The organism is Eubacterium sp. AF16-48 (genome assembly GCF_003479405.1).
Lineage (GTDB): Bacteria > Bacillota > Clostridia > Lachnospirales > Lachnospiraceae > Eubacterium_G > Eubacterium_G segne.
In genome coordinates, this window is the sequence record NZ_QUHB01000004.1 from 1 (window position 1) to 57,671 (window position 57,671).

Consider the following 57,671-nt stretch of genomic DNA (forward strand, 5'->3'; position numbering starts at 1 on the left):
GATACTAATAGGTCGAGGGCTTATCCATAAAGGAAGGAAGAGGAGTTATCCTCCGGATGTAAATTTCAGTATGTAGTTTTGAATGTACAATGCATTCATAAATCAGACTTAGGTCTGTGGAAAATATTCCTCGATAGCTCAATGGTAGAGCACTCGGCTGTTAACCGAGGGGTTGTAGGTTCGAGCCCTACTCGGGGAGTTTTTTTATACTATATGGTATAAAAGTTTTGGCTCCATGGTCAAGCGGTTAAGACACCGCCCTTTCACGGCGGTAACAGGGGTTCAAATCCCCTTGGAGTCATTATGTATATGTTAATACTTGTGGAAGAAAAATATACGCCGATGTGGCTCAATTGGCAGAGCAGCTGATTTGTAATCAGCAGGTTAACGGTTCGAGTCCGTTCATCGGCTTTTATTTGGACCTGTAGCTCAGTTGGTTAGAGCAACCGGCTCATAACCGGTCGGTCCTGGGTTCGAGTCCCCGCAGGTCCACTTTTATTTATAAACATTATCCAGCAGTAAATTTTGGGATCTTAGCTCAGCTGGGAGAGCATCTGCCTTACAAGCAGGGGGTCACAGGTTCGAGCCCTGTAGGTCCCATTTGGTTATTATTAAATAACTGTTATATATTATGCCGGCGTGGCGGAACTGGCAGACGCGCAGGACTTAAAATCCTGTTGTGGCAACACAGTACCGGTTCGATTCCGGTCGCCGGCAGTGAAAAGGTATCCATGAGGGTACCTTTTTTCGTGTATATTTTTCACATTAAATTTTTATGACAATTACAGGTTAATATCTACAGGAAGTTAAATTTATTAGTAAACATAAAATGAAAAAAAAGAGGTACAAAATGAAAAAGAAGAAAATAAAGATGACGGCTTTTGTTTTGCTTTTAGCAGGAATGTGTTTTATGGGATTAAAAACAGACAAAAGTGATGTTTATGCAGCAAGTAATAAGGTAAGTATTACAAAGATATACAATTCTAAAGTTGGAAATAAAGTATTATGGAAATCAAAAACAAAGTATTCAGGATATGCTGTATATAGAAGTGTAAATGGTGGAAAATACCGAAAAGTTGATTATGTTAAAAGTAAGAAATATACGGATACAAATATAGAAACGGGAAAAACTTATAAGTATAGAGTTAAACCATATAAGTTAAATAAAAAGAAGAAAAAGGTGTATTCGTCATATAGCAATAAGAGTAAAAGTCTTAAGGCACTGCCATATGCCGTGCAGACAGCGTCAGCAATTTCCATGGATGATTATAATTTACTTACATGGAAAATTAGTGATACAGCATCCGGTTACAATATTTATAGAAAAAACAGCAATAACAAATGGGAATTATTAACAAGTAATAATGCTTATGATTATGGTTTGTATGATGATTATGATATTGTTAAAGGGAAGAAGTATACCTATAGAATTAAGGCTTATGAGATTGTAAATGGGGTTACTTATGAAAGTTTGCCATTAACATTAACTAAAAAAGCACAGATTAAGGGGATAGATGTTTCCCACCATAATGGAGTAATTGACTGGAGTAAGGTTAAACAGTCAGGTGTTACATTTGCCATGATTAGATTAGGTTATGGTACAACAAAGGGTGGAACCATAGACAGACAGCTTGATTATAACTATAATCAGGCAAAGAAGAATGGAATAAAAATAGGATTTTACCTGTATAGCTATGCTGACAATGTTGCTGAAGCGAAAAAAGAGGCAATTTTTACAGAGAAGCTTTTAAAGAAATATAATGACTTTGATTATCCGGTGGCTTTTGATTTTGAAAATACATATAGAAATAAGGCAAAATACAAAAGTTCAAATACTAAAATAATAACCACATACTGCGATTATTTAGAAGAAAGAGGATATGATACATGTATATATTCTTATTTGTCCTTTTTCAAAAATTCAGTGGATTATAACAAAGTTTCAAAATACGGATTGTGGTTGGCAAGATGGACTTTTAATCCTTCAAAATATGAGGATTATGGGTTGCCTAACGTTGAAATGTGGCAGTATTCAGATAATGGCAGAGTAAATGGTATTGGCGGTGCCGTAGATTTAAATATAAATATTATTGCCAGGTAGTTTAGGATACTTAGATTAAATATTAAGCAAAATCATATTAAACAAAATGGTGCACTACAAATAAAAATTGTTGACATATATCAATTGGTGGTGTAATATATATAAGTCGCAATCATCAGAAAATGATTTTTGCGGGTTATGTGCGTGTAGCTCAGCTGGATAGAGCGTCTGGCTACGGACCAGAAGGCCGAGGGTTCGAATCCTTTCACGCACGTTAAGCAGTTCCATTATGGGACTGCTTTTTTTGAATAAAAACAAAAAAGTTTGCCATACTACTTATGTGACAAATAAAAAAATCAGGAGGTAGTCATGGCAAAGAAATATTCGTCAGGTAAAAACGATGCATCAGGTTATAGTAGCATGCAGAATGCATACAACAGCACATCAAAAAGCAGTGCAACAGATAGTGCATCAAAAAGCAGTGCAACAGATAGCACATCAAAAAACAGTGCAACAGATACCACATCAAAAAGCAGTGCAACAGATAGCACATCAAAAAATAAGGCAACAGATGGTACTTCTAAAAACAAGGCAGCATATAATACATCAAAGAATAAAGCAACAGATAGTACTTCTAAAAACAAATCAACAGACTGTACAGATTGCAGATAGTTAAGGTTAAGACCCTATAGCAGTAAGTGGCTATAGGGTTTTAACATATTGTAATAAGATGAATAAACTAAAAGAAAAAAGTGATGGTAACCAATGAACAGATTTGACTTAGTTTCCATTGATACTGCAAGAAAAAGGGCTATGGAAAAAGGATATATAGTGGTGGATTTAAGAAGCAGAAGTGAATTTGACAAAGGACATATTGAGAATGCAATAAATATTCCAGAGGGTGATATTAGAAAAATCGACAGTTTCGGTAGAAAAGGAGACATATGGATTTTGTACTGTAGAAGAGGCAGTTTAAGTTTCAGACTTGCCAGTGAAATGGCAAACCAGGGATATAAGGTTATGGCAGTGGTAGGCGGATATAGAATGTAGTTGACATTGTTTTTTTATCAGATTATCATTAAGTAGATAAAAATAAGGATTTTGGTGAATTTTATATGGATAAATTACATTTAATCGTTCCATGTCATTTTGGAGTGGAATCGGTTTTAAAGAGAGAAATTATAGATTTAGGATACGAAATAGAGAGGGTTGAAGATGGAAGAATCACTTTTTCGGGAAATTTATTGGCAATATGCAGGGCTAACGTATTTCTAAGAACTGCTGAACGTGTAATGATTCAGGTTGGAAGAGTAAAGGCTCAGACATACGACGAGCTTTTTGAGGCAGTTAAGGCATTAAAATGGAGTGATTTTATACCGGAAAACGGAAAATTCTGGGTAAAAAAAGCCAGTTCTGTTAAAAGTAAATTATTTAGTCCCTCAGATATACAAAGAATAGTAAAAAAGGCAATTGTGGAGAATCTGAAACAGGAATATGGTGTAAGCTGGTTTAGTGAAGATGGGGCAAGTTATCCTATCAGAGTGTTTTTTTATAAGGATGAGGCAGTTATTGCATTGGATACATCAGGAGAATCACTTCACAAAAGAGGATACAGATATTATACCTCAAAGGCACCTATTTCCGAAACATTGGCGGCAGCACTGATTATGCTTACTCCATGGAATAAGGATAGAATTTTGGTGGATCCTTTCTGCGGATGTGGAACATTTCCTATTGAGGCGGCTATGATAGCAGCTAATATTGCACCGGGAATGAACAGGGAGTTTACCGGGGAAACATGGACTAATTTTATAGATAAAAAGTTATGGTATCAGGCTGTTAATGAGGCAAATGATAAAATAAATGATGATATAGAAACAGATATACAGGGATATGATATTGATGGGGAGATGATTGAATATTCCAGAAAAAATGCTATAAATGCAGGAGTGGAACATTTAATTCATTTTCAGGAACGTCCTGTTTCAGGATTAAGCCATAGGAAAAAATATGGATTTATAATTACAAATCCCCCTTATGGCGAAAGATTAGAGGAACAGAAAAGTTTACAGAAGATTTATACAACTTTAGGAGAAAAGTACAAAGCTTTGGATTCATGGTCGGCATTTATCATTTCATCTTATGAAAATGTAGAAAAAGATATGGGAATAAAAGCAACGAAAAACCGTAAAATATATAACGGAATGATTAAGACATATTATTATCAGTTTATGGGACCGAAGCCTCCTAAAAACAAAAATAAATAGAGGTTGTTAATGAAAAAAAAGAGAATACTTGTAGTATATATTCCACTTATTGCAATTTTAGTGGTTATAATTGCAGGTTTTTCCTACTCAAAACAAAGTGTACAAAAAAGTATTTCTTTTGATGGGGAAAAGACACAGGCACCGATTTTAGATACATGGAATCGGATTATGGCTAAAAGTGCAAATAAGGATGAAATAAATGTTATAGTTGATAAAAAAGAAGTTAAATATGTAAATAAAAGGGCGTACATGAGTGGTAATATGAATCTTATGATACCACTTGATATAGTTATAGAAACATTTAATTGCGCTGCAAATGTGTATGGTGGCGAAAAAATTGTTATCGAAAAAGGAAGCAGTATAGTAGCACTTTATTTAAATACCAAAAAAATGATTTTCAATGATAATGAATATAGTTTGGATGATAAACCGGTTACTAAAGATGGAACAATTTTTGTGCCGGCAAATATATTTGCAAAGTGTTTTGCCTATGATTATAATTGGAACAGCAAAAGTAATACAGCTTCATTTACAGGCAAAAAAGGCACTAAATCTTATTTGCCAAAGCGTTACAGCTATTTAGATAAAAAAAGAGCTGTGCCGGCAAAAAATCAGGGAAATTATGGTACATGCTGGGCCTTTGCCACACTGACGGCAATTGAAACATCACTTATGCCGGAAGAGCAATATGATTTTTCAGAGAATAACCTTGCCAGAAGTAATGATATGTCAGGAGAAATCCAGGATGGTGGCGATTATATTATGTCAATGGCATATCTTATGGCATGGAAAGGACCGGTGTTAGAACAGGATGACCCTTATGGAACTCAGGAAAAAACTACCGGTTTAAAGGCAAAAAAACATATTCAGGAAGCACAGATTTTACCGGAAAAGGACTATGACCAGATTAAGGAAATGGTGTATAAATATGGCGGAGTAGAAAGCTCCATGTATATGTCCCTTAATAATTCCAAATCAAAATCAGTTTATTATAACGAAAGTGAGTATGCTTATTGCTATAAAGGAAAAAAGAAGCCTAATCATGATGTAGTTATAATCGGATGGGATGATAATTATTCAAAAGAGCTGTTTAACGACCAGAGTATTCCGGGAGATGGTGCATTTATATGCATGAACAGCTGGGGGGAAGATTTTGGATATAAGGGAACATTTTATGTTTCATATTACGATGACAGAATAGGAACAAGTAATGTTTGTTATACAGGCATAGAAAATACAGACAATTATGATAATATATATCAAAGTGATATTTGCGGATGGACAGGCTCCATGGGATTTGAGGGCAGTAGTACAGTGTATTTTGCCAACGTATACAATCCTTCTGAAAACGGGAAGCTTCAGGCGGTGGGATTTTATGCAGTGACCCCCGGAGTGAAGTATGAGGTATTTGTGGACAGCAAATTTGAAGGAGAAAATTCCTTAAGTGAGAGAACCCATACAGCAGCAAGTGGAACTTTGAAAAATAAAGGATATTATACAATAAAATTAGATAAGCCTTATAGTGTAAAGCAGGGACAAAAATTCAGTGTAACAGTGAAAATAACTAGCGGGAAGGACAAAAAAATCTTTAAGCTGATTCCTGTTGAAATGAATGGAAGTGATGACAGTTATAATGTGGATTTAACGGATGGAGAAGGATATTTCAGCTCTACGGGAAACAGATGGCAGTCTTCGGAAAAACATGATTGCAATATTTGTTTAAAGGCATATACAGACAAAAAATAAAGGAGAACAAACCAATGAAGAAGGTAATATTTGCAACAACAAACAAAAATAAGGTTCGTGAAGTCAATATGATGATGAAGGATTTTGACGTGGAACTTCAAACTATGGGAGAGGCAGGCATTAACATTGATATTGTGGAAGATGGAAAAACCTTTGAAGAAAATGCCATTATTAAGGCAAAAACCATAATGGAAATAACAGGAGAAATAGCTATAGCTGATGATTCTGGTTTGGAAGTGGATTATTTAGATGGAGCACCGGGAATATATTCTGCAAGATTTTTAGGAGAAGATACATCTTACGATATAAAGAATAACTATATAATTGATAAACTAAAGGATGCCAAGGGAAAAGAAAGAAGTGCAAGATTCGTTTGTGCAATGGCAGTGGCTTTCCCAAATGGAAAAATTAAGACATGTAAAGGAACTATTGAGGGGCTTATTGCATATGAACAAAAAGGAACTAACGGTTTTGGTTATGATCCTATAGTTTATGTGCCGGAATATGAGATGACAACCGGTGAAATGGCTCCTGAATTAAAAAACAGCATAAGCCATAGGGGTAAGGCATTAGAACAAATGAAGGAAATCCTGAAAGCCGGATTGGAGGAAGAATGTTAAAAGCTATAATTATAAGTGATTCTCATGGAGATTTAAAAAATGTGAGAAAAATTGCCGAAAAAGAGCATAATATTGATTTGGTGATACATTTAGGTGACCTTTTGGGTCAGGACGAACAATTGGCGGAAATTTTTAACTGTGAAATAAAAAAAGTTAAGGGAAACTGTGATTATTATTCTAATAATCCGGTTTCTGATGTGGTGGAATTTGGTGGAAACAGGATTTTTATAACTCACGGACATAATTACGGAGTGGATTTCGGGCTGGATGGTTTAAGTTATGCAGCAGAGGAAAATAAATGTAATATAGCACTTTACGGGCATACTCATGTACCGGATAGCTCTATAAGGGGGAAAATAATCATTGTAAATCCCGGAAGTGTATCAAGACCAAGACAGTTAGGTGGAAGACCTACATATGGGGTTATGAAGGTAAATGGAGAGGGAAAAGCAGATATCAGAATAGAGTACGTTTAGCCCTATTTTAAAAGGGATTTCGGGGTATGAAAAAAAATTGTAAAAAAAAAATAAAAAAAACGCTTGACAATTTTAAGGGTTTCCCATATAATTACTCTTGCGCTGTGAAAAATAAGTAACGCGAACACGGGGTGTGGCTCAGCTTGGCTAGAGCGCCTGATTTGGGATCAGGAGGTCGCAGGTTCGAATCCTGTCACCCCGACTGTGTGCGGGTGTAGTTCAGTGGTAGAACACCAGCCTTCCAAGCTGGATATGTGGGTTCGATTCCCATCACCCGCTTTTAACATTTTTTAAAATGTTTGTGTCCGTAGCTCAGCTGGATAGAGCAACGGCCTTCTAAGCCGTGGGTCGGGGGTTCGAATCCCTTCGGGCACATTTCTGGATTAGACCAGAGCATGGCATGGTGGCTATAGCGCAGTTGGTTAGCGCGCCAGATTGTGGCTCTGGAGGCCGAGGGTTCGAATCCCTCTAGCCACCTTACACAATGGGCTATCGCCAAGCGGTAAGGCACAGGACTTTGACTCCTGCATTCGCTGGTTCGAATCCAGCTAGCCCAGTTAAAGGGTTAGTAATAACTTATAAAATTAATATGGGCCACTAGCTCAGATGGTAGAGCACTTGACTTTTAATCAAGTTGTCTGGGGTTCGATTCCCCAGTGGCTCACTAAGTGTAGGTTCGTGCCTACACTTTTTTATTGCTAAGGCAAACATATGGTAAGTGTTTGTATAAAAGCGGAAAATTAAATAGCTGCGGGTGTGGCGGAATTGGCAGACGCGCTAGATTTAGGTTCTAGTGGGCAACCGTGCAGGTTCAAGTCCTGTCACCCGCATTTAAAATTAAAAAGTAGTTGTCTCTTTATGAAATATAGTTCAAAAAGGGATAACTTTTTTGTTTATTATACCTCTTTTATCGACATAATTTATTTGCTATAATGGAAATCTGAAATTTGAAAGAGAAACAAGGGAGAAAAAATGAAGAGGATTGTGATTATTGGGGCGGGACCGGCAGGCCTTACAGCTGGTTATGAACTACTGAAAAAAGGTGGATATGAGGTTGTTATATTAGAAAAAAGCGATAGAATAGGTGGAATATCCCAGACTGTACGTTATAAGGGCAACCGAATGGATATAGGGGGACATAGATTTTTCTCGAAGGACGATAGGGTAAATGAGTGGTGGCAGAACATAATGCCTACTCAGGGAGCACCGTCATTTGATGATAAGGTGTTAGGCAGAGAGAAAACTTTAGCTGACAAGGGACCTGATCCTGAAAAAGAAGACAGGGTAATGCTTGTAAGAAACAGAGTGTCAAGAATTTATTATTCAAAGCATTTCTTTGACTATCCGATTTCTTTAAAATGGAGTACCTTAAAGAACATGGGATTTGGGACTACAATTAAGGCAGGTTTTAGCTACCTTCATTCAGTATTTAGAAAACTACCGGAAGATAATTTGGAGAATTTCTATATAAACAGATTTGGACGTGTGTTATATTCAATGTTTTTTGAAGGGTACACAGAAAAATTATGGGGAAGACATCCAAGGGAAATATCAGCTGACTGGGGAGCACAGCGTGTAAAGGGACTATCCATAACAGCCGTTATTAAGGATGTATTTAAGAAAATTCTTCCAAAGAAAAATGACGGAGAAGTGGAAACATCACTGATTGAGGAGTATGTTTATCCTAAATTCGGACCGGGACAGCTTTGGGAGGCTGTGGCAGATGACATTGTAAAAATGGGTGGAACTATTGTAAAAAATAGTGAAGTTAAGTATTTAAACACTGAAAATGGAAAAATAAAAAACGTTGTTTGTTTAGAAAATGGACAGGAGAAGGTTTATGAGGGAGACATATTTATGTCTTCTATGCCTGTTAATGATTTAATTGCAGGAATTAAAGGAAGCGATATTCCGGATATTGTTGCAACATCAGCAGCAGACCTTCCTTTTAGGGACTTTGTAACTGTAGGTCTTTTGCTTAACAAATTAAATCTTAAGAATGAAACAAAGATTAAAACATTAAACAACATTGTGCCGGACTGTTGGATATATGTTCAGGACACAGGGGTAAAGCTTGGAAGAATACAGATTTTTAATAACTGGTCACCATATATGGTAGAAAAGCCTGACGAAAACGTATGGATTGGTCTTGAGTATTTTTGCAGAGAAGGGGATGAATTCTGGAACATGAGTGACGAGGAATGCATTAACATGGCAATTAATGAATTGGTTTCAATGGACGTAATTGACAGAAATGACGTTATTGATTCTCACAGAGAGCGCATACAGAAGGCATATCCTGCATATTTTGACGGATATGATAACATGGATAAGATAATTGATTATTTAAATACTTTTGATAATTTATTCTGCGTAGGAAGAAACGGACAGCACAGATACAACAACATGGATCATTCTATGGTTACTTCCTTTGAGGCGGTTAAGGATATTATTAATGGCATACATGATAAAACAAATGTATGGAATGTAAACACAGATAAAGAGTACCATGAAACAAAGGAGCAGTAGGAGGTAAAGATGCAGTATCTTATGTTTGTAGTGGGAATAGTGGTTCCAATAATTTTACTTACATTATTCTTTAAAAAGAAAATATATTTGTCCTATAACAAATATATTTGTTCAGCTATAATAGCGGTTTTAATTGCTTTAGTGTTGGAAGTATTTACTTTTAACTTTAATAGTTTTGAAAATACCAGAAGTGATAAAATGACCGTGTCTGCGGATATTAAGACTTCTGAGGTAAAGTCAGATGGGTATTTAAGCCCTGAGTTATACGGAAGCATTACCAAATCTGCATCCACTGAAAAAAATATATACACATTGGAAATGCAGGGCGTTGATGCTAAAGTAAATAATATAGACGTTATACCGGATTCTAACGACAGGGCAATAGAATGTAAGGTTTACTATTCTGATGAAGCTGTAAATAAATATACTGAAAGTGGTGATGAAAGTGTAATTGTGCCGTCAATGAAATCCACGGGACATATGCACCCCCATTTTGCCGGAAAGTGTCGTAATCTGAAAATTGAATTAAAGACAGATTTAAACAGTGAAATAAATTCAATTCAGGTTAAATTGAATTACCCGGCAAAATTTTCATTTGATATTTTCAGGGTACTTTTGGTTGCTGCAATATGCTTTATGGGATTTGTAATATATTTTACAAGAGGAAAAGGATGTTTGCAGTTTAACAGAAATTCAAACCGACAGTTTGCTGCAATTATGGGACTGGTTGTAGTGGAAATTGTATTTACGGTATTTTTGTCAATTGCCGGGAATTTACAGTTTAACGAAAATGGAAAAATCCAGAGTATTAATTTTCAGGATACACAGGACCCGTATCAGGAACTTACATTGGCAATAACTAAAGGAAAGGTTGACCTTAATAGTCTTAATCCGGAAACGGAGATTCAGGAAATGCGGGACATTAAGGAACTACAAAAACTCCAAAATCCTTATGACTGTAGTCAGCGTGATGGATTAACATATAAGTGGGACAGGGCATTTTATAACGGAAAATATTATTGCTACTTTGGAATAGTGCCTGCACTTGTGTTCTACCTTCCCTATTATCTGGTAACAGGGCATATGCTTAAAACAAAAATTTTAGCACTTTTGCTAGTAGTGATTATAGAAATGCTTATGGCGGCGTTAGTTTATGCCATAGCAAGTCAGTACAAAAAAAGACTTAACCTGTGGGTGGTTATGGCTGCAATACTAGGTTTTACAAATGTGTCAATGGTTCTGTTTTGTATAAACGGAAGTAAATTCTATGAAATAGCAGCTGCCTCGGCGTTAGCTTGTGCATTGGCAGGACTTAATTTTATAGTGAGGGCTTTTGATAACAAAAAAATGACAGTGGGAAGCCTTTGCGCAGGGGCAGCTTTTATGGCGTTGTCAGTTGGATGCAGACCTAATTTTATTCTTGTAAGTTTTGTGGCAGCATGTCTTATGTTAAATGGGCTTGCTAAAAAAGGCGGATATGTTGCAAGTGGAAATAATAAGATAAAGACATATTTAAGCTGTGTTTTCTCAAAAAGCAATATAACAGCCATATTAGCCATTATTGTACCTTATGTTGTTGTAGGTTTGGGACTTATGTATTACAACTACATAAGATTTGATTCGCCTTTTGAGTTTGGAGCAAAGTATCAGCTTACGGTTTTTGACACGGGATATTATGGCATGACGGATTTTGGAAAGATTCCGTTAATGATTGCAAGGGCATTACTTATTCCACCTACTATCAGTGCAACGTTCCCTTATGTAAATGCAGTATCAGAAAGCAGCAATTATTTGGGATATTATTACGGAATGAGCTATATGGGAGTTCTTGCTCAACCTATAATGTGGACAGTTATTCTTCTTGGATGGTCCATGAAGCGTGGAATAAAGGATATGGGACATAAAGCTTTTGTTATGTTATCAGTGATTGTGGGAATTTTAATGTGTTATGTTACCACAGCAATGGGCGGAACATCCCTGAGATATTCCGTTGACTTTGCATGGTTATTCTTTATTCCTGTTATTTACATTGTGTTTGACATGTATGACAGGGGAAGAAACAGAAAAATTACAAAGTATATTTTAGTTCTTGTTGGAATATTGACAGTGGCAACAGTTATGATAAATGTACTTTTATGTATTTCACCGACATGGAGTAGTATAAGCAGGAAGGTGCCGGAAATTTTTTACAGAATAGAAGAAATGGTGGTATTTTGGAAATAAATAAGCGGTGGGGAATTTAATTCCCTGCCGCTTATATTTTTGAAAGATAGCTATTGTGATAGTGTCCGTCATTTGTCACATCTTTTCCAAACCATTTAGGAGGAACAAAGGAGTTAGCATCTTCAATGGAACTAAACTCAACCTCAACTAGCAGCATACCTGCAAATTTCCCCTCAAATATATCAAGTTCAGCAGTGTGACCGTCTTCTAAAGGTATAAGAAAACGTGTTTTAGTTATGATATTGCCATCGGCTTTTTCCCGGAGGTGGTAATAACTCTTTTCATTTAAAGGAAGATTATATTCTTCCCTTGCCATCATGCCACCGCCTTTATAAGTTAGAAAGTACTCATCATCCTGCTTCCTGATGCGGACTACAGGGGCAGTATTTAAATATGCCTGTTCTATTTTATGACATTTGTAGTCGTTTAAATTTGCGGGCAAATCAAGGGGAAGATATTTTCTCTCAATTTCCATTGGCTTCATAAATAAAGACCTCCTTGTACTAATTTGTATACTGATATTGTAACACAAAAGTTAATAAACCTTACGGCAAATAATAAATTTGTTAAAAATTCTTTATAACTTTGACACACGGCAGGTGTATGTTATACTTGTTTTTGAATTCATATGTTAGGAGGAATAGTGGATAATGAAGACAGTATATGCATTTTTGGCAGATGGAATGGAAGAAGTGGAAGCTTTGATGGTAATTGATTTGTTAAGAAGAACAAAGAAATTAAATGTTGTTACGGTTTCCGTTAAGGATGATTTGTTAGTGGAAAGCTCCCATAAGATTAAACTTTTTGCTGACAAAAACATTAACGAGATAGATTTTGAAAAAGGAGATTGCATTTTCCTTCCGGGAGGAATACCGGGGACACCTAATCTTGCAGCCTGTAAGAAACTGACAGATAATATAGTTGAATATAACAGACAGGGTAAATGGCTTGCAGCTATATGTGCAGCACCAAGTATTTATGGACAACTTGGTTTGTTAAAGGATGTAAATGCAACAAGCTATCCGGGTTTTGAAGATAAGATGGATTGTAAAAATTATGGTGGCAGAGTTGTAACAGACAAGAATTTTGTTACGGGAAAAGGACTTGGAGTGGCATTGGAAATGGGACTTGAACTAATAAGCGTGTTGGTGGATGAGGAGACAGCAGGACAGGTGGCAGCTGCAATACAGTTTGACAGATAAAATAAGCATAAAAGGTCAATTCAGCCAAGCCTGAATCACCTAAGCTCGAATACGCTTTGCTTCTTCTCGCTTCGTTGATTCAGCAAAGTAAAATAATCAATTCAGCCAAGCCTGAATCACCTAAGCTCGAATACGCTTTGCTTCTTCTCGCTTCGTTGATTCAGCAAATATAAAATAAACAAAAAGCAAAATTGGCTGCAAGCAGCCTTTTGCCTTTTGTTTATTTTATGCTTGGCTGAATTGTTCAAAAAAACTTAGTGACATAGGGGGATTTTCGTGATATAATGTTTTTCTGTGTCAGGGGATATTATGCCCTTATGTTATGTTAAAAAATAAATTTTAAGAATGGATAATTATGGGTGGAGCTCACACCCGGTTAAATCTCAAGGAGGAAGAATAATGAGTTTACAGGTAGAAAAGTTAGAGAATAACACAGCAAAACTTACAATCGAGGTAGAGGCTTCAAAATTTGATAAAGCTATTCAGAAAGCTTATCAGAAAAATAAGAATAAATTTAACATTCCGGGATTTAGAAAAGGAAAAGTACCATATGCTATGGTTGAAAAGATGTATGGTGCAGCAGTATTTTACGAGGATGCAGCTAATGAACTTATTTCAGGAGCTTATGCACAGGCAGCAGAAGAATCAGGATTAGAAATTGTTGCACGTCCGGAAATTAACGTTACTCAGATTGAAAAAGGCAAGCCTTTCATATTTGAAGCAGAAGTTACAACAAAGCCGGAAGTTAAGCTTGGTAAGTACAAAGGAATCAAGGTTGAAAAGGCTGATGTTACAGTAACAGATGAAGAAGTAGCAGAAGAGCTTGATAAGGTTAAAGAGCAGAATGCAAGACTTGTAGCAGCAGATGATAAGGCTGTTGAAGACGGAGACCAGACAACAATCGATTTTGAAGGATTTGTTGATGGAGTTGCATTTGAAGGTGGCAAGGGAGAAGATTATCCTTTAACAATTGGCTCACATTCATTTATTGACACATTTGAAGAACAGCTTATTGGAAAGAAAGTTGGAGAAGAAGTTGAAGTTAATGTTACATTCCCTGAAAACTATCAGGCAAAAGAACTTGCAGGAAAGCCTGCTATGTTTAAGGTAACAATTAAGGAAATCAAAGTTAAGGAATATCCTGAATTAGATGATGATTTCGCTCAGGATGTTTCAGAATTTGATACCTTAGATGAATACAAGGAAGATATTAAGAAGAATCTTACAGAAAAGAAAGAAAAAGAAGCTGAAGCTGAAAAGGAAAGCAAGGTTATTGAAGCTATCGTAAATGATGCAGAAATGGATATACCTGAAAAGATGGTTGAAGCACAGGCTGAACAGATGCTTGAAGAATTTGCACAGAATATTGCTATGCAGGGAATTTCATTTGAACAGTATTTACAGTTTACAGGTGCAACAGTTGACCAGATGAAGGAACAGGTTAAGCCACAGGCACAGGCAAGAGTTGAATCAAGCCTTGTTTTAGAAGCAGTTGTTAAGGCTGAAAACATTGAAGCTACAGAAGAAGAAGTTGAAGAAGAAATCAAGGAAATGGCCGGAAGATACAACATGGAAGCTGACAAGCTTAAAGGTTTATTAACAGATAGCGACAAGGAAAATCTTAAGAAAGATATTTGTGCAAGAAAAGCAGCTAAATTTGTTGTAGATGAGGCTAAATAATTTAATTATTAAGCAGGAGGTATAGCAATGGCATTAGTACCTTATGTCATAGAGCAGAATTCCAGAGGTGAACGCTCATATGATATTTATTCAAGATTATTAAAGGATAGAATTATCTTTTTAGGAGAGGAAATAAATGATGCAGTGGCTTCTACAGTTGTTGCACAGTTATTATTCTTAGAGTCAGAGGATCCGGGCAAGGATATTCATATGTATATCAACAGTCCGGGAGGTTCTGTTACAGCAGGAATGGCAATATATGATACAATGAATTACGTTAAGTGTGATGTATCAACTACATGCATTGGCATGGCGGCAAGTATGGGTGCGTTCCTTTTATCCAGCGGAGCTAAGGGAAAGAGATATGCCCTTCCAAATGCTGAAATTATGATTCATCAGCCATTAGGCGGAGCACAGGGTCAGGCTACAGAGATTCAGATAGCAGCAGAGCATATTTTGAAGACTAAAAAGAAATTAAACGAAATTCTTGCAGCTAATTCAGGAAAGCCGGTTGAAGTTGTTGAAAAAGATACAGACAGAGATAATTGGTTAAGCGCTGATGAAGCAAAAGAGTACGGTTTGATTGACAATGTAATCAAAGAAAGATAAAGATAAGAATAAGGCACCGCAATTGTGGTGCCTTAACTTGGATTTTATGTCAAAACAGTGAGGTAAACATGGCAAATAAAAAAATTATTGATGAGAAATTATATTGTTCATTTTGCGGTAAGCCGGAGAGTCAGACAAGAAGACTTATTGCCGGACCGGAAGGTGTGTATATTTGTGATGAATGCGTTGAAATATGTGCAGGAATCGTGGAAGAAATGTACCATGAAGAGGAATCCGGTGCTACACAGGAGATAAATCTTTTAAAACCAAAGGAAATTAAAGAATTTTTGGATCAGTATGTTATAGGTCAGGATGAGGCAAAAAAGGTTTTGGCAGTTTCAGTATATAATCACTACAAACGTGTTTTATCAGACAAGGAATTAGATGTTGAATTGCAGAAATCCAATATTCTTTTGTTAGGACCTACAGGTTCTGGAAAGACATATTTAGCTCAGACATTAGCAAAGATATTAAATGTTCCATTTGCCATTGCAGATGCTACAACTCTTACAGAGGCAGGATATGTTGGTGAAGATGTTGAAAATATTTTGCTTAAATTAATTCAGGCAGCTGATTATGATATTGAAAAGGCTGAGCATGGAATTATATATATTGATGAAATAGATAAAATTACAAAAAAATCAGAAAATGTTTCTGTCACAAGAGATGTTTCAGGTGAAGGTGTACAGCAGGCATTACTTAAAATATTAGAGGGAACAGATGCCAGCGTGCCACCACAGGGTGGAAGAAAGCATCCTCAGCAGGAACTTATACCTATTAATACTACAAATATTTTATTTATTTGTGGTGGAGCTTTTGACGGATTAGATAAGATTATAGAAAAGAGATTAGATAAAAGTGCAATTGGATTTAATTCACCGGTTCGTGAAAAAAATGACCACAAGACAGATGAATTATTCAAGCAGGTTATGCCGGAAGATTTAACTAAATTTGGAATTATTCCGGAATTTATAGGACGAGTTCCTGTTACGGTTTCATTGGATTTCTTAGATGAAAAGGCATTAGAGAGAATACTTACAGAGCCAAAGAATGCATTGGTAAAGCAGTATAAGAAATTATTTGAATTAGATGGAGTTAAGCTTACATTTACAGATGAGGCAATACATGCCATAGCTAAGCTTGCAGTGGAAAGAAAGACAGGAGCAAGAGGACTTAGAGCCATTATGGAAGATGCGGTAATGGATATAATGTATGAAACACCATCTGATGACACCATTGAAGAATGTATAGTCAACGAGGATGTTGTAAATGGATTAGCAGATGCAGAAATAAAGTACGCACCTTCAGGAACTAAACCTAAAACAAAGAAAAAAAGCGGAAAAACCGCATAGGTATCAAGGAGAAAATATGTCAGAAAATACTTTTAAAATACCGGTTATACCTCTTAGGGGGCTTACCATATTGCCGGGAACGACAGTTCATTTTGACATTAGTAGAAAATCATCAATTGCTGCCGCAAATGCTGCTATGATGCAGGGACAGCGATTGTTTGTTACAGCACAGAAAGACCCGGTGGAATCAACACCGGGTTTTGATGGAATATACAAAATAGGTACTGTTGTATTAATAAAGCAACTTAATAAATTGCCGGATGGAATTACAAGTGTAATGGTAGAGGCAAAGAATAAAGCTGAAATTCTCACATTATATGAAGATGGGAAATATTTTGAGGGAGATATAAAGGAAATTCCACAGGAGGAAAATCTTTTATCTGAAAACGAGGAAGAGGCCTTTGTAAGAGAATTAAAAGAAACCATAAGAAAATATGATGCAACAAACCATGGGCTGACGGAACAGGGAATAAGAAATGTTATGAGAATAAATAATCTGTCAACTCTTATGGAACAGTTACTTTTAAGAATAAAAGTAGATTTTAGAGTAAAGCAGGAATATTTGGAAAAAAATGACTTAGTGTCTAAATTTGAGACAGTTATGTCATTTTTAAGAAAAGAAAATGAAATCGGACAAATAAGAGCTGATATAATTGAGAAGGTTAAAGAGAGACTTGACAAAAGTCAGCGTGAACATATTTTAAGAGAACAGATTCAGGTTATAAAAGAAGAATTAGGGGAAGATTTCTCTGCAGATGCAGATGAATTGCAGGGAAAAATAGAGAAGCTTAACGCATCTGATGAAGTGAAGGAAAAGTTAATGAAGGAACTTTCAAGGTACAGAATGTTTGGTGGAAATGCACCGGAAGCTAATGTAATAAGAACATACATTGACACAATGCTGGATATGCCTTGGAATAATCAGACAGTGGAAAACCCTGATTTGACTAATGCACAGGAAATCTTAGACAGAGATCATTACGGACTTAAAAAAGTAAAAGAAAGAGTTCTGGAGTTTTTGGCAGTGAGAAATTTAACGGAGGCTAAAGGCACAAGTCCCATTATTTGTCTTATAGGACCTCCGGGAACAGGAAAAACATCTATAGCTCACTCAATTGCAGAAGCTTTAAACAAAAAATATGTTAGAATAAGCTTAGGTGGCGTGGACGACGAATCGGAAATCAGAGGACACAGAAAAACATATGTGGGAGCAATGCCGGGAAGAATAGCAAAGGGACTTAAAATGGCAGGCAGTGCTAATCCATTAATGCTGTTTGACGAAATAGACAAAATGGGAAGAGGTTATCACGGAGATCCGGCTTCAGCCCTTCTTGAGGTTATGGATTCAGAACAAAATTCATCTTTTAGGGATAATTATTTGGAAGTTCCCCTTGATTTGTCAAAGGTATTATTTATCGCCACGGCAAATGATATAAATACCATACCGGAGCCTTTAATTGACAGAATGGAAATGATTGAAGTTGAAGGTTATACTGAAAATGAGAAGTTCCACATTGCAAAAGAACATCTGATTAAGAAGGCATATGAGAAAAATGGAATAAAAAGGTCAAATCTTTCCATAACAGATGAGGCCATAAACAGTATTATAAGATTTTACACAAGGGAAGCCGGTGTAAGACAGCTGCAAAGGGAACTGGAAGAAATATGCAGAAAAGCAGCAAGAGATATAGTTCAAAATAATAAAAAGCATTTAAAGGTTACATCAAAAAATATTGAAAAATATCTTGGAAGAAAGAAATTCGATGAAGATTTGGCAAATGAGTCAGATGATATAGGAATAGTAAGAGGTCTTGCCTGGACGGCTGTAGGTGGAACTACCCTTCAGATAGAAGTAAATACAATGCCGGGAAAGGGAGAACTTAAGCTTACGGGACAGCTTGGTGATGTTATGAAGGAGTCTGCTGTAATTGCACTGAGCTATGTTAGAAGTATTGCAGCGGATTATGGTGTGGATAAGGAATTCTTTAGTGAGAATGATATACATATTCACGTTCCGGAAGGGGCAGTGCCAAAGGATGGACCATCAGCCGGAATTACCATGGCAACGGCTATTTTGTCAGCTGTGTCAGGTATTAAGGTAAAATGTAAGGTGGCAATGACAGGAGAAATTAATCTTCGTGGAAATGTTATGCCAATAGGAGGATTAAAAGAGAAGCTTTTGGCTGCTAAAAATGCAGGTATTAAGAAGGTTTTAGTCCCTAAAAAGAATGAACCTATGGTAAAGGAGATTTCAGAGGAAATAACTTCAGGTCTGAAAATTGTATATGTAAGTCATATGAGTGAAGTTATTAAGGAGGCTCTGAGCAGGTAAATATATGGTTATAAAAAATGTTAGTTTAGAGACGGTATGTGGAATTACAAGTCCTCTGCCACAAAATAATATGCCGGAGATTGCCTTTGCAGGTAAGTCAAATGTAGGAAAATCATCACTGATAAACAGTCTTGTAAATAGGAAGGCATTAGCAAGAACATCATCCCAGCCGGGAAAAACACAGACAATTAATTTCTATAATGTTAATGAGGAAATGTATTTTGTGGATTTACCGGGGTACGGGTATGCCAGTGTGTCAAAGGAAGTAAAGGAAAAATGGGGTGTAATGATAGAAAACTATCTTCATACTTCGGATATGTTAAAAGCAGTTTTTCTTTTAATAGATATAAGACACGAGCCGTCAGCTAATGACATAAATATGTACCAGTGGATATTAGCCAATGGATATGAACCAATAATAATTGCAACAAAGCTTGACAAAATAAAGAGAAGCCAGATACAAAAGCATGTTAAAATGATAAGGACAGGCTTAAACGTAGTAGGTGGAACAAAGATACTACCATTTTCGGCTCAGACAAAGCAGGGAAAAGATGAAATTCTTGATTTGATTGAAGAAATAACAAGGAGTTAGAAATGGCATTAGAACCGGAAACTTTATATAAATTAATTATAATGCATATGCTTAATAAGGTGGATTTCCCACTGACTAATACCCAGATTGCCCAGTTCTTTCTGGAGAATGAGTACACAACTTATTTTTCCGTTCAGCGTTCCATTAATGAGTTAATAGAAAACGGATTTGTGTTTTTAAATGTTAATAGAAATACATCTTATTATCATTTAACTTCCGAGGGAAGGGAAAGTCTTAAGTTTTTTGAGAATAAAATTCCCAACCAGATAGTTGATGATGTGGATATGTTCCTTATTGAGAATAAATATGAATTAAGAAATGAGGCAGGAACCGTTTCGGATTATTACAGGGCTGCAAATGGAGATTATATTGTACATTGTCAGGTAAAAGAAGGAGACAGTACATTAATTGAACTTAATATTGCAACTCCTGATAAGGATATTGCCTCAAAAATGTGTGCAAATTGGCAGGACAAGGACACCAGCCAGAAAATATATCAATATGTATTAGATAATCTGACGTAATAATTTCACATAAAGGTAAAGTCAGTTTAACAGCAAAATAAACAAGAGATGGAGGAAAATATGTCGCATATAGATCAGAGTAAAATAAGAAATTTTTGCATTATTGCTCATATTGATCACGGAAAATCTACTTTGGCAGACCGTATAATAGAGATGACAGGGCTTCTTACAAACAGGGAAATGCAGGCTCAGGTTCTTGATAATATGGACTTAGAAAGAGAACGTGGAATAACAATAAAATCTCAGGCAGTTCGTACTGTTTATAAGGCTAAAGACGGTGAGGAATATATTTTTAATCTTATTGATACACCGGGCCATGTGGATTTTAATTACGAGGTATCACGAAGCTTAGCAGCCTGTGATGGTGCAGTATTGGTAGTTGATGCGGCACAGGGTGTGGAAGCACAGACTCTGGCAAATGTTTATCTTGCATTAGACCATGACCTAGAGGTTTTTCCGGTAATAAACAAAATTGACCTTCCATCAGCTGACCCGGATAGGGTAAAGGCGGAAATAGAGGATGTTATAGGACTTGATGCAGAGGATGCACCACTTATTTCAGCCAAAACAGGACTTAACTGTGGTGAGGTTTTAGAGGCAATTGTTAAGAATATTCCGGCACCGGAGGGAAATCCGGAGGCTCCCCTTAAAGCACTTATTTTTGACAGCTTATATGATTCATACAAGGGAGTTATTGTATTTTGCCGAATAAAAGAGGGTACCGTAAAGCCGGGAATGAATATAAAAATGATGGCAACAGGAGCTAAAGCAAATGTTGTGGAAGTAGGATATTTTGGAGCAGGTCAGTTTATAGCCTGTGATGAATTATCAGCAGGAATGGTTGGATATATTACGGCAAGTATAAAAAATGTCCGTGATACCAAGGTTGGTGATACCGTAACTGATGCAGACAGACCATGTGATGAGCCACTTCCGGGATATAAGGAAGTTAATTCAATGGTTTACTGTGGTGTATATCCGGCAGATGGAGCCAAATATCCTGATTTAAGAGATGCTTTGGAAAAACTTCAGCTAAATGATGCATCCCTTAAATACGAACCGGAAACATCAATAGCCTTAGGATTTGGTTTCAGATGTGGATTCTTAGGACTTCTTCATCTTGAAATTGTTCAGGAGAGACTAGAGAGGGAATACGGACTTGATTTGGTAACTACGGCACCGTCAGTTATTTATAAGGTATACAAGGAAAATGGGGAGTTAATAGAACTTACCAACCCAACTAATTTGCCGGATCCAAGTGAAATAGAACATATGGAGGAACCTATTGTAAGTGCCGAAATAATGGTAACTACAGAGTTTATAGGCTCTATTATGGAATTGTGTCAGCAAAGACGTGGACGATATATAGGAATGGAGTATGTGGAAGGTTCAAGAGCACTTCTTAAATATGATATTCCGTTAAATGAAATAATATATGATTTCTTTGATGCATTAAAATCCCGCTCAAGAGGGTATGCCTCATTCGATTATGAATTAAAAGGATATGAAACAGCTAAGTTAGTTAAGCTTGACATTCTTATAAATAAGGAAGAGGTGGATGCACTATCCTTTATAGTTCCGGAGGCTTCAGCATATGAGCGTGGCAGAAAAATGTGCGAGAAACTGAAGAATGAAATTCCAAGACAGCTTTTTGAAGTACCGATTCAGGCAGCAGTAGGAAGTAAAGTTATTGCAAGAGAAACAGTTAAGGCAATGAGAAAAGACGTGCTTGCTAAATGTTATGGTGGCGATATTTCAAGAAAGAAAAAGCTGTTAGAAAAGCAGAAGGAAGGAAAGAAACGTATGCGCCAGGTTGGAAATGTGGAAATACCACAGTCAGCATTTATGGCGGTTTTGAAATTAGATGAGGAGTAATGTACTATAAGAAGATAATATCATACTGCACAGTTTTATTGTTTACAGTAATTATATCTGCTAATGTAAACACATTAACTTATGCCAAAAGCATTAAAGCCGAAACACCAAAGAATGTTGTAGTTAAAAGGTATATTACAACAGCATTAAAAATTAAATGGAGTAAGGTAAAAAAAGCCGATGGTTATAGGATATACAGATATAGCAGTAAAAAGAAAAAATATGTCAGTATAAAGACGGTTTTTAATAATGAAAAGACCTGTTGGATTGACAAAAAATTAAAAGTCCATAAAGTGTATAAATACAAAGTGTCATCTTTTAAAGTACACAAAGGGAAGAAAAAGTTTAGTAAAAAATCCTACCGGGTGTCAGGGAGAACCTATAGAATTAATGACCGATTAGTAAATGCCGGAGAAGTATTTATTTTGGGAAATAGTCCTATTAGTATAGGACTATGTAGCGAAAATGAGTATCAGGTATTCATTAATCCTGACAGAAAGGTTAAAAATAAAAAGGCAAAACCGTTTTCTAAAGAAGTTATATGGAGTAGCAGTGATATTTCTCTAGTGAAGGTAAATAAGATGGGGAAAATTACTTCCTTTGATAAAGAAGGAACGTGCTATGTTTATTTAAGGGCACACAATGGGGTGCAAAAAAGGATTAAAGTTAAAGTAGTTAATTTTGCAAATCCAAAGAGTTTTTCGGGTTATGAGGGAAACGATTCTTATGTAAACGAGTTATTGCTCAATTATAAAAAGGAAGTATGCAATATTGCAACTTATTTCACGGTACATACAAAGCAGGGTGTAAACGGATGTATAAAAAGTGATGACGATGGAAATATTGTAGGAATCCCGGATATGGAGAACATTTCAGCAATTCAAAATGATATCAACAAATTGTTGACACAGTTTCCCCTTGTAATAAAAATATATTATAATGGGGAAGGAGCAGTAAAATTTAAACTGTGCTTTAATGCAGCAGGAACTTCATATAGAGATATCATTTATGATAAAAATAATGAATATGAGGAGTCGCCACAGCAGATTGCACCCCATTGGGTATTACGAAGGTCACCGGGGCGCTAAATCAGTTTATTACAAGAAAATCAAAATGGTCTCTTATACAGAAAGGCAATTATAATTATGGATAAATTAGAAATATATGTTCATATACCCTTTTGTGCTAAGAAGTGCGATTATTGTGACTTTTTATCTATGAGAGGGGATTCGGTAACTAAAAGAGAGTATGTTTCTGCATTAATTAATGAAATTAAATTAAGTAAGGATAGAATGGAAGGGTACCTTGTCGATACAATATTTATCGGTGGAGGTACTCCTTCCATATTAGAAGGAAAATATATTGGAGAAATAATGGATGCCATAAGACAAAACTGTGTGGTGGATGAGAATGCAGAAATTACCATTGAATGTAACCCGGGAACTCTTGATAAGTATAAATTGAAATACTATAAGGATTTAGGGATAAACAGAATAAGTATAGGTTTGCAGTCAGCTAATGATGATGAACTTATGGCAATTGGAAGAATACACAATTTTGATAAGTTTTTGGAAAGTTATAAGTTAGCCAGAGAGGCAGGATTTTCTAATATAAATGTAGATATAATGAGTGCACTTCCGGGACAAAGCATTGAAAGCTATAGAGAGACTCTTAAAAAAGTGACAGACTTAAATCCTGAACATATTTCTGCTTACAGTCTTATTGTGGAGGAGGAAACCCCGCTTTATGACAGGGTGGAGGCAGCAGAGAATGCAGGATATAGCATATTACCTGATGAGGATACGGAGCGGGAAATGTACTATGAAACCGGAAAATTCCTAAAGGATTCAGGTTATATGAGATATGAAATATCTAACTACAGCAAGGTGGGATATGAATGCAGGCATAATATAGGATATTGGAAACGAAAGGATTATCTGGGATTTGGATTAGGGGCGGCATCGTTATATAAAAATACCAGATATAGCAACATCGCAGGTTTAAGTCAGTACATTTCTGTTATGTCAGGTGGCAATTTGGAGGAGAATGAAAATTTCTGGGGAGAGACTATTTATCAGGATGATATATGGGATATTCAGGAAGACCCTCTTACTGTGATTCAGGGAAAAATCCAGAAACTTAGCAATAAAGATATGATGGAAGAATTTATGTTTTTGGGACTGAGAATGATGGAGGGAATATCTGTGGATGAATTTGAAGAAAAATTTGGAAGAAAATTTGAGACAGTTTATGGTAATGTGGCAGATAAGTTAATAAGTCAGGGATTATTAAAGAAAAATGATAATAGGATAATGCTTACAGACAGGGGAATAGATGTAAGTAATTATGCAATGTCTGAATTTTTACTGTAGGAGGCTCTATGAACAAAATACTGGTAGTTGAAGATGATGAAAGTATTGCAAAAATGATAGAAGTTACGCTGGATATGGGAAATTATTCCTGCGATAAAGTGTATGACGGAATAGCTGCAAAGGAAAAAATAGAAAATAATAAGTATTCCCTTATTCTTTTAGATGTCATGCTTCCGGGAATAGACGGCTTCTCCTTAATGAAGTATATAAAACCCTTAAAAATTCCAACTATATTTATAACTGCAAAACAGGATGTAGTGGACAGGGTTCACGGACTTAAGTTAGGGGCGGAGGATTACATACTAAAACCTTTTGAGGCAATGGAACTTTTAGCCAGAGTGGAAGTGGTTTTAAGAAGATATCATAATGAAGAGGATGTAATTGAATACCACGATATTAAGGCAGATATTACTAAACATCAGGTAACCTGTAATGATGAAATTATTAATCTTACTCCAAAAGAGTTTGATATTTTAGTGTTTTTCTTAAAGCATAAGGATATTGTTATAAGGAAAGAGCGGTTAATGGCAGAAATATGGGGATATGATTTTGTGGGAGAAACAAGAACAGTGGATACCCATGTGCAGCAGGTAAGAAAGAAAATGAAATTAAAAGAAAAATTAGTTACTATTCCAAAGGTAGGATACTGCCTGTACAGTTAAATCAATAGGAGTGGCATATGAAGATATGGCAGAGAATATTTATAGTGACAATGTTCATTGTTACGGTTTTTACACTGGCAATGGGACTTTTACTAATTGGAAACCAGTATAAATATCAGATAGATGCAGAAATAAATAATTCCAAAAAGTTCCACGAAAATGTTATGGCATCAGTAAATGTTGAAGTGCAACGACAGATGCAGGAAAAAACCAAATCGATTTTAAGTGATCACGAATTTTTAGAGGCATATAAAGCCGCCTATGAAAGATTTGAGGATTTAGGTTATGGGTTGAAATTAAGTATGGACGGGGAAAACATAATGAATAACTATGACTTCTCAGATGACATAGTTAATAAGAATATGATTAAACAGGAAAGATATGCAGGATATGAAATAGTACACAAAAGTGATTATTATTTTCTTATAATGGAATCTGAAAACAGTATTTATGGCAGAAAAATAAAATGCGACACGGAGTATGATATTACACATATTTACGGGGCTTATTTTGCTCAAAGGGACAGGCTGAAGGTACTTACCATAGTATTTTCCCTGCTTTCGGGAATTATTCTTTTAGTAACTATCAGATTTTTACTTAGACCTGTAAAAAAACTTCAATGGGGAATACATAGTATATCTGACGGAGATTATGGAAGACAGCTTGAGGTAAAGGGGAATAATGAAATTACAGAGCTTACAAAAGATGTTAATCAGATGTCCGAAAAAATAGCAGATGATAACAGGGCAAAGGAAGAAATGATAGAAAGCAGGCAGGTATTTATTGACAACATGGCTCATGAAATGAAAACTCCTCTGACTGCAATTTTAGGATTTTCGGATATACTGACTATTAAGCAGAATCTTACGGAAGAACAGATAAAGGAATATTCAGGGTATATTTATAAAGAGGCATTAAGGTTAAAAACAATGTCAGGGAAGCTAATGGAATTAGCACAAATAGAAGAAAAAAACGTGAAGGGTGAATGTGTTGATATAGGCAATATTCTGGATGAAGTAATATTATCGGAACAAATTGTTTTGGAAAAAAGTAATATAAAGATAAATAAAAAGATTGTAAATAAAAATGTTATGGTTGATAAGGATTTAATTAAATCTGTTTTTTATAACATTTTAGATAATGGCGCTAAGGCTACCACGCAAAATGGTGAAATGGATGTAAGTATGTCTGTGGAAAATAATAAGGTTGTAATAAAGATTCAGGATTATGGCATAGGGATTCCGAAGGAAGATGTAAAGAAGGTTATGGAACCGTTTTATATGGTAGACAAATCACGAACACGAAAAAGTGGTGGGGCAGGTTTAGGTCTTGCACTGTGTAAAAAGATTATTGAATTAAGTAATGGTGAAATAGAAATATCCAGTGACATAGGTAAGGGCTGCCTTGTTACAGTAACACTTCCTGTTTATGATTTAGATTGATGAGGTTAAATATATGAAAAAGAATATATCGAATATAGTTACAATCTTAGCAGCACTGATAATAGTGGTAGCAGGTGTTGAAGCTATAAATATATATGCATCCCATGAAGAAAAAACAAGAATTAACAAGGTTGGAAGCACATTTTTACAGTTAGATAATGACATCAGCTTAGAGCGTAAGGTTTTTAACAGTGAATGCATTATAACCGGTAGCTATAAAGAAGTTAAGAATTTTAATAAGTTCAGTGCCATAACAGATGAGATTATAAAGGAATATGCTATGGATACCCGGACTGAAAAAACAGGTTATACCAATGGTGACAGCTACATTATTAAGTTAAAGGATAATTCTCAGGAAATTAATGTTTTTATCAATGAAAAAAACAGGGCAATAGAGTTTCAAAAAAGTATGGTGGAAATCAATAATGCAGGTGAAAGGGAAGAGGGATTTGTAAAAGTACAGGACGACAGAGACAGCACCGGCTCAGAGCTTTATTCTCTGATAAATGCAATACTTAAGGGATGTATAAAAGAAAATATGGTATCACCTAAATTGGATACCATAAAGAAAATAATGGGTGACTTCAATGGGGAAGAAATTTTCTGGCATGGTGATAAATTTTATATTCCTTTTAGAAATAATGAAAAGTATATTGTGATAATGTATGATTACAAAAATAAGGAATATTGTGGTGGAAAGTTAGTTTTAGGAGAATAAGAGAAGGCTCTAATTTTTGCAAAAATTTTGCATTTTTTTAGAGCTTTTTTTAATGCCGGCATATTACCATATAAGTGTTAAAGAAATCGCATAATTGATTTTATAAGGAGGAATTATGAGAAAAGGTAAGAGAATGCTTATATTGGCAATGGCAGGAATTATAGGAATGTCATTACTAGGTGGATGTTCAGGCAAAAAAGTGGAGGATAGTGGACAGGATAACACTGATGAAATTCAGATTACGACAGGACTGGATAAAAATGTCAAAGGAGAAGTTTCCGTAATGGTATGGTCCGGTGACGGTGAATATTATGAGGACATCGGAAATCCTAAAAGCACTGCAGGTAAGAAGCTTTCAGACCCTACAAAAATTGTGGCACAAAATGTAGCCCAGCTTTATGCAGTGGCAAAGAAATTTAATGAGGTTTATCCGGGAATAAAAATTAATGTGTGGTCAAAAATTGGTGATCCGGATCAGTATAACACTCAGTCATGGGAGCAGGAAATGGAAAACTTTCAGGCAAAGTATGGAAAATATCCGGATGTATGGGCATCAACAGACGTAACCGGGGATATAAAGAAGGGGCTGGTTGCAGATTTGTCAGTTTATAAGGATGACGAAACATATAAAAAATACAATGAAAGTCTTATGAAAAGCATTAATTATGATGGATTTCAGGGAGGTCTCCCGTCATATACAATTCCGGGAGGAATTTGGGTCAATAAGGCGTTGGCACAGGATAATAATATAAATGTTCCAAAGCCTGACTGGAATATTGACCAGTTTACAAGATTTATTTCTAAGGCAGATTGTAAGGAGTTCTGGGGATCAAAGGGAACACCTATAGAAGTTTTGGAGCTTGGAACAGATAATATAAATAAGAAGATTTTAGAAGAAAATAAGGTTGAGTTAAATAGTGAACAGGTAAAGTCACTTCTTAAATATCTGCCTAAATGGGCTGAAAAGTCTATAGATGTGGCAGCCGGTTCAGGAAAAATAACAAAAGATATAGTTAAGGAAAATGGTGGATACAGCTGGACGTATTTTACAAACAACAGAACATTAATAAATTTTGAAGACCCATGGTATTTAACATCAGGTGCTGATGAGGATGCAAAGGATAGCCCTTCATATATTAAATCAGCAGATTGGGACATATATCCATATCCTTCTACGGATTATTGTGAAAATACAATTAAAATAATTATGGATCCTATATGTGTACACAATTATGCACTGGATGATAAAAATAAGGAATGGAGTAAAGAGGAAGAGTTAAAGCGTGATATATCCTATACCTTTGCTTCTTTCTGGACAGCTTCTACAGATGCAAGAAAGGCAATTTATGACCAAAAGTGGAGTGATAACGGTCAAATAAAATCGGCAGCAGGAGATTCTTTCCCTGTTGTAACAGGAACAGATTATGATGAACAAATGAAAATGTGGAATGATTTGCCTGCACATAAATCCTATAAAGATAAAGATGGATTTAATGAGGTGTTAAAAATATGGAATGAAGGACGATACTGGGATGTAATTGATAAATGCTGGACGTCAACAGTAACTGAAAAGGGAGATACGGTAAAGACCATGGAAGAGTGGTTAAGATGTGGTGATCAGCAGGTTGCCGGTGCATGGTTTACTGAAAAGAACTGGGCAGACAGTGTAAAATCAAGATTATCTGACTGGGACAGCAAAATAAATGGAAAAATTGTTACAGCAGATAAACAGTTAAAAGATGCATTTAAGAAATTGTATGGAAAATAAAAATAGAAAAGCACAAGATTAACGAAAATAGGCTGTCGCATTAGCGGCAGCCTATTTTGGCATAAAAACTAACAGCAAGACTATTAACAGTCCGACTGATACTTCATTTACTTAAAAACTCTGACAGAGATCTGTTTAAGTACGCTTTTTCCCATTAGCTTAGTAGTTTATCCACAGCATCCTGTAATTCAGGATGCTGTCTGTATTTTTCAATTAATTCCCGCTCATGATTGGTAATATGAAACTGCTTTTTATCACTATAACCGAAGGTGCCTAAAATATCATCAATGTTGTATATTTCACAAAGAACTAAAAGAGTGTCGGCATCAGGTTGAGCCTGTCCGCTTTCCCATCCGTAAATTGTTTTGGTAGCTACTGTTAAAGACCTTTCATTTAACAGCTCAGCCACTTCATTAACTGTCAGTTTGTTATTTTTTCTATATTTTTTTAGCACCTTTGCTATCATTTCATTTTTCATTTAAAACATTCCTTTCAAAATAGAAATTATAGATGTTATGCTTTGGACACTTACATCATATTATAAATTTTATCTTATCCTACCCCAAAATATGCGTCAACAAATTCTTACTAATTGAGAAAAGTTAGAATTGAAATTCTTTACAAATAAGAATATAATGCTATATAAGTAAAAAAGTCTTAGAAGTTAAGAAATGGGGTACAACATTGAGCGTTTCAGAAAAAGTTTCAAAATACATAGAATCTAATAATTTGTCCTTTCTTCAAATTTCGAAAGATACCGGAATAGACGAGAGAAAACTGCGGGGAGAGATTAAACCTTTAGAGGCAGGAGAGTTTTTGGAATTGTGCTTTTATTTAAATGTCAAACCGGAAGAGTTTATGGAGTAAGGTAGGAAAGAACAGTGCTTAGATACAAATGCAAAAAGGATAACATTATTACAAAAAACAGTATCTGTCCGGTGTGTGGCGGCAGAAGTAAGTTAGAGAGCTCAGATATATATTGGTGTCACAACTGTAAGGTGCCATTATATGAAAAGGTGTGCAAATGCTGCAATACGCAGGGAGAGAGAATAACTACGGATATCCGCCCGGTTTTCCCACAGGAGAGGCTTTTGCTGGAATTAATATGGAATAAGGCTCCCGGAACCTACGAAAAGTCATCAGTTTGGAATTGCTCGGGGAATTACTATTACATTGATGGAAAGCGTATAAGATTTTCCGTTAAGGATTTAAAAAATATAGATGCTGATTTGGTTAGAAAGAGATACTTTCAGGAAGAAAAAAATATTAACCGGCAATATTTTGATGAGTACATAGACAGATTTGTTAAGGCAAATAGTGACAGATATGAATTTATAGTTAAGGAAGCTACGGATTATATAAGGGGGTCTGTAAAAGGTTATACGGTAATGGATATGTTTGTGTCTTTTTCGGGAGGAAAAGACTCTACAGTTACGTCGGATTTAGTTATAAGGGCTCTTAGCGAACCGAAAATCTTGCATATATTTGGGGATACGACTTTAGAATTCCCGGAGACCATTAAATATGTTGAGAGATTTAAAAAAGAACATCCTAAAACTCCGGTTTTGTCATCTAGAAATAAGGACAAGGATTTTGAGGAACTTTGTCAGTTAGTTGGGCCGCCAAGTCGTGTTATGCGTTGGTGTTGCACAGTGTTTAAGACAGGTGCCATTCAAAGAAAAATAAAATCCCTGTTTAAGAATAAAAATAAAATCATTACTTTTTATGGAATAAGAAGAAGCGAGTCAAAAAGCAGAAGCAAGTATGAGAGGGAAACGGAAGGCTCGAAAATAACAAAGCAGATTACCATATCTCCCATTATTGACTGGATGGATTTTGATGTATGGTTATACATTTTAACCACAAAAATTGATTTTAACAATGCATACAGGCTGGGCTATGCCAGGGTAGGATGCTGGTGCTGCCCGAATAATAGCGGATGGTCAGAATTTTTATCTAAAATTCATATGAAGGAGCAGTCTGATAAGTTTAGGAAGATGCTTATTGATTTCGCTATAAAGATAGGAAAGCCTGATGCCGAAGTGTATGTGGATGACGGAAAATGGAAGGCAAGGCAAGGGGGAAACGGCGTAGAATATGCAGGAAAAACAGCAGTTTCTTTTGAACCCTGTGCATTAGAGGAAAATGCCTTTAATTACCAGCTGCTTCGCCCTATAACGGAGGAATTATATGAATTGTTTAAACCTTTTGGATATATAAATTTTGATTTGGGAAATAAAAGGTTAGGTGAGGTTTACGTTACAAGGAAAAATGCCATGCCGGTATTAAAACTTCAGGGACGAATAGGCAGTAATACATTAAAGGTAACTATTGTTGATTATCACATTGATGGTGCAAAAAGCGTAAAAACTGCAGAAGAAAAGGTAAAATGCCAGATTACAAAATATCAGATGTGTATGGGTTGCCGTGCCTGTGAAAGCATATGCAAGTATAATGCAATTGTTATTAAGGAAGGAAAAGAAGGCATTAGTTACAGAATTTTAGACGATAAATGTAAGAGATGCATGGAGTGCGTCAACCATTATACAGGGGGATGCTACATGAGAAAGGTACTTGCAACTAAGAAGGATAAATAGATTAGGAGGCAGATTGTGATAAAACTGAAAGGCCACGAGACATTTGCCATTCGTGAGGGATGGCTTAGTAAAGGCTTAATAGAAGTGGATAAAAACGAAAAGGTATTTTCTAAGAATTTTGGAGCAGACACTCTGGGAGTGGGAAGTAATATGGCAAAGGCTATCAGATATTGGCTAAAAGCAGGAGATTTTACTAAGGAAACAGGAAAAAGTCAGGTTTCGCTTACTGAAATTGGAAAAATAATACTGAAAAATGACAGATATTTTGAGGATATATTCCCTTTGGAAATTTTCCATGTAAATCTTGTTCATAACAGGGAAAATGCAACCTCATGGTATTTAACTTTCAATAAGATAAATGCAGAGGAATTTGATAAGGATGAATTGTTTGTATTGCTGGAAAATGAAATTCATAAAATGGGGGTGGAGGATTTTTCCGTACGTTCCCTTCAGGATGATGTAAATGTATTACTTAATATGTACACAAGGGAAAAAACACAGGATTACGACCCGGAGGAAAAGCGTATTTCACCTTTTTCTAAAATCGGTTTAATAAAGAAAAATGGAAAGAAATATATAAAAACGGCACCGGATTATACGGTTCTAAGCCCTATGGCGGTTTTGTATGCCCTAAAAAAATATATGGATTATAAAAATACTTTATCCTTAAGAATTGATGAGGCTGTAAACGAACCTTTGTCACCGGGAAAAGTGTTTAATTTAAAGCGGATTAAAATGAATGAATACTTAGATAAGTTAGAGGAAGAGGGCTATATCACCTTAAACAGAACAGCGGGGCTTGATATGATATACATGGAAAATAACATTACATTAGAGCAGATAATGGAGAAATATTATGCATAAATTAACGGACATGATACATATTGACAAAAGATTTCAAACTTCAATTAATCTTGAACTGGATTTAAATAACCCGGAAAAAATAGTAAGTTATATTCCAACGGTGTCTTCCGTGGATGTTTTAAATGAATATGCAGGACATATTGTTGAAAACAGAAACAAGGCAAATATTCTTATTGGCCCATATGGTAAGGGAAAATCTCATTTGCTTTTGGTTTTTATGGCATTAATTAGTGGAAATAAAGAAGTTTTTGAAAAAGTTATTGGGAAAATTAAGGCAAACAAATTAAATAAAACTTCCAATATTGAACTTTTAAAGGGAAAAAAGTTTTTGCCGGTTATTATTTCAGGCACATATGAGGATTTAAACCGCGGTTTTATTGAAGGATTAAGGGAGGCTTTAAAAAGAGAGGGATTAAATGACATTGTCCCGGAAACATATTATACAAAGGCATATGAGTGTATCAGGGAGTGGAAGGAAAACTACAAAGATACATATAGGGCTTTTGTGGGAAAATTAAGGGAAAATAATTATGAAATCGGGGAGTTTTTAAAGAAGCTGTCAAGGGAAAACAAAGAGGCAATGGATTTATTTGAAAAGATATATCCAATGCTTACTTCAGGCAGCAGGTTTAACCCTATATATGAAACTCTTGCCATAAAGCTTTACAGTGACATAAAGGAAAAACTGGTACGAATAAAAGGATACAGTGGAATTTATGTTATTTTTGATGAGTTTAGTAAGTATGTGGAAGGACATCGGCAGGACACTTTTTCAAGAGACATGAAAATATTACAGGATATGTGTGAATTGGCTCAGAAAAATGAAGAGTACCAGCTCCACATTACTTTTGTTGCCCACAAAAGCATAAAAGAATACGGAAAAGACATGCCGGAAGAAATGATAAACGCTTTTATGGGAGTAGAGGGACGTTTAAAGGAAGAGCGTTTTGTAGTATTTCCAGCAAATAATTATGAAATTATAGGACATGTTGTATCAAAAAGCAAAAAAGAATATGAGTCATTTTTAAAAGAGAATGATACTTTTAAGGAAATAATTGAAAAGTCATATAATACACCGTATTTTCAAAGCAATTTTACAATGGAAGAATATATGAAAATAGTGGCTTGGGGAAGTTTCCCACTTTTACCCCTTACCTCTTACTGCCTTTTTAATATTAGTGCCAAGGTTGCCCAAAATGAGAGAAGTGTATTTACATTTCTGGCAAATGATGAGCATGGAAGTCTTATTAACCTGCTGGATAAAAACGAAATGTTAGGGGTGGATGTGGTATATGATTATTTTGAAAATCTCTTTAGGGAAAATAAAGGTATGCCTGAGATACATAATGAATGGTTACAGGCGGACTATGCCTTAAATAAAGCAGAGTCAAAGGAAGAAAGACGGATAATTAAAACATTGGCGGTGTTTAGAATCATAAGAAAGCCGGACGAATTGCCTATAGTAAAAGAAAAGCTATGGTTAGCATCAGGGCTTAACAGGGAAAGCTTCAATAAGACTGTGGATAAATTAGAGAAAAAAGGTCTTATTATTTTCAGAATAAAAATGGGTACCTATGCCTTTAAGCATAACGTAGGTGTTGATATAGAAAAAGAGATAGAAAAGGTTGTAAATTCTTTCACGGGAAAAGTGAATATTCCAAAGGAAATAGAGAAAATTTCCGAATTAGATTTTGCTCTTCCTAAACAGTACAATCAGAAGTTTACCATGACCAGGTTTTTCAGATATGTGTTTATGAGTCCTGAACAGTTTCAAAAGGTAACGAAGGCGGAATATCTTTTTGAGGAATACAGGGCAGACGGCATTATTGTGGCTATAGTAAATGCAGGAGAGGATGACACAGAGAAAATTATACATCAGGTAAACAAATTAAATGATAAAAGAATTGTGGTTATTTACCCTGAAAACAGGTTTGTTCAGGATAAAAATATCAGAAAACTTCTTGCAGTAAAACAGCTTATTAAAAATGACAGGTTTATTGAGGATAATCAGGTTTTATTATCAGAGCTTAAGTTATATGAAGAGGATTTGATTTTTGAAATAAACAGCTTTTTAGAGAAAAGCTATATGCCTGAAAATGGGGAGTGTAGAATTTTTTACTGCGAACCGTTACCTGAAATAAAGTCAGAGAGAGCCTTTAACAGATTTTTAAGTGGAATATGTAGCAGCTACTACAACATGGCACCAAAAATCAACAATGAGCTTATTAACCGTACAAATGTATCAGCGCAGATTAAAAAAGCACGTCAGAAAATAATTGATAATATTCTAAATAATGATGACTGCATAGGATACAACAAAGGAACAAGTCCGGAAGCTACCATTTTCAGGGCTACTGTGGTTCATACAGGATTATTAGAAAACAATAATGAGAAAACGGTGGATAAGGGCGTAGAGCTGATAAATAAGGAAATTGACGGATTTATTATGAAATCAGCGGGAGAAAAAGTATCTTTTAAGGAACTTTATGATGTTTTAGAGGGAGAAAGCTTCGGTGTCAGAAGGGGAGTTATACCTATTTATTTAGCAAGAAAATTTATGGCAATGGAAGATATGCCTGTTGTTTATTTGTCTGATAAGGAAATCGAAATTACAAGTAATGTGTTTGAAAATATAAATTTAAATCCTGACAGGTATTTTTTATACACGGAAAAGGAAAGTCTTGAAAAAGAAAAATATTTAAAGGCAGTTGAAAATATTTTCCATATGGATAATGTTTCAGGACAAAACAGGCTGGGAAATATTGTTGCTAAAATTCAGGAATGGTACAGGAATCTCCCGCAGATTACCATAAATACCAAAAGAAATTGCGTTGGAAGGGAATATTACAGATTTAGAAATCTGTTTAGAAATATTGAACTTAATCCAAGGGACATTCTCTTTGAGGAAGTTTTAAACATATTAGGTGGAGAAGAAAAAAGCTTTGAAGCCTGTATAGTTAAAATGAAAAAGATAGTTGAATATCTTAATTCCTTTGCCTTAAGGGAGAAGGAGGACGTTGTCAGAAATATTAAGAAAATCTGGAGCGTCGCACCGGGAGAAAGTTTGGCACCATGCCTTAAGGGCTGGTATAAAACCATAGAAAATAATGCCTTTAAACAGGTGTGGAATGAAAATACATCAGGTTTTATTAATGTTATAAGGGACTTGGATATAAATGATGAGTTAGAGATTGCCAATTGGCTGGCAAAGGCAGTAAGTGGAATTTATATTGAAGACTGGAATGATTTTACAAAAGATAAGTTTTTAGTTTCTATAGAAGAAATTAAAAATAGTCTGGAAAGTTTTAACGGGGAAGAGGATAAAGGTGAAAGTAAATTAAGCTTTACAGACAGAAATGGAAATAAGGTAGAGAAATATTACGATGCAAATTTAGACGACAGTACAGGGTATTTCTTAAAAAATGCCATAACAGAGGCGTTGGATGAGTTTGGAGATGCACTGGAAACAAAGGAAAAGCTGTCAGTTTTAATGCAGACCATAGAGGAATTATTAGAGGGGTAATAAATTGATATATTTGGATAATGCAGCAACTACATATCCTAAACCGGAAGAGGTATATAAGGCAATGGATTTTGTCAACAGAAATCTGGCAATGAACCCGGGACGGGGAGGATACAGTAAGGCGAAGGAAGCGGAAAATATAATAGATGAAACAAGAAATAAACTTCTTAAGTTAGCAGGAGGCAGTGACGATTATAATGTGGTACTTACCCCTTCAGCAACTATAGCCTTAAACGAAGTGATTATGGGACTTTCCTTTAGGGAGGGGGAGAATGTTTATGTTTCTGCCTTTGAGCATAATGCCGTAATGAGAACTTTGCATGCTGCAGAAAAAATATATGGATTTAATATAGTTGAACTGCCTCTTAATGAGGATTTAACAATAGATATTGAAAAAACAAAGTATATGTTCTCCAAGGATATTCCAGGAAAGGTATTTGCATGTCACGTGAGTAATGTGACAGGTTATATATTGCCTGTTAATGAAATAGCTAACCTTGCTAAGGAATACGAAGCCACAGTGGTAGTGGACGCATCCCAGTCATTGGGATTAGTTCCCATAGATTTGGGGCAGACACATATTGATTATATGGTGTTTGCAGGGCACAAAACCTTGTATGGACCTTTGGGAATAGGCGGATTTTTTATAAAGTGTGGAAATAATTTAAGGAAATATATATCAGGGGGAACCGGAACTGACTCCCTTAATCTGGAGATGCCTGATAATGGCATTAAAGGATATGAGCCGGCAAGTTTTAATGTGGTGGCAGCAGCAGGACTTAACGCAGCTCTTGATGAAATAAAGGATAATGAAGCAGTTGAAACATTATTTTTAAGGGAAAAAGAGCTGGAAAATTATTTGGTAAAGGAACTTGAAAAAATACATAACGTTAAATTGTATGTAACAGGGAATGTTAATTCCGTTGGAATTGTACCTTTTAATATAGAAGGCTATAAGGCATCTGAAACAGGAATGATTTTGGATGTGGATTATGACGTGGCAGTGAGAACAGGATATCATTGTGCTCCACTAATTCACAAATATTTAAAGGATACTGATTACCTGGGAGTGGTAAGGGCAAGTATTGGAAAGTTTACCACAAAAGAAGAAATAGATGGTTTTGTAAAGGCTGTAAGGGATATAGCAGAGGAATACTAAGGGGAATTTTTTATGAGCTTTAAAGATATAGAAATAAAACAGGAATACCGTTCTTTTAATGATAATATGGTGGAAGATTTTTATTATCCTTTATTAAGTAAGGCAAAATTATATGAAAGGGCAGTGGGATTTTTTTCATCCACAGCATTAATTGAAATATCAAAGGGCATATCAGGTCTGGTAGAAAACGGAGGAAAAATCCGGTTGATTGCTTCTCCTAAATTATCCGGGGAAGACGTAGAGGCAATAGAGAAAGGGCTACAGCAACGGAAAAGTGTTATTACAAACAGCATTAATAAAGCTATTTTGGAACCGGAAAACGAATATGAGGAAAGAAGGCTTGATTTACTGGCTAATCTGGTAGCTGCAAATGTTCTTGAAATAAAAATAGCAGTTGTGGAGAATGAAGCAGGTATTGGAATGTATCATGAAAAAATGGGACTGCTATATGACTATGAGGAAAATATTGTAGCATTTAGTGGTTCTATGAATGAAAGTACCACGGCGTTTTCATACAATATGGAAAATATTGATGTTTATAAATCATGGGAGGGGGAATCGGAAAGACAGCGGGTAATGAATAAAAAGGTTAACTTTGATGCAATGTGGAATGACTATGAACCTCACATACGTATAATGGATTTTCCGGAGGCTTCAAGGGAGAAACTTTTTGAATATCGAAAAAGCAGTGAAATAGATTTAAGTTTAGACAGAAAAGAAGACTGGAATCAGTCAGAAAATAACGGGAGAAAAGAACTAAAAGAAGGGCCGGCTTTTCCTGAATGGTTTAGCATAAGAGATTATCAGAAAAGTGCCATACAGCAATGGGAGATAAATAATTACATAGGAATATTTGATATGGCAACAGGAACAGGTAAAACCCTGACAGGATTATCGGCAGTTGTAAGACTATACCAACATGTAAGAAAAGGACTTGCTATATTTATAGTGTGTCCTTATCAGCATTTAGTAAGTCAGTGGGTAGAGGATATAGAAAGCTTTAATATAAAGCCGGTTATATGTCACAGTGCTTCACCTCAAAAGCATTGGGCATCCAGGTTAAAGGATGCATGTATGGCATTAGAATTTGGTGCATCGGACTATATGTGTGGGATTTTCACCAATGCAACCTATTCATCAAAAAAGGTTCAAAACATAATAGAAGATGTAAAGGATAAGGCCTTATTACTGGTAGATGAGGCACACAATTTTGGAGCAGAGAAGTTAAGTAAGTGCCTTGATGAAAAGATACCATACAGATTGGCTTTGTCTGCAACATTAGAAAGGCACGGAGACAGTGCAGGCACGGAAAAGTTATTTAATTATTTTAAAAATAAATGTATTGAGTATTCCCTAAAGGATGCAATAGAAAATGATATGCTGGTGAGATATTACTACCATCCTGTGGTGGTTTCTTTTGAATCGGAAGAATTAAATGATTATCTGGAACTGACAAAGAAGATAGGAAAATTAATTTTAGGGAACAAAAAGAAGGAAATAAGTGACCAGGCAAAAATGCTTTTAATAAAGCGGGCAAGATTAGTGGCAGCAGCAAGGCAGAAGGTTGATGCATTAGTAGATGAAATGAAAGACTATATGGAGGAAAATCATATATTGGTATATTGCGGAGCTACTACCATGAAAGATATAGACTACAAAGAGGGAAAGCCTCTTGAAGAAGAAAAAAGACAGATTGACATTGTAATGAAACGTTTAGGCCTTGAGCTTAATATGAAGGTGGCGAAGTTTACCTCTGAGGAGGATGCACAAAAACGTGAAATTTTAAAGAGAGAGTTTGATGAGGGAGAGAGCATTCAGGTATTAATTGCCATAAGATGTTTAGATGAAGGTGTAAACATACCAAGTATCAGAAAGGCGTTTATTTTGGCAAGCAGTACAAATCCCAAAGAATATATACAGAGAAGGGGAAGGGTACTGAGAAAATGTCCCGGAAAGAAGTATGCAGATATATATGATTTTATAATGTCACCTATCCCATTAGATAGGGTGGATTCCTACAACGAATCAATTGTAAAAATGTCAGCGTCTCTGGTAAAAAGAGAAATTGAAAGAATGAAGGATTTTGCCGCATTAGCTGAAAATTCCAGTGAAGCGGATGAGATTATATATGAACTAATGGATAAATACCAAATAAACTATTTAGATGAGGAGGAGTTTTATGAGTGAGAAATTACAGGAGGAAACACAGTTAGATGAAGAGATACTTTGGAAAATAAAGTACGATATTTACAAATTAGAAGAAGATAATTTAAAGACAAAACAGAAAACCGACAGTGGCATGGTTGACGCTATCAGAAAAATTATAATTGATGCTTTGTCAGATAAAAATTTTTAGGGGGAACAATTTATGCTTATAAAATCATTAAAGTACAAGAATTTCAGACAATTTAAAGGGGAAAACAAAATAGATTTTTCCTGTGATAAGGACAACAATGTAACAATTATTTTAGGAAATAATACATTTGGAAAAACTACATTGCTTCAAATGTTTAACTGGTGCCTTTACAATAAAGTAATGTTTAGACGGCAGGATAATCCGGACATGCTTTTAAATCTTGATGTGGCAATGAATATGTATAATGGGGATTTAGACCAGGTTATGGTAGAGATAGTATTACAGCACCAGAATACTGAGTATACCATAACACGAAAGCAGGCATATAAAAAGATAGAAGGAAAAGTTACGGGATTAATGCCTATGCTGACAATGTCTGCAAAGAATTTAAGCACCGGAGGAACCGATCCTGTCGAAAAAGATGATAGCAGGAAAGAGATAATAAACAAAATCATGCCGCAGGAATTATCAGGATATTTTCTATTTGACACTGAGCGGGTTCAAAATGTGGCAGAGAGAAAGGATTTGTCTGAGGCAGTAAAGGGTCTTTTAGGCTTAAATGCCATGGGAAATGCCAGAAAACACCTGGGAAAAGTAGAATCAAAAACTACGGTTATTGGTGGATTTTACAATGATTTAGGGACGCACTTAGGTACGGAAAAGGAACAAAGATACATTAAAGAGGTTCAAAGAGCGGAGGAAGAAATAACTAAATATGAAGAAGTAAAAAACAATACTGAAGATGAGATGAAAAAATATCAACAGATTAAGGAGGAATTAGAAGATAAAATAAGATCGTTAGCAGATGCAACAAAGCTTCAGAAAGAAAAGGAACAGTTAGAACAGAGAAGAATTTTGGATGACAATGAATTAGAAAGCGAATGTGATGCCTATGTGAAACTGTTTAGTGACAGGTTTGTTTTCTTTATGGCACAGCCGTTATATAAAAAGGCCAAAGAAGTTTTAGAGGACGCTGACATAGAAGATAAGGGAATAAGAGATATAACTGCTGATTCCATAAAGGAGATTATTAAAAATGGAAGATGCATATGCGGAACTAAAGTCGAAAATGGCAATGAAGCATATATTCATTTAATGGAGCAGTTAAAATATGTTCCGCCGGAATCAATAGGAACTACCGTGGCAAATTTTAAGAAAGAAATTAATTTGTTTAACAGACAAAACAGAGACGACGGTTTTTATATGTCTTTACAAAGCAAAATAAAAAGAATGATTGATATTACGGAAAGAATAAATGAAGCAAATGACAGAGTTAAGCAAATTGAAAAAGAAATTGCAGGTAAAGAAGATGCAGGAAAATACCAGTTTAGATTAAATAAGACTAAAAATAAATTAAAGGATTTAGCTGAAAAAAGAGATAACTGTATATCCACAATCTCAAAAAATAAAGAGCAGAGAGATCATGCTAAAAAAATAATTAATATATCTGTTGCCAGAAATGAAAAGAACAAAGAGATAAACAGATATATGGCATATGCCGAAGCAATTAAAGAATGGTTTGATGATTATTATATTAGTGAGGAAATGCAAATAAGGGAGAAACTTGAAAATAAGGTAAATGAGATATTTAGCAGAATGTATAGTGGAACCCGTGTGTTAAAAATTGATGACAAATACAGGACAACCTTGTATACAAAGGCAGAAGGCTCAGACGAACTGGTTACTTCCGGTGAATCTGAAGGTCTTATAAGGGTTAAAAACTTTGCCTTCATTGCAGGACTGGTGGATTTGGCAAAAGAGCAGAAAATTCAAATTGGAGATAAGGAGATGAAAGGGGAATCATATCCATTGATACTTGATGCACCTTTCTCTAATGCTGACGAAATTCACATAAAAAATATTGCCAGGGAATTACCGGGAGTTGCAGAGCAGGTAATAATGTTTGTAATGGAAAAGGACTGGCGTTATGCAAAGGAAGTTATAGAAGGAAAAGTCGCAAAAAGCTACGTACTGGAGAAACATAGTGATACATATTCAGAGATAATCAAGGAGGATACGAAATGTCAGATAACAGAATAAGACTATTTGAAGGTGACGTTCTTTTAAGGGGAAAACATTCTGCCTACGTCAAATTTTTGGTAAATGATGCTAAAATATTTGACAAGTATATTGATGTGTATCTTTGCGGTGCTGTTGTAGGATATCTTTATAATGTTAAGGCTCCAAGGGATAATTCAATTCAGGATACCGGTAAAATATATGCTGATGCGGTATCTAAGCATAAGCAGGACTGTATGTTTTTATATAGACTGATTACATTATTAGACGGAGCAAAGTCAGATGAAAAAGAATGTATAAACAGAGCCTTCAGATATGACACTGATGATGGAAAAGCAGAGGAAACAAAGGAGTGCTTAGAAAGGTTTAATGCCTATGCCAGAGGCGGTATTGAAAAATTATATGATGATTTAAAATCAGGTGCCACAAACAGACGGGATTATATTAGAAACAGTATAGATTATGCTAAAAAGTTTAAGGATGAGTTAGATGATTCAGGTGTATCCTATGAGGAGAAACTTAAACGTGAAATTAGCGGGGGACGGAATATATAAAAACTGTTGACTTTTATTTTTTTAGAGAATATAATAGTAGGGCATGCGTAAAGGGGACAGTGTGCCTTTTTGTATGTAAGTGTAACAGATTAACACGTAATTCTAATAACAGGAGGTGAAATAGGAATGCCTACATTTAACCAGTTAGTAAGAAAAGGACGTCAGACAGCAGTTAAGAAGTCTACTGCTCCAGCTTTATTAAAGAGCTACAACTCTTTGAATAAGAAGATGAACGACACAGCTTCTCCACAGAAGCGTGGTGTTTGTACAGCAGTTAAGACAGCTACACCTAAGAAACCAAACTCAGCTCTTAGAAAAATTGCCAGAGTTCGTCTTTCTAATGGTATCGAAGTAACAAGCTACATCCCAGGTGAAGGTCACAACCTTCAGGAGCATAGCGTTGTTCTTATCCGTGGTGGTAGAGTAAAAGACTTACCAGGTACAAGATATCATATCATTAGAGGTACTCTTGATACTGCAGGTGTTGCAAACAGACGCCAGGCACGTTCTAAGTATGGTGCTAAGAGACCTAAAGCAGGTAAGTAATAAGCACATTACGAATAGTAGGAATGACTTTTATAAGTCAGTCACAGGTTGAATGAATGTGTAACGGTTATTAGAGTTATGTAGATATAGAGTCTAAAGCCGTGAGCAAGACACAATCTAAGTGAGTACCTATGATCTAATCGCATATATCTTTGATATTATGCAAAACAAGAATTTCAAATAAAGAATATTTTTGGAAATTCTGGAAAAATTGATTAAGGAGGGAAGCAACAATGCCACGTAAGGGACATGCTCAGAAGAGAGAAGTATTAGCAGATCCAATGTACAACAGCATCGTAGTTACAAAACTTATCAACAACATTATGTTAGATGGTAAGAAAGGTGTAGCTCAGAAAATCGTATACGGAGCATTCGAAAAGATTGCAGATCAGACAGGAAAAGATGCTATCGAAGTATTTGAAGAAGCTATGAACAACGTTATGCCAGCACTTGAGGTTAAGGCTAGACGTATCGGTGGTGCCACATATCAGGTACCTATTGAAGTAAGACCGGAAAGAAGACAGGCTTTAGGTCTTCGTTGGATTACTTTATATTCTCGTCAGAGAAGTGAAAAGACAATGGTGGACAGATTAGCTAACGAAATTATGGACGCAGCTAATAACACTGGTTCATCAGTTAAGAAACGTGAAGATATGCATAAGATGGCTGAGGCAAACAAGGCTTTTGCACATTATCGTTTCTAATAAAGTTCAATTATTTATTGAGAATATGCAGCATTGCATGACATATAAGGCAATTGCCTAATAGACTAAAAATAGGAGGAAAAAACCTTGGCTGGAAGAGAATATCCACTGGATAGAACAAGAAACATTGGTATTATGGCTCATATCGATGCAGGTAAGACTACATTAACAGAACGTATCTTATATTATACCGGTGTAAACTATAAAATTGGTGAAACTCATGATGGAGCTTCTACAATGGACTGGATGGAGCAGGAACAGGAAAGAGGTATCACAATTACTTCAGCTGCTACAACATGTCATTGGACATTGGAAGATCATCATAAGCCAAAGGCTGGTGCATTAGAGCATCGTATCAACATCATTGATACACCGGGTCACGTTGACTTCACAGTTGAAGTTGAACGTTCACTTCGTGTATTAGATGGTGCTGTAGGTGTATTTGATGCTAAGGCCGGTGTTGAACCACAGTCAGAAAATGTATGGCGTCAGGCTGACACATACAATGTACCTCGTATGGCGTTCATCAATAAGATGGATAAAATGGGTGCAGATTTCTTTTATTCAGTTCAGACAATCATTGATCGTTTAGGAAAGAATGCTATTCCTGTACAGATCCCAATCGGTAAAGAAGATGACTTCATCGGATTAATCGATTTGTTTGAAATGGAAGCATATTATTACAAAGATGATAAGGGCGAAGATATCGAAATTACAGCTATACCTGATGACTTAAAGGATCTTGCTGATGAATGGCACGAGAACCTTGTTGAAAAGGTATGTGAATTAGATGATGACCTTATGATGCAGTACCTTGAAGGAGAAGAACCATCAGTTGATGATATGAAGAAAGCTCTTAGAAAAGGTACAATAGCTTGTGAAGCAGTTCCAGTATTCCTTGGATCAGCTTACAAGAACAAGGGTGTTCAGAAGATGTTAGACGGTGTTATTGAATATATGCCGGCTCCAACAGACATTCCTGACATCACAGGTGTTGATGAAGATGGTAACGAAGTAGTTCGTCATTCATCAGATGATGAACCATTTTCAGCTTTAGCATTTAAGATTATGACTGACCCATTTGTTGGTAAGTTGGCATTCTTCAGAGTTTACTCTGGTACAATGAACTCAGGTTCATATGTATTAAATGCAACTAAGAATAAAAAAGAGCGTGTTGGACGTATTGTACAGATGCATGCTAACAAACGTACAGAAATTGATAAAGTATATTCAGGTGACATCGCAGCAGCTGTTGGCTTCAAGGTAACAACAACAGGTGATACAATCTGTGATGAAAAGTATCCTGTTATCCTTGAATCAATGGAATTCCCAGAGCCGGTTATCGAGCTTGCTATTGAGCCTAAGACAAAGAATGATCAGGGTAAGATGGGTGAAGCTTTATCTAAGTTGGCTGAAGAAGATCCAACATTCCGTGCTCATACTGATCCTGAAACAGGTCAGACAATTATCGCAGGTATGGGTGAACTTCACTTAGACGTTATCGTAGATCGTCTTCTTCGTGAATTTAAGGTAGAAGCTAACGTTGGTGCACCTCAGGTTGCATACAAGGAAACATTTACAAAGCCTGTTGATATTGATAGTAAATATGCTAAGCAGTCAGGTGGACGTGGACAGTACGGTCACTGTAAAGTTAAATTTGAGCCTATGGATCCAAACGGTGAAGAAACATTCAAGTTTGAGTCTACAGTAGTTGGTGGTAATATTCCTAAGGAATACATCCCGGCTGTTGGAGAAGGTATCGAAGAAGCTGCGCAGTCAGGTATTATCGCAGGATTCCCTGTACTTGGTGTACATGCTACAGTATATGATGGATCATACCATGAAGTCGATTCTTCAGAAATGGCATTCCACATTGCCGGTTCTATGGCATTTAAGGAAGCTATGCAGAAGGCGGACCCTGTATTACTTGAGCCTATCATGAAGGTTGAAGTAACAATGCCTGAAGAATACATGGGTGATGTTATCGGAAGCTTGAACTCAAAGCGTGGACAGATTGAAGGTATGGACGATATTGGTGGTGGAAAGATTGTTAGAGCATTCGTTCCATTAGCAGAAATGTTCGGTTACTCAACAGAACTTCGTTCAGCAACTCAGGGACGTGGTAACTATTCAATGTTCTTTGAAAGATATCAGGCAGCTCCAAAGTCTGTTCAGGAGAAGGTTGCTTCTAGCAGAGCAAAATAATTCAAAATATAACAGCAGAAAATTGAATATAGCAAAGCAATGCTTAGGCTAGATACAAAATTTTCGAGATTATATATTTAAAAGGCTTGAAAATATCTCCATTATAAAATATAATGGGGATAGCCTTGTGAATTGGCCAATTAAGGTCAAACAAAAATAATTTATATATTAATTTAGGAGGATTACTAAAATGGCAAAAGCTAAGTTTGAAAGAACAAAACCACATTGTAATATTGGTACAATCGGACATGTCGATCACGGCAAAACAACTTTAACAGCTGCTATTACTAAGGTACTTGCAGAAAGAGTTGAAGGAAATGAAGCTACAGATTTCGAGAACATCGATAAGGCTCCAGAAGAAAGAGAAAGAGGTATCACAATCTCTACAGCTCACGTTGAATATGAAACAAAGAAGAGACATTACGCACACGTTGACTGCCCAGGTCATGCTGACTACGTTAAGAACATGATCACAGGTGCTGCTCAGATGGACGGTGCTATCCTCGTTGTTGCTGCTACTGACGGTGTTATGGCTCAGACAAAAGAGCACATCTTACTTTCACGTCAGGTAGGTGTTCCAAAGATCGTTGTTTTCTTAAACAAGTGCGATATGGTTGATGACGAAGAGTTATTAGAATTAGTAGAAATGGACGTTACAGAAATCCTTGATGAATATGGATTTGATGGTTCACCAATCATTAAGGGTTCAGCTCTTAAGGCTCTTGAAGATCCAGCTTCAGAATGGGGCGACAAGATCATGGAACTTATGGATACTGTTGATGATTACTTCCCAGATCCAGAAAGAGATACAGATAAGCCTTTCTTAATGCCAGTAGAAGACGTATTCACAATCACAGGTCGTGGTACAGTTGCTACAGGTAGAGTAGAAAGAGGAACACTTCACTTAAATGATGAAGTTGAAATCATCGGTGTTAAGGAAGAAACACAGAAGACAGTTATCACAGGTATCGAAATGTTCAGAAAGCTTCTTGATGAAGCTCAGGCTGGTGATAACATCGGTGCTCTTTTAAGAGGTATCAACAGAGACCAGATCGAAAGAGGTCAGGTTCTTGCTAAACCTGGTACAGTAACATGCCATAAGAAGTTTACAGCTCAGGTTTACGTATTAACAAAGGATGAAGGTGGACGTCATACTCCTTTCTTCAATAACTACAGACCACAGTTCTACTTCAGAACAACTGACGTAACTGGTGTTTGTAACTTACCAGCAGGTGTAGAAATGTGTATGCCTGGTGATAACGTAGAAATCACAGTTGAACTTATTCACCCAATCGCTATGGAGCAGGGTCTTGGATTCGCTATCCGTGAAGGTGGTAGAACAGTAGGTTCAGGTAAAGTAGCAACTATTATTGAGTAATATAGTATAAAGCTAGTATTTATAGGCATTCCCGAAATTTTCGGGGATGCCTTTTTTTCGTGCTTTTGAAAGATTTTTTGTAAAAGTGTCGTCATAAGTGTCGTCAAAATTCACCTAAAAGTAAGAAAGAGGACTTGTTGCAAACAAAAAAGAACTCCGAATTTACTCGGAGTTCATACTTACCATCTTGTAATTTTCTTTACATCTGCAGCTCTTTTTGGATCTTTTTTGATTTGAAGTTGAGCTTCAATAAAACTATCTACATCACGTCTGCCTTCATCGGTTAGCTGATAATAATTAGTTAAATGTTCATCTAATTTAGGCATACTTTGTTTTCCAAACAATTCCATTAATGGATAAAGAGAATTCTTTAAATAAGTTTTGATTCTGTTTCCGTCCAGAACTTTATCAAATCCATGTGGAAGCTCAGGTAATATAATCTTGCTTTCATCGGACCAGTTTTCAGCTTTGAGGGCTGAATCGGAACATATGTCAGAAACTTCAACATTAAGGACATTGGCTATTCTAAGTGCAAAGTCAAATCTGATAGCAGTGTCTTTTTGAATAATAGAATAAAGTGTTGTAGGGCTGATTGTGGTTTCTTTTGCCAGCCATCTTACACTTTTTTCCTGTTCATCAAGGATTTTTTTTAGGTTTTTTCCATCACCCATTTGCAGGTACCAACCTTTCTAAATTTTTATATAGTATAACACAGCGTACGAAAAAAGTACACTACAAATAAAAATAATTACGAAAAACACTTGACAGTACGAAGTTCGTACATTATAATATGGACACGACCGTACGAAAAACGTATACAGAAAGGAGATGAGCGTATGATATATGAAAAGTATTTATTAGATGTAAATGATGTTGGAATGTTACTACATTGTTCTAACAGTCATGCATATAGAGTTATAAGAGATTTAAATAAAGAACTTGCTAAAGGCGGATATCTTGTAGTTGCAGGAAAAATTCCGAAAGCCTATTTGGAGCAGAAATTATTTGGATTAAAAGAATCAGAAAAGGAGAACTAAGCGATGGCATTTAAAGACAAAGAAACAGGAAAATGGGTTGCACAATGGTATGAACCTAATGTTTATGGTGTGAATAAACAGAAGAAAAAACGTGGATTTAAGACACAAAGAGAAGCAAAAAAATATGAATGTGACAGAAATCTAAAGAAGCAGGGAAATCTTCAAATGAGTATGAAAGTATTTGTGGAGCAGTATTTTCAGGATAAGGAAAATGAGCTTAAATCAAGAACAAAGCAAAATAAGAGATATATGATTGACAGTTATCTTATACCATATTTTGGAGATATGAAAATGTCAGACATAAAACCTGCACAGATTATAGCATGGCAGAATGAAATCTATAAGAAAAATCTGTCAGAATCATATATGAGAATGATTCAAAATCAGTTAACGGCTTTATTTACACATGCAACGAAAATATATGATTTGGCTAATAATCCATGTAAAAAAGTAAAGAGAATGGGAAAAGATGATAAGCGCAGCTTAACGTTCTGGACAGTAGATGAGTACAAGCAGTTTATAAGTACGGTTGATAAGTCAGACAGATATTACATAATGTTTGAAATCTTATTTTGGACAGGAATAAGAGAAGGAGAACTGCTGGCTTTATCTAAGTCGGATATTGATTTTTATAACAACAGAATCAGTATCACAAAAACTTACTATAGAGCAAATGGTAAAGATATTATTACTACACCTAAAACAGAGCAGTCAGTAAGAGTTGTTGAAATCCCAATTTTTCTTAAAGAAGAAATAAAAGAATGGTGTGATAGACAATATGGATTACCTGAAAATATAAGGTTATTTCCTATAGGATGTCGTGCATTACAAAACAAAATGAGAAGACAAATCGAAAAGGCTAATGTTAAGAAAATAAGAGTTCACGATTTGCGACATAGTCACGTTGCTTATCTTATTGATAAAGGTGTAGAACCATTACTTATTAAGGAAAGGCTGGGACATAAGGATATAAGAATTACGTTAAATACTTATGGTCATTTATATCCTAACAAAGCAAGAAGCGTTGCGGATTTAATTGACAATAACCATAATTAAAAAGCCCAAGGCATAAAGCCAAGGGCTGGTTGTAACCGGGAAGATTCCCTTGCTACATTTAACTGACAATTGAATTATAGCAAGAGTTTCTTCCACTAACAAGAAGAATTTGTTTGATAGGAGGAAAACAAAAAGATGAATGACAATACAATAAATAGATCCTCCAATGTGGAGGACACAGATAATAAAGAAATAGCGGCTATAAGGGATAGCCTTAAAAAACGTCCTGATGGAAGTCCGAGACAAACCATTGAAAATGTAATTGAGGTTTTAAATAATGACCCAATGTTAAAGGATGCAATAAGGCGTAATGAACTTTCCTGTAAGACAGACATTGTTAAGAAGATGGATTGGAGAAGGCGTTCAAAGACATTTACCGATACGGATTTTAACAACATAATGCTTAGAATGGAAAAGTTTTACGGAATTACAAGAGATAAAAACATTAAACGTGCAATTGACATTGTAGGCAACAACAACCATTATCATCCCATTATAGACAAACTAGAAAGTCTGGAGTGGGATGGAAACTCAAGGCTTAGGTATCTGCTACCGAGATACCTTGGAACAGATGAAAGTAATTACATATTTGAAGCAACAAGAATAATGATGATGGGAGCAGTACATAGAGTTTACAATCCCGGTTGTAAGTTTGAATATATGGTTTGTCTGGTAGGCGGGCAGGGTGCAGGAAAGTCAAGTTTTCTAAGACTTCTTGCAATGGAAAATGAGTGGTTTTCGGATGACTTAAGAAAACTTGATGATGACAACGTGTTTCGTAAGATTCAGGGACACTGGATTATTGAAATGGCGGAAATGCTTGCAACCTGTAATGCAAGAAGTGTTGAGGACATTAAGTCATTTTTAAGCCGTCAGAGTGAAACTTACAAGGTACCATATGAAACCCATCCTGAAGACAGACCAAGACAATGCATATTTGTGGGTTCTTCCAATAATGCTGATTTCCTGCCATTTGACCGTACAGGTAACAGAAGATTTGTACCGGTAATGGTAAATAAGGAAAAGGCATTGCATCATCCGTTGGAGGATGACGAAGAAACAAGGGCATACATAGAACAGTGCTGGGCTGAAATAATGAATATGTATAAAAAGGGCATTAACACTAAACTTGTATTTAATAAGGAGTTGGAAAAAGAACTCATTGAATTTCAGAAGGAATGTATGCCTCAGGATACTCTTGTGGGCATCATTGAGATGTTTCTTGAAATGACGGATGAGGAGTTTGTATGTGTTCAGATGATTTACGAGAGAGCGTTGCACCACGAAAACTGCAAGCCGAAACAGTACGAATCCAGAGAGATTACGAGCATCATGAGGCTTAAATTTGCAGAACAGTGGGAAGAGGTGAAAAGTCACAGATTCATTAAGGAAGGATATGGAACCCAGCTTGCATGGAAGAGAAAAAAGGAAAATGGTTTTGAGAAAATAGAGAAGGATGAGGACATTCCTTTTAAGCAGGAAACATTGGAAAATCTTAAAACTGAATCTGATGAAATGACAGGAAAAAGTAAGTGATATGATGTCATTTACTTTTAAAAATGTAAATTTGTTATGTAAATTGGGTGGTTTGTAAATCGGAATGATGGATTTGTAAATTGGAAATGACGTAAAAAAAAGAGCCAATTTACATCTGAATGGCTACAATCCCTTTATTTATGGGAGATTTTAAAATTTGTAAATCATAAATTGTAAATTGGCTAAATAAAACTAAAAAAATAAGGTTTTTTAAAGCCGATTTACATTTTCAATTTACGGAAAGGAGATTTGTATGGTTGAAAAGATTAAGCAGATAAAAATAGATGAGGATTTATTTCGAATGATATATCAGTATTTTATATATGGTCGTAAAGACGAAAAGGAACTGATTAAGGCAGGTCTTAAAGATAAGATGGATAAGATGATTTTGAGAAACATTTATACAGAAAGCAAGACTGCCGAATCGGTAGAGGAGAGAGAAAATGCAAGAAGAAATTACCTTGATATAAAGGAAATCCCGGAGGATTTCCGTTGGTAATTTTCCGGCTTGAATGTTAAAGACCTGCAAGTGGAACTTGCAGGTGGTAGAGCAGACAATGAAAATAAAGATTGAGCCATAGCTTTACATGTTAGTGTAGGTGAAAAGGTTGCTATGGCGATAATCGTACTTTGCGACATAATGTCGTAAAGTTAAGTCTCACAGCCGGGCGTAATAAATACATAAGGCATACACACATACAGTCGGATGTGGGATAAGTAGGGTAATGTAAGGATATAAAGCCCTCGGCAGAGCCCCCGCACTTTTGGTTGTCAAAAGTGCTAGGGGGTTATCAATTATGGCAGAGCCAAATTGATAAGAAACTTACGTTTCCAATATACCTCGGGGGGACATTTGAAGAATGAGAACGTGGCGGTGTCACCGCATGTAAATACAATAAAAGAGAAGGAGTGAGATTATGGAAAGATTATCATATTCAGCCCATCTGAGCCAGAAGAACAGTGCCATTAACAGCAAGGCGAAACTGGCATGTGTGGCAAAGCATAATTTACGAAAGTACCACTCCAATGATTATGATAAGGAGAACATAGTAATATTATGTGGTACGGATAAATTAGTGCAGGATGTAAAAAAAGTATATAAGGAACAGTTTGACGAAGCAGTCAGGGAATATAACAAAAAGCAGACAAGGGACGACAGAAAGATTGATGATTATTTTGAAAAGACTGCAAAGTCAAACAAGGACATGGCAGTGGAACTTATTTTTCAGATAGGAGACAAGGAGTTCTGGGATAAGAATCCTGACAAGCGAAGAAGGATGGATGTGGCATTTAAGGAAATGCTTAATATGTTACAGAAGGAAGCACCAAATCTTGTTGTGGCAAATGCAGTAATACATTATGATGAGGCAAGCCCACACATGCACGTGGTGGCAGTTCCCGTAGCTGACGGATTTAAAAAGGGAATATCAAGGCAAGTGTCAAAGAGAAAAGTATGCACAAAGGAATTTCTTGAAGAGGTCTTGCAGGGAAAAATAAGAGAATGTGTGGATAACAGAATATTCGTATGGCTTGGTGAGTTTCTTAAAAGCAAACAAACAGGACGGAATAATGATTTGTCGGTTGTAGAGTACAAGGTAAAAAAGGAAAATGAGAAATATGAAAAAGCAGTAAAAAATGTTGAGGTTATGAATAATGAAATATTGAAAAAGACTGCCGAAAAGCAAAGAGCCGATAAGAAGCTGGAAGAAACTTACAAAGAATTGAAAGAAGCAGATGCAGTGGCACAATGGGGAATAAAGGATATTCGGAAATTTGAAAATAAAGTAATAAAAGGACCGGAAGAACCTAAAGGACTGATGAGTGCAAAATCTTACAGAGAAAAGATTGTAATGCCGTTTATTGCAGGTTTAAACAGAATATTTAAGAGAATAGTTAAAATGGCGAAAAGCTGCTTTGCAGAGTCAATGGAATTGAAGAAGAAACTGGGACAGGCAAATGAAGACAGAGAAAGACTGGCAGAAGCAAACGAAAATCTTAGACGGAGAGTAAAGTGTATGGATCAGGAGATTGATGAGAAAGCTGAAAGAATCTATGAGTTGGAAGGGACAGAGTTTATACTGGAATATTTTAGGAAATTTGTCAAGGATGAAGATTATGAAAGGATTGTAGAGATGGGGAAGGAGGAAAGAGAGAATGGTCATATACAAATGCATATATAAAAATTGAATATAATTAAAACCGTAATATTTTAAACGGTGCATATATGTAATTATAAAAAGAATATAGAGTAATCATAATAAATGTGATAAAATACAGACAAGATTAGTTTACAAGGAGGGGTGCACTGTGTCGGTATATGATGAGTTAATAAAGGAAATAGAAAAAAATAGTACGGAAGATTTCTCAAAAGCTTCAAAAAGGTTGATGGCTTATGTGGACAGATTAAAAAAAGAAGAAATAAGTGAAATTTTATTAGACATTGGGGCAATACCTCAATCAATCAAACCATCAAGTACTGAAGAAAAAGTATATTCTAAGGTGACGGATATTGTGTTGGCTAGATGTTTTAAAGAAGTAGGGCTTGAATCAGAGGTCTTAGAAGCAAGGGGAAATAGTGCGGATGTTTCGGCAAAAAGTAAGTACCACGGATATTCGTTAGTTGCAGATTCTAAAGCTATGCGATTGTCAAGAACAGCAAAAAATCAAAAAGATTTTAAAGTAGGAGCGTTAGGAGATAATTGGGTAGGTGATTCAGATACTTTTGCATTATTGTGTTGCCCGCTGTATCAATATCCAGCTAAAAAAAGTCAAATATATGAGCAAGCTTTGAATAATAAGACATGTTTTTTTTCATGGGAGCATTTTAAATTTTTGATAGACAGAAATATAGTGGAAACGGATACATATTCGTTAGAACCAATTTGGTCATATGATGCAAGATTAAGCCGAACATGCTTAAATAACCGTGCAATGAATTTTTTTGAAAAGGTTAGTGATAATTTGTGCAATCGTACTTCTACTAACAAAGAGTTTTTTTATGCTCAAATAAGCAAATATAATAAATATGTTGCACGAAGAGCAAAAAGGGAAAAGGAAAATATTTTGAACAATAAAATATCAAGTATAGAGAAACTGTCAAGAGAAGACGCTATTAATTTACTGATTAAAGAAGAAAAAAAGAAGACTGATACAATGGACAGACTAATAAAGAGACTTGAGAGCAAGGAATAGATGAAGATATGAGTTATTTAAAAAAAGGTGACAGTATAAAACTTATAAAAGAGGTTGAAACGGAGAAAATACATCTTATTTTATCAGATATACCATATGGTATTTCTTTGGATGAATGGGATGTGTTACATTCAAATACAAATTGTGGATTATTAGGACATAGTCCCGCACAAGAAAAGGCAGGAGCCGTTTTCAAAAAAAGGGGAAAGCCGTTAAATGGTTGGAGTGAAGCAGATAAAAAAATTCCATTAGAATATCAAGAGTGGTGTGCTGAATGGGCACCTGAGTGGTATAGAGTGTTGAAGCCGGGAGCTTCATGTTTTATTTTTGCAGGTAGGCGTTTGGCGCATAGGTGCATATGTGCAATGGAAGAGGCTGGATTTACATTTAAGGATATGATAGCATGGGAAAAATCCCATGCAGCACATAGGGCACAAAGAGTATCTAGTGTTTTAGATAGAAGGAATGATTTGGAAAACAGCAAAAAATGGGAAGGATGGAAATTAGGAAATCTAAGACCAGTGTTTGAACCTATTTTATGGTTTATAAAACCATATCCACAAGGAACAACTTTAACTGACAATGTGTTGAAATATGAAGTGGGTGCGTATAACGAATTATCTTTAAAAGAGAATCAATATATGAATTCAGGAATAGAGGTATGTTCTAATATTTTAAGAACGGAAGAATTAGAGGAAGATAGGGGATATCATGAGGCTCAAAAACCAATACATTTATTAAAGACATTAATAGAATTAACAACAAAGGAGAATCAAATAGTATTAGATCCTTTTATGGGATCAGGTAGTACTATGGTGGCAGCAATAAGAAGTAACAGAAGATACATAGGATTTGAGAAGGAAGAGCAATACATGAATTATGCAATAACTCGTGTGCAACAGGAAGAAGACAGAATAAAAAGACTTAATAACAAAGAAAAAAATGAAAATCAAACTAAATATAAAAAAAGTAGGAAGATTGAATAAAAGGAGGAGAAATGACGGTATTAGAAGAAGTTGTGAAAATGAATAGGCCGCCTGTTTTATTTATAGGTTCAGGGATACCAAAAAGATATTTATACAAATATCCATCATGGCAGGAATTATTGGAAATGTCATTTGCAAAATTTGAACAAGATCCGTTTCAGTATCAAAAACATATTGATAGCTGTAAGAGAAAAAATATGTCAGATTTTGAAACTAATATATATATGGGGAGTCTTATTGAAAATGAGTTTAATAATGCTTTTTTTGACAGAAAAATAAGAATGAACATAGGAAATAAGAATAACCCAAGCTGGGTAAAAAGAGGGATTTCTCCGTATAAAATGTATTTAGCAGATTTTTTTAAAAAACAAAAGTTAAATCGTTCTCCTAAATTGCAAGAAGAATTACTAAAATTAAAAAATCTAAAAAATAAAGTATCAGCAATTATAACAACAAATTATGATACTTTTTTAGAAAAATATGTCTTTCCAAATGACTTCAAAGTATTTGTAAGACAACATGAATTGTTTTCAGCAGACAGTTATGATATAGCAGAAATATATAAAATACATGGTAGCGCAACAGATGCAAGATCAATAGTTATAACAGAGGATGATTATAATAAATTTAAAGAATCAAGAAAATTGATAATTGCTAAAATGTTAACCTTATTTGCAGAGGCTCCAATTATTTTTATGGGGTATTCGTTTACAGATGAAAATATAAAAGAAATTATAGAAGAATTTTTAAGTTGTTTATCTGAGGCACAGTTAGAAGGGATAAGAAAGCACTTTATTTTTATTAGTTATAAAAAAGATGAAACAGAATTAATTGAAATTAAGAGAACAGTTATGACAAAAAATGGAACAGAAATTCCGTTTATAGAAATACAGACAGACAATTTTGGATTGGTATACGATAAATTGTCAGAAATTACACCAGGAATTTCACCTATAAGAGTGAGAGAAACAAGAAGAGTGGTTAAAACAATTGTAGATCAAAATATGTCTTCTAAAGAAGCAGAATCAATTATTGTAGGAATTGATGATCTTACAGATATGGATTTGTCAGCTAAACCATTAGCTATTGCGATTGGATACAAGGAGAATATATTAAACAAGTATGGATATGGTTTATTAGAAGAAGATTTAATATTTGAAGATATTATCTTTGATAATAAGAAGTTTGATGCTGAAGCAATGTGCTCGGAGAGGTTTAAGAAAATAGCAATTAATAGATTACTTCCAGTGTTTAAATATGCAAAAAATCAGAAAATACCTGAAGATAGCAGATTAGGCAAGTACATAGAAGAACATAATTCTATTAATAAAATAATAGCTAAAAATGTTGTAAAAACATTAAAAAATGTTCAGGTATTTGAAACATATGAACAATTATTAGAATGTATGCAAGGGGAGGAAACCTGCAGAAAAGCGGCAATGGCGGTTTTAAAAAATATGGATTGGTTAACAGTGGGAGAACTTAGACAGGCATGTGTGTATTTGTTTGAAAATTATAGAAACGAGATTGCAAAAGAAACAAATGCTAAAAGATGCATTTTATGTTTAGATTTTAGAGAGAATTATAAATAAAAAGAAATGCTAGTAAACCTTTCTTGGTAAAACCAAAAACATTACTAGCATTTCCCTTGTTATTAAAGAACATTTAATGTTCTATGTTCTCATAAATATTATATAATCATTTAAGTAATAATATACTTTTTAATGACTACGCTAATCATACTCTGATAATATAGAAAAGTCAATGGTTATTTCTAGAATAATTTTGGCAAAAATTGAAAAATTTGAAGAATATATATGTAGAATATAGAAAGAATTAAAAGGAGAGAAATATAAAGAAAATATGAAAGGTATTTTTTCACCAAATGGAGTAGGCTCGCTAAAAATCATAAACCAATTAGCAAAAAAAGAATTTGGGAATGAAATTGGAACAGCAAATTCATATGTAGAGTTAAAAAGAGATATAATTAAAGTGTTAAGAAAAAAAACAGCAAGAGAGCTTGAAGAAAACAAATTAGCGACTCTCGTAAATATTAAAAGTATTGAAGAAAATAATTTTAGTGATTTTATTTCAGTGAGGTTTGCATATTGGGGAATGACAATATCTATTGCTATTTTGATGATTGGAAACGTTCCTATAAATTCATATTTTAATATGACGAAAAAAACATTTGGCACGTTAGTAGTGACGGGAATTATTATTTTATTAGTTACAATGTCGCGAACAATACATATGCAACACGATGAATTAGAGTATTTGAATTTTAAATTAATATGTTTTGATGAAATAATTGGAAACAAAAAAAAGAAATATTAAAAGTGGAATGCAGTCGTCAAACAGTCGTCATTTTTCTTTGCAAATAGAAATAATGACAGTACAGACAACCAAAATAAGCAGGAAATGCAATGAAAACTAAATAAAAAACACTAAACAATGATGAAATAATTTCGTGAAGGTGGACGTACTGTAGGATCAGGACGTGTTGCTACAATCATCGAGTAATCACTGACTAATATATATTGAGTACCGCAAGGTACATGTGTCCAAACGTAAGATACCCCGGAACCGTAAGGTTTCCGGGGTTTTTCTGTTGAGTAAAAAGTTTAAAATAAGGCTGTAAAGAATAGCGAATAAATTAAAAACAGGCAGGTATGGGAAGAAAATGAAAATCTTCGCATATCTGCCTGTGATACTGTTATGATACTATTTCTGTTCGTTATTGGAAAATTTCTGTGTTAAAAGTTCATCTCGTTTACGGATTCGTGTCTCAAAATCCAGTTCTTCAATTTCTTTATGGGTGACAGGTTTGGAAGTGTAGTATTCCAACGTCTGCTTTTTCCACATATCAAACATATCTTTGCCTGTGAAATAAGATTCCAGGCTTTCTCTGTTCTCCTGCAGATCAGCA

General features: G+C 35.4%; 49 protein-coding genes and 14 tRNA genes (1 of these 63 running past the window's edge). 59 read left to right on the forward strand and 4 right to left on the reverse strand.

All coding sequences use genetic code 11. The features are described 5' to 3' along the window. Positions 1 to 127 precede the first annotated feature (127 nt). From DWW68_RS05605 to DWW68_RS05715, 23 genes are all read left to right on the forward strand, one after another. Positions 128 to 199 (forward strand) — tRNA-Asn (locus DWW68_RS05605). A gap of 30 nt (positions 200 to 229) precedes the next feature. Continuing rightward, positions 230 to 301: transfer RNA gene (locus tag DWW68_RS05610), tRNA-Glu, on the forward strand. A gap of 37 nt (positions 302 to 338) precedes the next feature. Continuing rightward, positions 339 to 411: transfer RNA gene (locus tag DWW68_RS05615), tRNA-Thr, on the forward strand. 7 nt (positions 412 to 418) lie between these two features. Further along, positions 419 to 492 (forward strand) — tRNA-Ile (locus tag DWW68_RS05620). A gap of 35 nt (positions 493 to 527) precedes the next feature. Further along, positions 528 to 600 (forward strand) — tRNA-Val (locus DWW68_RS05625). Between the two features lie 33 nt (positions 601 to 633). Further along, positions 634 to 717, forward strand: a tRNA-Leu gene (locus DWW68_RS05630). Between the two features lie 133 nt (positions 718 to 850). Further along, complete coding sequence (locus DWW68_RS05635; RefSeq protein ID WP_158576815.1) at positions 851 to 2,101, forward strand: glycoside hydrolase family 25 protein; 1,251 nt, start codon at positions 851 to 853, stop codon at positions 2,099 to 2,101. 140 nt (positions 2,102 to 2,241) lie between these two features. After that, a tRNA-Arg gene (locus DWW68_RS05640) sits at positions 2,242 to 2,315 on the forward strand. Between the two features lie 95 nt (positions 2,316 to 2,410). Then, on the forward strand, positions 2,411 to 2,713 hold the full coding sequence (locus tag DWW68_RS05645) for a hypothetical protein (RefSeq protein WP_118589763.1): 303 nt from the start codon (positions 2,411 to 2,413) through the stop codon (positions 2,711 to 2,713). A gap of 93 nt (positions 2,714 to 2,806) precedes the next feature. Next, on the forward strand, positions 2,807 to 3,091 hold the full coding sequence (locus DWW68_RS05650; protein WP_021951773.1) for a rhodanese-like domain-containing protein: 285 nt from the start codon (positions 2,807 to 2,809) through the stop codon (positions 3,089 to 3,091). 65 nt (positions 3,092 to 3,156) lie between these two features. Then, positions 3,157 to 4,308, forward strand: a complete 1,152-nt coding sequence (locus DWW68_RS05655; protein ID WP_021951774.1) for a class I SAM-dependent RNA methyltransferase — start codon at positions 3,157 to 3,159, stop codon at positions 4,306 to 4,308. Positions 4,309 to 4,317: 9 nt separating this feature from the next. Beyond that, positions 4,318 to 6,054, forward strand: coding sequence for a lectin like domain-containing protein (locus tag DWW68_RS05660; protein WP_118589762.1), 1,737 nt, complete (start codon positions 4,318 to 4,320; stop codon positions 6,052 to 6,054). Positions 6,055 to 6,068: 14 nt separating this feature from the next. Then, positions 6,069 to 6,674, forward strand: coding sequence for an XTP/dITP diphosphatase (locus DWW68_RS05665; protein ID WP_118589761.1), 606 nt, complete (start codon positions 6,069 to 6,071; stop codon positions 6,672 to 6,674). Further along, the gene (locus DWW68_RS05670) at positions 6,668 to 7,150 is read left to right on the forward strand and encodes a metallophosphoesterase (RefSeq protein WP_021951777.1); all 483 of its coding nucleotides are present in this window, start codon (positions 6,668 to 6,670) and stop codon (positions 7,148 to 7,150) included. Before DWW68_RS05665 ends, DWW68_RS05670 begins: the two co-directional genes overlap by 7 nt. 127 nt (positions 7,151 to 7,277) lie before the next feature. After that, positions 7,278 to 7,352 (forward strand) — tRNA-Pro (locus DWW68_RS05675). Between the two features lie 6 nt (positions 7,353 to 7,358). Further along, positions 7,359 to 7,429 (forward strand) — tRNA-Gly (locus DWW68_RS05680). Between the two features lie 22 nt (positions 7,430 to 7,451). After that, a tRNA-Arg gene (locus DWW68_RS05685) sits at positions 7,452 to 7,525 on the forward strand. Positions 7,526 to 7,553: 28 nt separating this feature from the next. After that, a tRNA-His gene (locus DWW68_RS05690) sits at positions 7,554 to 7,627 on the forward strand. Positions 7,628 to 7,635: 8 nt separating this feature from the next. Then, a tRNA-Gln gene (locus DWW68_RS05695) sits at positions 7,636 to 7,707 on the forward strand. Between the two features lie 34 nt (positions 7,708 to 7,741). Next, positions 7,742 to 7,814, forward strand: a tRNA-Lys gene (locus DWW68_RS05700). A gap of 86 nt (positions 7,815 to 7,900) precedes the next feature. Then, positions 7,901 to 7,980 (forward strand) — tRNA-Leu (locus DWW68_RS05705). Positions 7,981 to 8,122: 142 nt separating this feature from the next. Further along, a complete protein-coding gene (locus tag DWW68_RS05710; RefSeq protein ID WP_021951938.1) occupies positions 8,123 to 9,679 on the forward strand; it encodes an NAD(P)/FAD-dependent oxidoreductase in 1,557 nt (518 codons plus the stop codon). A gap of 9 nt (positions 9,680 to 9,688) precedes the next feature. Continuing rightward, complete coding sequence (locus DWW68_RS05715; RefSeq protein WP_118589760.1) at positions 9,689 to 11,902, forward strand: hypothetical protein; 2,214 nt, start codon at positions 9,689 to 9,691, stop codon at positions 11,900 to 11,902. A gap of 31 nt (positions 11,903 to 11,933) precedes the next feature. On the opposite strand, the gene DWW68_RS05720 is transcribed toward DWW68_RS05715, so the two are convergent. Continuing rightward, a complete protein-coding gene (locus tag DWW68_RS05720) occupies positions 11,934 to 12,377 on the reverse strand; it encodes a CYTH domain-containing protein (RefSeq protein WP_118589767.1) in 444 nt (147 codons plus the stop codon). A 175-nt stretch (positions 12,378 to 12,552) separates the two neighbouring features. Between DWW68_RS05720 and DWW68_RS05725 the strand changes: the two genes are divergently transcribed. The 14 genes from DWW68_RS05725 to DWW68_RS05790 all read left to right on the forward strand — a co-directional run bounded on the left by DWW68_RS05725 (position 12,553) and on the right by DWW68_RS05790 (position 29,030). Further along, entirely contained in the window at positions 12,553 to 13,104 is a 552-nt protein-coding gene (locus tag DWW68_RS05725; protein ID WP_021951942.1) for a DJ-1 family glyoxalase III, read from the forward strand. A 399-nt stretch (positions 13,105 to 13,503) separates the two neighbouring features. Then, on the forward strand, positions 13,504 to 14,784 hold the full coding sequence (gene tig / locus DWW68_RS05730; protein ID WP_021951943.1) for a trigger factor: 1,281 nt from the start codon (positions 13,504 to 13,506) through the stop codon (positions 14,782 to 14,784). A 27-nt stretch (positions 14,785 to 14,811) separates the two neighbouring features. Continuing rightward, entirely contained in the window at positions 14,812 to 15,393 is a 582-nt protein-coding gene (gene clpP / locus DWW68_RS05735) for an ATP-dependent Clp endopeptidase proteolytic subunit ClpP (protein ID WP_021951944.1), read from the forward strand. A gap of 68 nt (positions 15,394 to 15,461) precedes the next feature. Beyond that, positions 15,462 to 16,745, forward strand: coding sequence for an ATP-dependent Clp protease ATP-binding subunit ClpX (gene clpX, locus DWW68_RS05740; RefSeq protein WP_021951945.1), 1,284 nt, complete (start codon positions 15,462 to 15,464; stop codon positions 16,743 to 16,745). Between the two features lie 16 nt (positions 16,746 to 16,761). Beyond that, a complete protein-coding gene (gene lon, locus DWW68_RS05745) occupies positions 16,762 to 19,077 on the forward strand; it encodes an endopeptidase La (RefSeq protein WP_118589759.1) in 2,316 nt (771 codons plus the stop codon). Between the two features lie 4 nt (positions 19,078 to 19,081). After that, positions 19,082 to 19,669 (forward strand): ribosome biogenesis GTP-binding protein YihA/YsxC, encoded by a 588-nt coding sequence (gene yihA, locus DWW68_RS05750; protein ID WP_021951947.1) that lies wholly within the window; start codon positions 19,082 to 19,084, stop codon positions 19,667 to 19,669. Between the two features lie 2 nt (positions 19,670 to 19,671). Beyond that, positions 19,672 to 20,193: a DUF4364 family protein gene (locus tag DWW68_RS05755; protein ID WP_021951948.1), complete on the forward strand. Its 522-nt coding sequence runs from the start codon at positions 19,672 to 19,674 to the stop codon at positions 20,191 to 20,193. A gap of 60 nt (positions 20,194 to 20,253) precedes the next feature. After that, a complete protein-coding gene (gene lepA, locus DWW68_RS05760; protein ID WP_021951949.1) occupies positions 20,254 to 22,068 on the forward strand; it encodes a translation elongation factor 4 in 1,815 nt (604 codons plus the stop codon). After that, positions 22,068 to 23,156 (forward strand): hypothetical protein, encoded by a 1,089-nt coding sequence (locus DWW68_RS05765; RefSeq protein WP_118589758.1) that lies wholly within the window; start codon positions 22,068 to 22,070, stop codon positions 23,154 to 23,156. The genes lepA and DWW68_RS05765 overlap by 1 nt, the downstream gene beginning before the upstream one ends. A gap of 57 nt (positions 23,157 to 23,213) precedes the next feature. Next, positions 23,214 to 24,440, forward strand: coding sequence for a radical SAM family heme chaperone HemW (hemW, locus tag DWW68_RS05770; protein ID WP_118589757.1), 1,227 nt, complete (start codon positions 23,214 to 23,216; stop codon positions 24,438 to 24,440). An 8-nt stretch (positions 24,441 to 24,448) separates the two neighbouring features. After that, entirely contained in the window at positions 24,449 to 25,102 is a 654-nt protein-coding gene (locus DWW68_RS05775; protein ID WP_021951951.1) for a response regulator transcription factor, read from the forward strand. 17 nt (positions 25,103 to 25,119) lie between these two features. Then, positions 25,120 to 26,544: a HAMP domain-containing sensor histidine kinase gene (locus DWW68_RS05780; RefSeq protein ID WP_118589756.1), complete on the forward strand. Its 1,425-nt coding sequence runs from the start codon at positions 25,120 to 25,122 to the stop codon at positions 26,542 to 26,544. Positions 26,545 to 26,557: 13 nt separating this feature from the next. Then, positions 26,558 to 27,262, forward strand: a complete 705-nt coding sequence (locus DWW68_RS05785; protein WP_021951953.1) for a hypothetical protein — start codon at positions 26,558 to 26,560, stop codon at positions 27,260 to 27,262. A gap of 115 nt (positions 27,263 to 27,377) precedes the next feature. Further along, positions 27,378 to 29,030, forward strand: a complete 1,653-nt coding sequence (locus tag DWW68_RS05790) for a hypothetical protein (RefSeq protein WP_118589755.1) — start codon at positions 27,378 to 27,380, stop codon at positions 29,028 to 29,030. A gap of 154 nt (positions 29,031 to 29,184) precedes the next feature. On the opposite strand, the gene DWW68_RS05795 is transcribed toward DWW68_RS05790, so the two are convergent. Further along, positions 29,185 to 29,508, reverse strand: coding sequence for a helix-turn-helix transcriptional regulator (locus DWW68_RS05795; RefSeq protein WP_021951955.1), 324 nt, complete (start codon positions 29,506 to 29,508; stop codon positions 29,185 to 29,187). Between the two features lie 206 nt (positions 29,509 to 29,714). On the opposite strand from DWW68_RS05795, the gene DWW68_RS05800 reads away from it, so the two are divergent. The 13 genes from DWW68_RS05800 (at position 29,715) to tuf (ending at position 46,935) form a co-directional block, all read left to right on the forward strand. Beyond that, a complete protein-coding gene (locus DWW68_RS05800) occupies positions 29,715 to 29,897 on the forward strand; it encodes a hypothetical protein (RefSeq protein WP_118589754.1) in 183 nt (60 codons plus the stop codon). 14 nt (positions 29,898 to 29,911) lie between these two features. Next, a complete protein-coding gene (locus DWW68_RS05805; protein WP_118589753.1) occupies positions 29,912 to 31,627 on the forward strand; it encodes a phosphoadenosine phosphosulfate reductase family protein in 1,716 nt (571 codons plus the stop codon). Positions 31,628 to 31,642: 15 nt separating this feature from the next. Beyond that, positions 31,643 to 32,491: a DUF4007 family protein gene (locus DWW68_RS05810; protein WP_158576816.1), complete on the forward strand. Its 849-nt coding sequence runs from the start codon at positions 31,643 to 31,645 to the stop codon at positions 32,489 to 32,491. Then, a complete protein-coding gene (locus DWW68_RS05815; protein WP_118589751.1) occupies positions 32,484 to 36,014 on the forward strand; it encodes a hypothetical protein in 3,531 nt (1,176 codons plus the stop codon). The genes DWW68_RS05810 and DWW68_RS05815 overlap by 8 nt, the downstream gene beginning before the upstream one ends. Before the next feature lie 4 nt (positions 36,015 to 36,018). Continuing rightward, positions 36,019 to 37,173: an aminotransferase class V-fold PLP-dependent enzyme gene (locus DWW68_RS05820; protein WP_118589750.1), complete on the forward strand. Its 1,155-nt coding sequence runs from the start codon at positions 36,019 to 36,021 to the stop codon at positions 37,171 to 37,173. Positions 37,174 to 37,185: 12 nt separating this feature from the next. Continuing rightward, the gene (locus DWW68_RS05825; RefSeq protein WP_118589749.1) at positions 37,186 to 39,360 is read left to right on the forward strand and encodes a DEAD/DEAH box helicase family protein; all 2,175 of its coding nucleotides are present in this window, start codon (positions 37,186 to 37,188) and stop codon (positions 39,358 to 39,360) included. After that, the gene (locus tag DWW68_RS13415; RefSeq protein ID WP_021951961.1) at positions 39,353 to 39,529 is read left to right on the forward strand and encodes a hypothetical protein; all 177 of its coding nucleotides are present in this window, start codon (positions 39,353 to 39,355) and stop codon (positions 39,527 to 39,529) included. Before DWW68_RS05825 ends, DWW68_RS13415 begins: the two co-directional genes overlap by 8 nt. 12 nt (positions 39,530 to 39,541) lie before the next feature. Next, a complete protein-coding gene (locus tag DWW68_RS05830) occupies positions 39,542 to 41,569 on the forward strand; it encodes an AAA family ATPase (protein WP_021951962.1) in 2,028 nt (675 codons plus the stop codon). Then, the gene (locus tag DWW68_RS05835) at positions 41,551 to 42,102 is read left to right on the forward strand and encodes a hypothetical protein (RefSeq protein ID WP_118589748.1); all 552 of its coding nucleotides are present in this window, start codon (positions 41,551 to 41,553) and stop codon (positions 42,100 to 42,102) included. The genes DWW68_RS05830 and DWW68_RS05835 overlap by 19 nt, the downstream gene beginning before the upstream one ends. A 126-nt stretch (positions 42,103 to 42,228) precedes the next feature. Further along, positions 42,229 to 42,648, forward strand: a complete 420-nt coding sequence (gene rpsL, locus DWW68_RS05840; protein ID WP_021951964.1) for a 30S ribosomal protein S12 — start codon at positions 42,229 to 42,231, stop codon at positions 42,646 to 42,648. 233 nt (positions 42,649 to 42,881) lie between these two features. Further along, positions 42,882 to 43,352, forward strand: a complete 471-nt coding sequence (gene rpsG, locus DWW68_RS05845) for a 30S ribosomal protein S7 (RefSeq protein WP_021951965.1) — start codon at positions 42,882 to 42,884, stop codon at positions 43,350 to 43,352. 87 nt (positions 43,353 to 43,439) lie between these two features. After that, on the forward strand, positions 43,440 to 45,557 hold the full coding sequence (gene fusA, locus DWW68_RS05850) for an elongation factor G (protein WP_021951966.1): 2,118 nt from the start codon (positions 43,440 to 43,442) through the stop codon (positions 45,555 to 45,557). Positions 45,558 to 45,747: 190 nt separating this feature from the next. Then, positions 45,748 to 46,935: an elongation factor Tu gene (gene tuf / locus DWW68_RS05855; protein ID WP_021951967.1), complete on the forward strand. Its 1,188-nt coding sequence runs from the start codon at positions 45,748 to 45,750 to the stop codon at positions 46,933 to 46,935. A gap of 179 nt (positions 46,936 to 47,114) precedes the next feature. Here tuf and DWW68_RS05860 read toward each other — a convergent pair whose 3' ends face one another. Further along, positions 47,115 to 47,606: a helix-turn-helix transcriptional regulator gene (locus DWW68_RS05860; protein WP_022088599.1), complete on the reverse strand. Its 492-nt coding sequence runs from the start codon at positions 47,604 to 47,606 to the stop codon at positions 47,115 to 47,117. 165 nt (positions 47,607 to 47,771) lie between these two features. On the opposite strand from DWW68_RS05860, the gene DWW68_RS05865 reads away from it, so the two are divergent. The 9 genes from DWW68_RS05865 to DWW68_RS05905 all read left to right on the forward strand — a co-directional run bounded on the left by DWW68_RS05865 (position 47,772) and on the right by DWW68_RS05905 (position 57,079). Continuing rightward, the gene (locus DWW68_RS05865) at positions 47,772 to 47,972 is read left to right on the forward strand and encodes a DNA-binding protein (RefSeq protein WP_117900690.1); all 201 of its coding nucleotides are present in this window, start codon (positions 47,772 to 47,774) and stop codon (positions 47,970 to 47,972) included. Positions 47,973 to 47,975: 3 nt separating this feature from the next. After that, a complete protein-coding gene (locus DWW68_RS05870) occupies positions 47,976 to 49,028 on the forward strand; it encodes a site-specific integrase (protein ID WP_118589747.1) in 1,053 nt (350 codons plus the stop codon). Between the two features lie 135 nt (positions 49,029 to 49,163). Continuing rightward, the gene (locus DWW68_RS05875) at positions 49,164 to 50,564 is read left to right on the forward strand and encodes a virulence-associated E family protein (protein WP_118589746.1); all 1,401 of its coding nucleotides are present in this window, start codon (positions 49,164 to 49,166) and stop codon (positions 50,562 to 50,564) included. Between the two features lie 253 nt (positions 50,565 to 50,817). Further along, the gene (locus DWW68_RS05880) at positions 50,818 to 51,063 is read left to right on the forward strand and encodes a complexin-2 (protein WP_118589745.1); all 246 of its coding nucleotides are present in this window, start codon (positions 50,818 to 50,820) and stop codon (positions 51,061 to 51,063) included. 418 nt (positions 51,064 to 51,481) lie between these two features. Beyond that, positions 51,482 to 52,744: a plasmid recombination protein gene (locus DWW68_RS05885; RefSeq protein WP_118589744.1), complete on the forward strand. Its 1,263-nt coding sequence runs from the start codon at positions 51,482 to 51,484 to the stop codon at positions 52,742 to 52,744. A 127-nt stretch (positions 52,745 to 52,871) separates the two neighbouring features. Continuing rightward, positions 52,872 to 53,756, forward strand: a complete 885-nt coding sequence (locus tag DWW68_RS05890; RefSeq protein ID WP_022088593.1) for a HindIII family type II restriction endonuclease — start codon at positions 52,872 to 52,874, stop codon at positions 53,754 to 53,756. A gap of 8 nt (positions 53,757 to 53,764) precedes the next feature. After that, on the forward strand, positions 53,765 to 54,742 hold the full coding sequence (locus DWW68_RS05895; protein ID WP_022088592.1) for a site-specific DNA-methyltransferase: 978 nt from the start codon (positions 53,765 to 53,767) through the stop codon (positions 54,740 to 54,742). Positions 54,743 to 54,753: 11 nt separating this feature from the next. Then, entirely contained in the window at positions 54,754 to 56,334 is a 1,581-nt protein-coding gene (locus DWW68_RS05900; protein WP_022088591.1) for an SIR2 family protein, read from the forward strand. 271 nt (positions 56,335 to 56,605) lie between these two features. Continuing rightward, positions 56,606 to 57,079, forward strand: a complete 474-nt coding sequence (locus DWW68_RS05905; RefSeq protein ID WP_118589742.1) for a hypothetical protein — start codon at positions 56,606 to 56,608, stop codon at positions 57,077 to 57,079. A gap of 387 nt (positions 57,080 to 57,466) precedes the next feature. On the opposite strand, the gene DWW68_RS05910 is transcribed toward DWW68_RS05905, so the two are convergent. Continuing rightward, positions 57,467 to 57,671 carry the 3' end of a helix-turn-helix transcriptional regulator gene (locus tag DWW68_RS05910; protein WP_070100139.1) on the reverse strand. It continues 410 nt past the right edge of the window, so the window shows 205 of its 615 coding nt (coding positions 411-615); its start codon lies off the right edge, out of view — the gene reads right to left on this strand; it ends in the stop codon at positions 57,467 to 57,469.

Bases quoted from the DNA above. Each gene is read 5' to 3' on its own strand.
- DWW68_RS05635 (WP_158576815.1), top strand. From the start codon at position 851: ATGAAAAAGAAGAAAATAAAGATGACGGCTTTTGTTTTGCTTTTAGCA.
- DWW68_RS05645 (WP_118589763.1), top strand. From the start codon at position 2,411: ATGGCAAAGAAATATTCGTCAGGTAAAAACGATGCATCAGGTTATAGT.
- DWW68_RS05650 (WP_021951773.1), top strand. From the start codon at position 2,807: ATGAACAGATTTGACTTAGTTTCCATTGATACTGCAAGAAAAAGGGCT.
- DWW68_RS05655 (WP_021951774.1), top strand. From the start codon at position 3,157: ATGGATAAATTACATTTAATCGTTCCATGTCATTTTGGAGTGGAATCG.
- DWW68_RS05660 (WP_118589762.1), top strand. From the start codon at position 4,318: ATGAAAAAAAAGAGAATACTTGTAGTATATATTCCACTTATTGCAATT.
- DWW68_RS05665 (WP_118589761.1), top strand. From the start codon at position 6,069: ATGAAGAAGGTAATATTTGCAACAACAAACAAAAATAAGGTTCGTGAA.
- DWW68_RS05670 (WP_021951777.1), top strand. From the start codon at position 6,668: ATGTTAAAAGCTATAATTATAAGTGATTCTCATGGAGATTTAAAAAAT.
- DWW68_RS05710 (WP_021951938.1), top strand. From the start codon at position 8,123: ATGAAGAGGATTGTGATTATTGGGGCGGGACCGGCAGGCCTTACAGCT.
- DWW68_RS05715 (WP_118589760.1), top strand. From the start codon at position 9,689: ATGCAGTATCTTATGTTTGTAGTGGGAATAGTGGTTCCAATAATTTTA.
- DWW68_RS05720 (WP_118589767.1), bottom strand. From the start codon at position 12,377: ATGGAAATTGAGAGAAAATATCTTCCCCTTGATTTGCCCGCAAATTTA.
- DWW68_RS05725 (WP_021951942.1), top strand. From the start codon at position 12,553: ATGAAGACAGTATATGCATTTTTGGCAGATGGAATGGAAGAAGTGGAA.
- tig (WP_021951943.1), top strand. From the start codon at position 13,504: ATGAGTTTACAGGTAGAAAAGTTAGAGAATAACACAGCAAAACTTACA.
- clpP (WP_021951944.1), top strand. From the start codon at position 14,812: ATGGCATTAGTACCTTATGTCATAGAGCAGAATTCCAGAGGTGAACGC.
- clpX (WP_021951945.1), top strand. From the start codon at position 15,462: ATGGCAAATAAAAAAATTATTGATGAGAAATTATATTGTTCATTTTGC.
- lon (WP_118589759.1), top strand. From the start codon at position 16,762: ATGTCAGAAAATACTTTTAAAATACCGGTTATACCTCTTAGGGGGCTT.
- yihA (WP_021951947.1), top strand. From the start codon at position 19,082: ATGGTTATAAAAAATGTTAGTTTAGAGACGGTATGTGGAATTACAAGT.
- DWW68_RS05755 (WP_021951948.1), top strand. From the start codon at position 19,672: ATGGCATTAGAACCGGAAACTTTATATAAATTAATTATAATGCATATG.
- lepA (WP_021951949.1), top strand. From the start codon at position 20,254: ATGTCGCATATAGATCAGAGTAAAATAAGAAATTTTTGCATTATTGCT.
- DWW68_RS05765 (WP_118589758.1), top strand. From the start codon at position 22,068: ATGTACTATAAGAAGATAATATCATACTGCACAGTTTTATTGTTTACA.
- hemW (WP_118589757.1), top strand. From the start codon at position 23,214: ATGGATAAATTAGAAATATATGTTCATATACCCTTTTGTGCTAAGAAG.
- DWW68_RS05775 (WP_021951951.1), top strand. From the start codon at position 24,449: ATGAACAAAATACTGGTAGTTGAAGATGATGAAAGTATTGCAAAAATG.
- DWW68_RS05780 (WP_118589756.1), top strand. From the start codon at position 25,120: ATGAAGATATGGCAGAGAATATTTATAGTGACAATGTTCATTGTTACG.
- DWW68_RS05785 (WP_021951953.1), top strand. From the start codon at position 26,558: ATGAAAAAGAATATATCGAATATAGTTACAATCTTAGCAGCACTGATA.
- DWW68_RS05790 (WP_118589755.1), top strand. From the start codon at position 27,378: ATGAGAAAAGGTAAGAGAATGCTTATATTGGCAATGGCAGGAATTATA.
- DWW68_RS05795 (WP_021951955.1), bottom strand. From the start codon at position 29,508: ATGAAAAATGAAATGATAGCAAAGGTGCTAAAAAAATATAGAAAAAAT.
- DWW68_RS05815 (WP_118589751.1), top strand. From the start codon at position 32,484: ATGCATAAATTAACGGACATGATACATATTGACAAAAGATTTCAAACT.
- DWW68_RS05825 (WP_118589749.1), top strand. From the start codon at position 37,186: ATGAGCTTTAAAGATATAGAAATAAAACAGGAATACCGTTCTTTTAAT.
- DWW68_RS13415 (WP_021951961.1), top strand. From the start codon at position 39,353: ATGAGTGAGAAATTACAGGAGGAAACACAGTTAGATGAAGAGATACTT.
- DWW68_RS05830 (WP_021951962.1), top strand. From the start codon at position 39,542: ATGCTTATAAAATCATTAAAGTACAAGAATTTCAGACAATTTAAAGGG.
- DWW68_RS05835 (WP_118589748.1), top strand. From the start codon at position 41,551: ATGTCAGATAACAGAATAAGACTATTTGAAGGTGACGTTCTTTTAAGG.
- rpsL (WP_021951964.1), top strand. From the start codon at position 42,229: ATGCCTACATTTAACCAGTTAGTAAGAAAAGGACGTCAGACAGCAGTT.
- rpsG (WP_021951965.1), top strand. From the start codon at position 42,882: ATGCCACGTAAGGGACATGCTCAGAAGAGAGAAGTATTAGCAGATCCA.
- tuf (WP_021951967.1), top strand. From the start codon at position 45,748: ATGGCAAAAGCTAAGTTTGAAAGAACAAAACCACATTGTAATATTGGT.
- DWW68_RS05860 (WP_022088599.1), bottom strand. From the start codon at position 47,606: ATGGGTGATGGAAAAAACCTAAAAAAAATCCTTGATGAACAGGAAAAA.
- DWW68_RS05865 (WP_117900690.1), top strand. From the start codon at position 47,772: ATGATATATGAAAAGTATTTATTAGATGTAAATGATGTTGGAATGTTA.
- DWW68_RS05870 (WP_118589747.1), top strand. From the start codon at position 47,976: ATGGCATTTAAAGACAAAGAAACAGGAAAATGGGTTGCACAATGGTAT.
- DWW68_RS05875 (WP_118589746.1), top strand. From the start codon at position 49,164: ATGAATGACAATACAATAAATAGATCCTCCAATGTGGAGGACACAGAT.
- DWW68_RS05880 (WP_118589745.1), top strand. From the start codon at position 50,818: ATGGTTGAAAAGATTAAGCAGATAAAAATAGATGAGGATTTATTTCGA.
- DWW68_RS05885 (WP_118589744.1), top strand. From the start codon at position 51,482: ATGGAAAGATTATCATATTCAGCCCATCTGAGCCAGAAGAACAGTGCC.
- DWW68_RS05895 (WP_022088592.1), top strand. From the start codon at position 53,765: ATGAGTTATTTAAAAAAAGGTGACAGTATAAAACTTATAAAAGAGGTT.
- DWW68_RS05900 (WP_022088591.1), top strand. From the start codon at position 54,754: ATGACGGTATTAGAAGAAGTTGTGAAAATGAATAGGCCGCCTGTTTTA.
- DWW68_RS05905 (WP_118589742.1), top strand. From the start codon at position 56,606: ATGAAAGGTATTTTTTCACCAAATGGAGTAGGCTCGCTAAAAATCATA.